This window comes from Nonomuraea glycinis (assembly GCF_014646515.1).
Taxonomy (GTDB): Bacteria; Actinomycetota; Actinomycetes; order Streptosporangiales; family Streptosporangiaceae; genus Nonomuraea; species Nonomuraea glycinis.
In genome coordinates this window covers 113,452-168,253 of the sequence record NZ_BMNK01000020.1, presented here as the reverse complement: position 1 = coordinate 168,253, position 54,802 = coordinate 113,452, and the positions used below count along the sequence as shown (strand labels likewise).

Genomic DNA, 54,802 nt, shown 5'->3' with positions numbered 1-54,802 from the left:
GCCAATTGGACACATCTGCGCAGGTGACGAAGGTCTGACTCATTCATACTGACACCCTTCCACGGGAACGTCAGGGGTCGGTTCCCATCGCGCCACGACATGCTCACCGACGCCCACGCTTCCAAAAATCGGTTGATCGGCCGTATTAGCCTTACAAGGATGCCTCCTGATACGCGTGCTCTTCGTCGTCCCCTGCTCAAAAACAACTCGCTCTGGCGGCTGAGGCCCTATCTCCGCCCTTATGTGGTCAGGCTGGTCCTCATCTGGCTGGCCGCGATGGTCGGCATCGGCGCCAGCATCGCCCTGCCCCTCGTGGGCGAGCAGGTCGTCGACGGTCCCGTGCGTGACGGTGACGGCGGCGCGCTGCTCCTGCTCGGCTCGATCGCGCTGGGACTGGGCGTGCTCGAAGCGCTGCTGATCTTCCTGCGCCGCTGGTCGCAGATCAAGCCCGTGCTCGGGCTGGAGACGGCCATCCGCGACGATGTGTACGCCCACCTGCAGCGGCTGCCGATGAGCTTCCACGGCGACTGGCAGTCCGGGCAGATGCTGTCGCGGATCACCACCGACCTGTCGACGATCCGCAGGTTCACCGGCTTCGGCATGCTCTTCCTGGTCATGAACATCCTGCAGCTCATCGTGGTCACCGCGCTGCTGCTGAGCAAGCACTGGCCGCTCGGGCTGCTCGTGGCGGCCTCGGCGGTGCCGATCGTGATGCTGTCCATGCGGTTCGAGAAGCGCTACATCAAGATCTCCCGCCAGGTACAGGACGAGCAGGGCGACCTCGGCACGTTCGTCGAGGAGTCGGCGATCGGCATCCGGACCATCAAGGCCTTCGGCCGCCGCCGCCATGTGTACGAGAGCTTCGACAAGGCCGCGGTCAAGGTCTACGACACCTCCATGGACAAGGTGCGGCTGTCGGCCCGCTTCTTCACATTCCTGGAGGTGATCCCGAACTTCACGCTCGCGCTGGTGCTGCTGGTGGGGGCGCTGGCGGTCGGGCAGGGGCAGCTCACGCTGGGCGCGCTGTTCGCGTTCACCACGCTGGTGCTCCAGCTCGTCTGGCCGATCGCGAGCCTCGGCTACATCCTGGCCATGGCGCAGGAGGCGATGACCTCCGCCGACCGCGTGATGGAGGTCATGGACATGGTGCCGGCGATCACCGGCGGCACCGGCCGGATCGAGCGGCCGCGCGGCCATCTGCGCTTCGAGGGGGTCGGGTTCCGCTTCCCCGGCGCCGACCGGCCGGTGCTGCACGACGTCTGGCTGGAGGTGCGGCCGGGCGAGACGGTCGCCGTGGTGGGCGCCACCGGCGCCGGCAAGACGACGCTGACCGCCCTGGTCCCCCGGCTGATCGACCCCACGGCCGGCCGGGTCACGATCGACGGGCACGACGTGCGCGACCTGGCGCTGCCGGAGCTGCGCTCGGTGGTGGCGACGGCGTTCGAGGAGCCGACGCTGTTCTCCATGAGCGTGCGCGAGAACCTCACCCTCGGCCGCCAGGACACCACCGAGGAGGAGCTGGCCGGCGCGATCCGCACCGCCCAGGCCATGTTCGTGTACGACCTGCCCTGGGGGCTCGACACCCGGATCGGCGAACAGGGCCTGTCGCTGTCCGGCGGCCAGCGGCAGCGACTCGCGCTGGCGCGGGCCGTACTCAGCAAACCCAAGATCCTGGTGCTCGACGACACGCTGTCGGCGCTCGACGTGGAGACCGAGGCGCTGGTGGAGAAGGCGCTGCGCGAGGTGCTGCGGGAGGCGACCGGCATCGTGGTCGCGCACCGCGCCTCCACCGTGCTGCTGGCCGACCGGGTGGCGCTGCTGGCCGACGGCGCGATCACGCACGTGGGCCGGCACCAGGACCTGCTGAACGAGGTGCCCGCCTACCGTGCGCTGCTGGCGCAGGACGCCGACCTCGACCCCTCGGAAGGAGCCCTGCGTTGACCACCCCGACGACCACCCCGACCCCATCGACCGGCTCGTGGCGCGGGGTGGCCTCCGAGGATCAGGACGAGCTGTCGGACAAGGTCAGCGGACTGCTGCGGGTACGCTCCCGCAGGCTGCTCGGCGACCTGCTCACCCCGCACCGCAAGGCCATCGCGCTGCTCACCGCGGTCATCGTCGTCTCCAACGCGGCCGGGCTCGCCATCCCCTACCTGGTCAAGGTGGGCATCGACGAGGGCATCCCGCCGATGCTGCGCGGCACCGGACCCGGCACCCTGCTCACCGTGGTGGGCGTCATCCTCGCCGCGGCCGTCACCCAGGCGCTCACCCGGCAGGCGTTCCTCACCATGTCGGGCCGGATCGGCCAGGACATCCTGCTGGAGCTGCGCAGGCGGGTGTTCGACCACTTCCAGCGGCTGTCGCTGAGCTTCCATGAGAAGTACACCTCCGGGCGGGTCATCTCCCGGCTCACCTCCGACATCGAGGCCATCGCCGAGCTGCTGAACTCCGGCTTCGACGGCCTGGTCACCGCGGTGCTGACGATGTTCGGCACGGCCGCGCTGCTGCTGGTGCTGGACGTCCACCTCGGGCTGGTGGCGTTGATCCCGCTGCCGCTGCTGCTGCTGTTCACCCGGTGGTTCAGGCGGCAGTCGGCGATCGTCTACCGGCGCACCAGAGAGACGGTGGCGCTGGTCATCGTGCACTTCGTGGAGTCGATGACCGGCATCCGCGCGGTGCAGGCCTTCCGCAGGGAGCCGCGTAACCAGGAGATCTTCAAGGAGCTGAACGACGACTACCGGGACGCCAACGTCCGGGCCATGAAGCTCATCGCGATCTTCATGCCGGGCATCAAGCTGATCGGCAACGTCACGGTAGCGGGCGTGCTCTTCTACGGCGGCTGGCTGGCCTTCCACGGCGAGGTCACGGTCGGCGTCCTGACCGCCTTCCTGCTCTATCTGCGCGGGTTCTACGAACCCATGCAGGAGATCAGCCAGTTCTACAACACGCTGCAGTCCGCCAGCGCGGCCCTGGAGAAGCTGTCGGGCGTGCTGGAGGAGGAGCCGGTGGTGCCGGAGCCGCGCGAGCCCACCCCGCTGCCCGCGCCGCGCGGAACGGTGCGGTTCGAGGGCGTCAGGTTCGCCTATGTGGAGGAGATGCCGATCCTGCCGGGCCTGGACCTGACGATCCCGGCGGGCCAGAGCGTGGCGCTGGTCGGCTCCACCGGGGCCGGCAAGACGACACTGGCCAAGCTCATCACCCGCTTCTACGACCCGACGGCCGGACGGGTGCTGCTGGACGGCGTCGACCTGCGCTCCCTGGACGAGGCGACGCTGCGCGCCGCCGTGGTCATGGTGACGCAGGAGAACTTCCTGTTCAGCGGCACGGTCATGGACAACATCACGTTCGGCAGGCCGGACGCCACCGAACGGGAGGTGCGGGAGGCGGCCAGGGCGATCGGCGCGCACGAGTTCATCTCGGTGCTGCCCGACGGCTACCGGACCGAGGTGGGCAAGCGCGGCGGCCGGATTTCGGCGGGGCAGCGCCAGCTCGTCGCCTTCGCCAGGGCGTTCCTGGCCGACCCCGCGGTGCTGATCCTGGACGAGGCCACCTCCAGCCTGGACGTGCCCAGCGAGCGGCTGGTCCAGCGCGCGCTGCGCACGATCCTGTCGGACCGTACGGCGCTGATCATCGCGCACCGGCTGTCCACCGTGGAGATCGCCGACCGGGTGCTGGTCATGGAGCGGGGCGAGATCGTCGAGGACGGGCCGCCCGGCGATCTGATCACCGCCTCGGGCCGCTTCGCCGACCTGCACCAGGCCTGGCAGGACAGTCTCAGCTGAGTCAGTGGGGGAAGGCCACCGCCGCCATCACCCGGTAGAGCTCGTACCCCACGGCCACCACCAGCGGCAGACCCAGGGCGAGCATCAGCCGGGCCCGCGGTGCCCGCGGCGCGGGCACCCGCCCCGCCTGGGCGGGGATCACGGGGATCCGCACCTCGGGCACCGGCTCAGGCGCGGGCACCAGCTCCGGGTGCCGGCTGAGGTAGCCGGGCGGGAACGAGGTCGTCTGCTGGCAGCCGCACCGCGGGCAGACGCTGTCCGACCAGGGCGGCTGCACGGCCACGCCGTTGCTCAGCCAGATCTCGCCCTCGCGGCCGCGGGTTCCGCTCAGCCGCCGGACGGTGTATTGCACCTCCCAGACGTGTCGGCAGCACAGGCATGCGTACGGCCAGAGCTGATGCGTGTCGAGTTCGTCGCGCACAAGATCACCCCCGGATCAGGGATCGCCACCGCCACCGAGTGTGCGCGCGGTGCCACATATCTACAAGGGCGGCCTTGTGCGACCATGAGTTACTAAAAGGTCACTATCAGTGTCAGGCCGGGAGCCAGCGGTTCCGGGCCGGGACCGGGCTGCGCAGCGGAGTGTCGTCGGCGGGGCGCGACTCGGCCGGGATCAGCTCGGGATGGCGGGCGAGATAGCCGGCCGGGAACATGGCCGTCTGCTGGCAGCCGCACCGCGGGCAGACGACGTTCGACGAGGGCGGCGGCACGGGCACACCACCCTGCAGCCAGATCTCGGTCTCGGTGCCGTCACGGGCGTCGACGAGCCTGACGAGATAGTCCTCTTCCCAGACGTGCATACAACTGCGGCACTCGAAGGGCAGGGTCCGGTGATCTTGTCTCATGAGGTCACCTCCTCACTTTCGAGTGTCCGCCCTCTTTCCTCAGGTCCGCAACCCAGCTTTCCTCAGGTCCGCAACCCAGTTTTCCTCAGGTCCGCAACCCAGCGCGACTCAGGTCCGCGGTCATCGGACGGTCAGGACGAGGACGAGCGCGCCCGCGACCACCGCGAGCGTGCCGAGCCAGGCGAACAGCGCGTCCAGCCCGTTGTTCAGCGGCGTGCCCGCGTGCAGGGCGCGCTGCGCACGGCGGAACCGTGCCCCCGTCCTGATCAGCAGGACCGCGCCGCACAGGGCGGCCAGCGCGAAGCCGGCGACGGCCGGCGGGGGCAGGCCGGCGCCCGCCGCCAGTCCGGCGCCTCCCAGGCCGCCGGTGGCCAGCGTCACCGCGGTGCGCACCCAGGCCAGCCGGGTCCGCTCGCTCTGCAGCCCCGTGTCCCAGACCTCCTGCGACATCTCTAGGCCGCCAGCAGGATGAGCACCAGGGCCAGCACGGCCACGGCGGCGACGCCGAAGCCGAAGATGGGCGCCAGCGCGGGCGGCGGGAGGGAGGTCTGCTGGCGCAGCGCGCGCTGGATGCTGCGCCAGCGCGGATAGGCCATGCCCGCGGCCAGCGCGGAGAGCGTGACGAGGACGACGGCGAGCGTGGTGCGCAACCAGGGGACGAACACGTCGGCGGGCACCGCCGCCATGGCCACCCCACCCGCGCTGAGCGCCAGGGAGGTGCTCAGCCAGGTGAGGAAGGTGCGTTCGTTGGCGAGAGTGAAACGCGGGTCGGGCTCCATGAGAGAACGGTATTTCGCAGCCATTCTCCCTAGAGATATGGGGTTGATGACCGCTGTGGTTCATATCAGTGTTCGTCAGTCTTCATCTGGTTTCTCTAGCGCGATCGCGGTCTGTCACGTGGCGATCGGGGTCGGCTCAGTGGCCTGCGAGCTGGTGGACGGCATGACGAAGCGCCGTAGAGGTCTGCGACTTGGCGCCGCCTCTGGGAGGTGCGGTCTGCCCCACCCTTCGCCGTCACGTTGAGCATGCAAAGAATTACTCAACGTACGGTCATGCTGGTAGAGTCATTCGCGCAAACTCTCGAATGTGGGGGAGGAGATCGTCGTGCGGGTCGTGCAGGCATACCGTTTCGCGTTGGACCCCACCGCGCGCCAGGTCGCCGCGCTGGTGTCGCATTGCGGGGCGGTGCGGGTGGCGTTCAACTGGGGCCTGGCGCAGGTGAAGGCGAATCTGGCGCAGCGGGAGGCCGAACGCTCCTACGGCATCCCCGACGACCAGCTCACCCCGGCCCTGTCCTGGTCGATGTACAGCCTGCGCAAACGCTGGAACCAGATCAAAGACGAGATCGCCCCGTGGTGGGCGGACAACTCCAAGGAGGCCTACGCGTGCGGGCTGGCCCGCCTGGCCGACGCCCTCGCGAACTGGCGCGACTCCAAGCAGGGCACGCGCAAAGGCCCGAATATAGGGTTTCCCCGGTTCAAGACCAAACGCCGCGCCGCCCGGTCGGTGCGGTTCACCACCGGCACGATCCGGCTGGACGGCCACACCCACGTGATCCTGCCGGTGCTGGGCCGGATCAAAACCTGCGAACCGGTCGGCAAACTCGCCCGCCTGCTCGCCGGGGGCGGGGCGCGGATCGCCTCGGCGACGGTGCGGTGGCAGGAGGGCCGCTGGCACGTCAGCTTCACCGTGCACACCGAACGAGCGGTGGCCGCACCTGCCCGGCCGGACGCGGTGATCGGGGTGGACCTCGGCGTCAAGACGCTGGCGGTCTTCTCTGACGGATGCCCCCCGGTCGCCAACCCCCGCCATCTGACAACGGCCGCGCGTAAGCTGCGCCGTCTGTCGCGGGCGGTTTCCCGCAAACGCGGCCCGGACCGGCGCACCAGCCAGCGGCCGTCGCAGCGGTGGTTGCGGGCGAACGCTGCTCGCAACCGGGTGGAGTATCGGGTGGCGGCGTTGCGCCGTGACGGCATCCACAAGTTGACTACGAGCCTGGCCCGGACGTACGGCACCATCGTGGTGGAGGACCTGCACGTGGCGGGGATGGTCCGCAACCGGCGGCTGGCCCGCGCCGTCTCCGACGCGGGCTTCGGTGAGATCCGCCGCCAGCTCGCCTACAAGACCGGCTGGCACGGCGGCCGGTTGGTGGTGGCGAGCCGCTGGTTCCCCTCCTCCAAGACGTGTTCATCCTGCGGTGCGGTGAAAGCCAAACTGCCGCTGCGGGTGCGTACCTACGTGTGTGAGGGGTGCGGTCTGTCGATGGACCGTGACGAGAACGCCGCGCGCAACCTCGCCTCGCTGGTGGAGCGTACGGTCGCCGGGAGTGGCCCGGAGACCATAAACGGACGTGGAGCCGACCGTAAGACCCCGCCTGGCGGGGCAGGTGGCCGTGAAACGTCAACCCCGCACCGGGCACCCACTGCCCGGATCAGAGGAGGACCTTCGCCCGCACCGGGCGAATCACTGAGAACCCTCGAAACTCAGTGAACGGATTAACCTGTGCAGGCCTGGGCGACCTTCTCCACGTAGGCGGCCGTGTCCGTGCCCACCTTCTGGGTGGCGTCGACCACGTCGTTGACGCTCTGCACGTTGATGCCGGACAGGGTGGCGGCCAGGTCGTCGGAGGCCTGCTTGATCGTGGTGTTGGCGGCCTGGTCGGCGACGTCGTTGAGCTTGGCGGCCGTGTCGTCGAGCGCCTTCTCCATGGCCTGTGGGTCGTTGGCCAGGCTGGCGAGCTGGCCCGTCAGCTCAGCGACGATCTTCGGTGCCTCCAGGCAGGCCTGAGCCTTGTCGATGGTGGAGTTGACCTCGGAGCATCCGGTGACGAGCACGAACGCGGAGAGGGCGGCAAGGGACGCGAACCGGGTATGAAGGCAACGCATGACCCGACCCTACCCAACGCTCAAGCGCCCCGAGGCGCTGAAACCGCGTGGAACATGGGCCTGCCGAACCCGGCCCGGCGGGCGTTCTAGGATCGATGCCATGGCTATGTGTGAGCATCTTTCCCAGGCGGACGACCCTGCGGCGCGGACTCCGGAGGGGTGTGAGGAGTGCCTGGCCGCCGGTGGCCGGTGGGTGCACCTGCGGCGCTGCCTGGAGTGCGGTCACATCGGGTGCTGCGACTCCTCGCCCGCCAAGCACGCGACCGGGCACTACCGCGCCACGGGGCATCCGGTGGTGCAGTCGTTCGAGCCCAACGAGGCCTGGCGGTGGTGCTTCGTCGACAGCGCGATGGGCTGACACGCGGGCATCACCACTCGCGGCGGTCGCCCCGGTCGTCGTACTGCTGGTCGGGGCGGAGCCGCTCGCCGGTGGAGAACATCGGGTCGCCCACGTAGGGGTGGTTCAGGTCCGCGTCGGGGCCCCGGTAGGGGTCGGGCTGCTGGCCCAGCGCCAGCAGCGGGTCCACCGGGTTGGGCGGGGTCCGGCCGTCCGCCTGGCCGTAGTGGTCCTGGCCGTAGGACGGACTCTGCCCGTACGTGGCCTCCGGGCTGCCGAGGAACGGGTCCTGACGCCGGCCCGCGCCCGGGATGCCGTGCATCGGGGTGCCGAGACCGGGCGTCGCGGCCGGACCGGCGGGCGGCGGGCTCTGCAGGGGCTGACTCTGCGGGGGCTGACTCTGCGGGGGCGGCTGCTGCCGGTAGTGGCCCTGACCGCCGTAGGAGTCCTGGCCGCCGTAGGAGTCCTGGCCGCCGTACGCGTCCTGACCGCTGTAGGAGTCCTGACCGCCGTAAGGGTCCTGCGCGCTGTACGGGTCGGGCTGCCTGGACGGGAACGGCTCCGGCCGGGGGGCGGCGTAGGTCTCGCCGGAGTGGTAGGGCTCGGCGGCCTGGGAGGGGAAACCGAGCGGGTCGGTCGTCAGAGGCGCCTGGCGCCGCCTGTCATCCGGCATCTGGTAGACGGGCCCGCCCGTGCCCGTCTGGCGCTCCTCGACGTACTGAGGGCCGGTGAAGGGCTCGGCGGGGGGCGGCTGCTGGACGTACTGCGGCCCGGAGAGCGGGTCGCTGTAGCCGCTGTCGGTGTACTGCGGCCCGGAGAAGGGATCGGGGCTCGGGTCGGCGAACGGCTGCGGGGCGCCGAAGCCGTCGGCACCGCCCTGGTCGGCGTACTGAGGACCGGTGAAGGGCTGGCGCTGCGGGATGGCCGTGCCCCTGGGCGGGGTCGTCTCACTGTAGGAGGCCACCAGCTTGTCCTGGTGGGGCGGCGTGGGGGTGCCCCGGGCCACCAGCACGTCGTTGGGCGCGAGCGCGGCGGTGGGCCGCTCGTCCTGCGGCGGCGGCTGCACCGGGTTCGGCGGGCGCTGATACTGGCCGGTGCCGGGGATCACCTCGGTGCCGGCCTCCTGGTCGGGCATGGCGGGCTGGTCACCGGAGGCCTCGGTGAACCCCTCGTCGAGGGTGTCGAGCAACCGGCCGACATCATTCATCGGCATGCGGAAGCTCGCGGTGCACATCTCTCCCCGCCACAGGCTGAGGACCAGGGTGCCCTCATGCCAGGTGACCCGGAGGCACCGCTCCTGGCCTCGGGCATCGAAGAACACTTCGCCGAACGACGGCAACGGGACAACTTCCGACATGGCAGACATTATTGCTTCAACCAGCCTTTATCCGTCCACTCAACCCCGGAAAACCCTACCTAACCGGACTTCCCCTCCCCATCGGTGACCCCTGTGGCCCCATCAGCGCGACTGGTCGACCGGTTGGAGTTCCGATCGCCCAGTGTGCCATGCGAGGCGGCGAGGGTGCCCGGGAACGTCGGGATGCGTTCGGCCGATCACTCGGCGTTCGGCGCGGCCACCCCGGAATGCGGGTAGCGTTTACTGCCGTGCCGGACTCCCATCTCCCGACCGCGGATGCACTGCTCAGCATCGCCGTCGACGCTCTCGGAGGCAGCGAGCGGCAGGGCCAGATCACGATGGTGAAGGCCGTGCAGCAAGCCATCGACGACGCCGAGCACCTGGCCGTCCAGGCGGGCACGGGCACCGGCAAGTCGCTGGCTTACCTGGTGCCGTCCATCCGGCACGCCATGGACACCGACACCCCCGTCGTGGTGTCGACGGCCACGATCGCGCTGCAACGCCAGCTCGTCGACCGCGACCTGCCCCGGCTGGCGGAGGCGCTCGCCAAGGAGCTGCCGCACGAGCCGACCTTCGCCATCCTCAAGGGCCGCCGCAACTACCTGTGCCGCTACAAGGCCACCGCGGGCTGGCCCGAGGAGGACGAGCAGGACCAGCTCTTCGACCCGCGCGAGGTCGGCGCGACCGGCCGGATGGTCCAGCGCATCCAGGAGTGGGCCGACGAGACCGAGACCGGCGACCGCGACGAGCTGGTGCCCGGCGTCAGCGAGCAGGCCTGGCGGCAGTTCTCGGTGAGCGCCCAGGAGTGCCTGGGCGCCGGCCGCTGCCCCAGCGGCGCCGAGTGCTTCGCCGAGCTGGCCAGGGCGCGTGCCGGCGAGGTCGACGTGGTCGTCACCAACCACGCGCTGCTGGCCATCGACGCCATGGGGGACATGCCCGTCCTGCCCGAGCACGAGTTCGTGGTCGTCGACGAGGCGCACGAGCTCGTCGACCGGGTGACCTCGGTGGTGACCGGCGAGCTGTCGGAGACCTCCGTCTCCCTGGCCGTGCGCCGCGTCGGCCGCCTGATCGACCAGCCGGTCGCCGACCAGCTCCAGGAGGCGGGCGAGGACCTCAAGGCGCTGCTGTCCGCGGCCCCGCCCGGCCGCGTGGACGAGCTGCCGGAGGTGCTCGGCCTGACGCTCGCGCTGGTGCGCGACAGCGCCGCCCGCTGCCTGACCGCGCTCGGGCCGCGCGGCGGCGACAAGGACGATCCCGACAAGGCGGGCCAGCGCAAGGCGGCGTTCACCGCCCTGGACGAGGTGCACGACACCGCGGTGCGCATGCTGGAGGCCTACGGGCACGCCTCCGAGACCGACAGGTCCGAGGTCGTCTGGCTCGACGGCGCCACCGACCGGCGCCCGCCCATGCTCCGCGTCGCGCCGCTCAACGTGGGCGGCATGCTGCGCGACAAGCTCTTCGGCGACCGCACCGTGGTCCTCACCTCGGCCACGCTGGCGCTCGGCGGCACGTTCGACGGCATGGCGCGCCAGTGGGGCCTCGGCGACAAGGGCTGGCAGGGCATGGACGTCGGCTCCCCCTTCGACCACCCCCGCGCCGGCATCCTCTACGTCGCCAAACACCTCCCCCAGCCCGGCCGGGACGGCCTCCCGCAGGCCTACCTCGACGAGATCACCGAGCTGATCGAGGCCGCTGGCGGGCGCACCCTGGGCCTGTTCTCCTCCATGCGGGCCGCCAAGGCGGCCACCGAGGCCCTGCGCGACCGCCTCAAGGTGCCCCTGCTCTGCCAGGGCGACGACTCCACCATGCTGCTGGTCAAGCAGTTCGCCGAGGACGAGGAGACCTGCCTGTTCGGCACCCTGTCCCTCTGGCAGGGCGTGGACGTCCCCGGCCCCTCGCTGCGCCTGGTCATCATCGACCGGGTGCCCTTCCCCCGGCCCGACGACCCGCTCACCTCGGCTCGGCAGCGGCACGTGGCGGCCAAGGGCGGCAACGGGTTCATGACCGTGGCCGCCACCCACGCCGCCCTGCTGCTCGCCCAGGGCACCGGACGTCTCCTGCGCTCCCAGCAGGACAAGGGCGTCATCGCCGTCCTGGACCCCCGGCTGGCCACCGCCCGCTACAGCGGCTTCCTGCTGGGCTCGCTGCCGCCGTTCTGGCGCACCACCGACCCGGCCGTGGCCCGCGCCGCGCTGACCCGCCTGTCCACGGAGTCCTGAGCGTTCCCGTGTCCTGAGCGTTCCCGTGTCCTGAGCGTTCCCGTGTCCTGAGCGTTCCCGTGGTGGGAGGTCAGGTCTCCCAGTGGGAGAGTTCGGGGCGTTTGGGGGCGAGGCCGTCGCCTGAGGAGATGCCGCGCAGGCGGCGGCTCATCCAGGGCACCAGATACTCGCGCATCCACTGGGTGTCCTCGCGGCGCCTGACGCGCGGGTCGACGGCTCGGTCCGGCCACACCTTGTGCCAGTCGTCGAAGGGCACGCCCAGGACGTCGAGGACCCTGGCCGCCACCAGGCGGTGGCCGTCGGCGTTCATGTGCAGGCGGTCCTCGCTCCAGGCTCGCCAGTCGCGCAGCCCCTGCATCGACCACTGATCCACCAGCCGGCATCCGTAGAGGTCGGCGATGGATCGTACATGCAGGTAGAAGATGGCGAAGCGGCCGCGCAGGCGGCGCATCAACGGCATGTCGCGCGGGTCGACGCCGGTGAAGAGCAGCACGTCGGCGCCGCTGGAGCGGAGCTCGCGGACGGCGGCGGTGAGCTTCTTGGCCATCACGTCGGGGTCACTGCCGGGGCGCAGCAGGTCGTTGCCGCCGGCGCAGAGGCTGACCAGGTCGGGAGCCATCTGGACGGCGAGCGGGACCTGCTCGGCGACGATCTGGTCGAGCAGCTTGCCGCGCACCGCGAGGTTGGCGTAGCGGAACGACGAGTCGTCCACCGCGAGCCGTTCCGCGACCCGGTCGGCCCAGCCGCGGTAGTGGCCGTCGATGCCGGGGTCGTTGAGCCCTTCGGTGAAACTGTCACCGAGAGCCACGAAGGAGCCGTAATGCCTCATGACCTGCTGTTCATCTCCGCTTTCCGGGTGCTGCGGCGTGGGCCACGACTGTAGTGGGTAACCCGTGCCGCCACCCGGCGACACGCGTCAAGTCTTGGCGTGTTCTCCTCCGGCGGCCGGTGGCCGCCCGGCTCATCCCGCGATGGCCCGGTAGGCGGCGTCGAGGAGCTCTTCCGACGGGCCTTCCAGCCGGCCGACCTTGGCCAGGCCGTCCAGGACGACGAAGCGCTGCTTGGCGCCGCGGACCTTCTTGTCCAGCCGCATGTGGTCGCGCAGCTGCGGCCAGGCGGCGAGGGGGTAGGAGGTGGGCAGGCCGACCGAGGTGAGGATGGCGCGGGTGCGCTCGACGAGATCGACCCCGATCCGGCCGTCGAGCCTGGACAGCTCGGCCGCGTAGACCATGCCGATGGCGACGGCCTCGCCGTGGCGCATCTGGTAGTTCTCGGCCCGCTCGATGGCGTGCGCGAGGGTGTGGCCGTAGTTGAGGATCTCGCGCAGACCCGCCTCGCGCAGGTCGGCGCCGACGACGTCGGCCTTGATCTGGATCTTGCGCTCGACGAGCTCCCGGGTGTGCGGCCCTTCGGGCGTGCAGGCGGCCTCGGGGTCGTCCTCGACGAGCATGAGGATCGTCGGGTCGGCGATGAAGCCGCCCTTGATGACCTCGGCGAGCCCGGCGACGTAGTCGGCGCGCGGCATGCCGGTCAGCGTCGCCAGGTCGCACAGCACGCCGGCGGGGGGCAGGAAGGTGCCGACGAGGTTCTTGCCCTCGGGGGTGTCGATGCCGTTCTTGCCGCCGACGGCCGCGTCGACCATGGCGAGCAGCGTGGTGGGGGCGAGCACGACCTGTACGCCGCGCAGCCAGGTGGCGGCGACGAACCCGGCCAGGTCGGTGGTCGCTCCGCCGCCGACGCCGACGACGGCGTCGGACCGGGTGACGCCGTAGCGGCCGAGCGCGGACCAGAGCTGCGCGGCCACCTCGACGGTCTTGGCCTGCTCGCCATCGGGCACCGGCAGCGGCACCACGTCGTAGCCGGCCTCGGACAGGGCGGCGCAGACGGGGCGGGAGAGCTCCGGCAGGCTCGCCGGGTGGATCACGGCGACCGTGCGCACGCCCGGCTTGAACAGGCCGGGCAACTCACTGAGCACGCCGGTGCCGATCACGACCTCGTAGGGGCTGTCGCCACGCACGGTGATCCTGGTCGCGGTCATCTGCCCAGCCCCTTGATGATCTCGTCGGCGAGCTCGGCCGGCTCCCGCTTGTCGGTCGCGACCGTCAGGACGGCCAGCCGCTCGTAGATGGGCCGCCGCTGCTCCATCAGCTTCTTCAGCTGGCTGCGCGGGTTGAGCACGAGCAGCGGCCTGGCGGCGCCGAGGCCGACCCTGGCGACCGCGTCGGCCAGGCCCACCTGGAGGTAGACGACGGTGTGGCCGTCGAGCAGGGCCTGGGTCTCCTCGCTCAGCACGGCGCCGCCGCCGAGCGACAGGATGCCGTCGTGCTCGCGCAGCGCCTGCCGCACGGCCGCCAGCTCCAGCTCGCGGAAGCGGTCCTCGCCGTCCTCGATGAAGATGTCGCCCACGGGCTTGCCCGCGACGGCCTCCACGTCGGCGTCGGTGTCGCGGAAACGTACGCCGAGCCGCTCGGCGAGCAGCCGGCCGAGGGTGGACTTGCCGGAGCCGGGCGGGCCGATCAGCACGGCCGTGGGCGTTGTGACGGTCATTTGATCACCATGGATGAGAGGTAGCCGGACAGGTTGCGGGCGACTTCCTCGACGGAGTCGCCGCCGAACTTCTCCAGCGCCGCGTCGGCCAGCACCAAGGCGACCATCGCCTCGGCGACGATGCCCGCCGCGGGGACGGCGCACACGTCGGAGCGCTCGTGGTGGGCCTTGGCCGCCTCGCCGGTCTTGACGTCGATCGTGGCGAGCGCCCTGGGCACCGTGGAGATGGGCTTCATCGCGGCGCTGACTCGCAGGATCTCGCCGTTGGTCATGCCGCCTTCGACGCCGCCCGCGCGGTTGGTGACGCGCCGGACCCCGTCCTCGGTGGTGTACTCGATCTCGTCGTGGGCGCGGGAGCCGGGCCGGTGCGCGGTCTCGAACCCGTCGCCGAGCGCCACGCCCTTGATCGCCTGGATGCTCATCAGCGCGCCGGCCAGGCGGGAGTCCAGGCGGCGGTCCCAGTGCGTGTAGCTGCCCAGGCCGGGCGGCAGGCCGAAGGCGAGCACCTCGACGACGCCGCCGAGCGTGTCGCCGTCCTTGTGCGCCTGGTCGATCACCTCGACCATGGCGGCGCTGCCGTCGGGGTCCGCGCACCGGACCGGGTCGGCGTCGATGCCGGCCAGGTCGCCGGGGCCGGGGAGCCCTTCGGCGGGGCTGCGCGCGCCGCCGATGGCGGTGACGTGGCTGACGATGTCGACGCCCAGCGCCTGCTTGAGGAAGCGCCTGGCGACCTCGCCGAGCGCGACCCGGGCGGCGGTCTCGCGGGCGCTGGCCCGGTCGAGCACCTGGCGGGCGTCGTCGAAGCCGTATTTCTGCATCCCGGCGAGGTCGGCGTGGCCGGGCCGGGGGCGGGAGCGCGGCGCGTTACGGGCCAGCCCTTCGAGCTCCGCCGGGTCCACCGGGTCGGCCGCCATGACCTTCTCCCACTTGGGCCACTCGGTGTTGCCGACCCGGACGGCGACGGGGCTGCCCATGGTGCGGCCGTGCCGGACACCACCGGAGATCGTCACCTGATCCTGCTCGAATTTCATGCGGGCGCCACGGCCGTAACCGAGGCGGCGGCGGCGCAGCGCCTCGTCGATGGCGGCCGTCGTCACCTCGACCCCGGCGGGCAGCCCTTCGAGGATGGCAACGAGCTCGGGGCCATGGGACTCTCCAGCGGTCAACCAGCGCAACATGCCTACAAGTCTTCCATGTGCGGCCCAGTGGGATGTCCGGCTGTTCACCTGCCGAGACAGAGCGCGGTGAACGCGCCGAGCAGCATGAAGGGCCCGAACGGGAACTGCGTCTGCCGGGTGCCCCGCCCGGTGACCAGCAGCGCGACCGCGTAGAGGGCGCCGAGGAACTGGCCGCCGAGCGCGGCCACGGTCCACGCCTGCCAGCTCAGCGCGGCGCCCGCCATGCCGATGAGCCCGGCCAGCTTGACGTCGCCCAGCCCCAGGTCGGCGGGCCTGACCAGCCACAGCACGCCGTACAGCGCCGTTAGCGCCAGCCCGCCGAGCAGTGCCCTGGGCAGCTCGCCGGTGGGGGCGAGGGTCAGCGCGAGGATCGGGTACGACGGCAGCGTGATGACGTCGGGCAGCCGGTGGGTGCGCCAGTCGATCGCGGCCAGGGCGACGCCGGCCAGCGCGATGTACACGTACGGCAGGCCCGACCGCCAGGCGACCAGCACGAGGACGGCGGCCGTGGCCAGCTCGTAGCCGGGCGGCCAGGCCGGGACGGGCGGCGTACGCAGGAGGCTCGTGAACGCGGCGCGGGCCTCGGCGCGCGTGTCGGCGGGGTCGGCCGTGAACGCGCCGGCCAGGGTCCTGACGTAGCGGCCGGCCAGGAGTCCGAGGACCGCCAGCAGTGCGAGCACGAGGCAGACTTTACGTGCGCATTACGTGCGGCGCTAATGTTGCGCCATCGCCGTGGCGGTCGAGCGTCCCTGGTGGGCTGCTCGGCCTGACCATGGTCGGGCTCAGCGTCTTCACCGTGCTGACCGGCTCCTACCTACTGCTCCTCTACCGGCGGGGGCTCTATCTGCGCTATCTGGAGGCCACCGCGAGGCCCGCGCCCACCTCGACCAAGCGCAAGGTGATCGGCGAGTCGGAGATCCTGATCCGGACCCTACCGGAGCTGAGCCAGGCGATGGAGAAGGCGCTCGGCAAGCGGGCGGTGGCGGTCAGCGTCTGGCGAACCAGCGCCGCTTCCTGACCGGCTCCACCCGGGCGACGGTGACGCCGGAGAGCCGGTCGACGGTGCCTGACTCGACCGCGGCCAGCGCCCGCAGCACGTCGCCCTCGATCACGAACGGCACCGGCCCCGCCACGTCCACCACCACGGCCGCCGCCCGCTCGCTGACGGCCGCCTGACACACCTGCAGAGTGGTCGCCTGGATGGGCCGGGCGTCGGCGCGCCATCGGGTCAGCGCCTCGGTGCCGGTGAAGGCGAGCACGGCCTGCCTGCCGTCCTGACCGACGAGCTTGGGCAGCGCCATCTCGCTCTCCTTCTCCTGCCGCAGCCCGTGCTCGCCCACCTCGGACTCGGTCAGCAGGGCGACGACGGGCACCAGCAGGCGGGCGCCGCCGAGCGCGCCGAGCACCACGTCGGGTCCGGCGGTGCCGTCCTGGTAGGCGGTCAGCGCCGCGGTCACGGCCGGGGCGGCGCCGCCGTCGTCGGTGGGATCAAGAGGCTGAGGAATGCTCGGCACAGCGCCGAGACTACCGGCGTCCTACCTCGCCCCCCGCACCAGCCCGACGTAAACGGTCAGTCACGTACGGCAAGGTTGGTGACCTGGTATCACGCCGCTCTGCTGCACTCCATCGTGGCCAATCATCCCTTCGTCGACGGCAACAAGCGCGCGGGCTGGCTCACCTTGTACGTCTTCTGCGCCAAGAGCGGCCTGGATCTCGATCCGGTCGACGATGACGCGGCGTATGACCTGGTCGTCGCTGTCGCATCCGGCAAACTGACGGAGGTCCGCGAGATCGCCGACATGCTGCGGAGCCTCACAACAGGGCCTTGATCCCCGAAACAGGCGCGTGTTCCGTGAAGGAACGTCCGTTAGGTGAGGTCGCTGAGGGCCTTGCCCGAGGCCTTGAGCGCCGCCTCCATCGCCACGCGGCCCGGTGTCCTGGGCTCCTCGACGGGCTCCTGGTCGTCCCCGGTGGCCTCCAGCAGGGGCTCGGTGTCGCTCTCGGGCACGTTCTCGTCGGGTGTGCTCATCACGCGCGATCCTTCCTGGTCAGGGCTGTGATGGCCTCCTTTACCCGACACTCGCCGACCGAATCACGGCCCTGCTGACGCGTCGGCCGGGGCGAGGCGAGTGAGCGTGTGGAGCGGCCCGGCCCGCGGGGGGTTCGTCCGTCAGCCCGGTGACGGGTCGTCCACCGGGGGCAGGGCGGTGTCCGCCTCCTCGTGGCCGGCGCCGGTGGCTCTGAGCAGGTCGACGACGATCGACCGGAGCTGCGCCAGGATCACGGCGGCGGAGAAGCCGAGCTGCTCGGGCCGTTCCCGGTTCGCCACCGCGATCAGGGCCTGCCTGGCGAGGACGGGCTCGCGGCCCGCCGCCAGTTCGAGCTGGAGGAGCAGCGCCGCCTCCGACACCTCGCGCATCGCGTCGGCCAGCGCCCGCGGCGGCGGGTGCATCTCACCCAGCGCGGCCAGCGTCCTGCGGGCGAGCACGCGGACGTTCCTGAGCGCGTGGTCCACCGGTTCGGCCGCCGTCTCGTACCTGGCCAGCCTGGCCCGGCGATGCCAGTGCATCGGCGAGATCATGATGATCTCCTTGCTGGTCTCCAGCGCCTGCTCGAACTCCTCGACCGCCACCTGGGTGCCGCGCGCCTCCTCCAGCGCCTCGGCGGCCAGGTCGGCGTCGCGCTTCTCGATCGCCTCGGCGGCCTGTTCCAGCGCCGTGGACAGGGCGTCGAGCACCCCGGAGGCGTGCTTGGCGGCGAGGGTCAGGGGGCTGGCGGGCATCAGCGCCACCGCCGCGAGGCCGATGAGGCCGCCGGTGAACGCGTCGAGCATCCGGTCGAACCCGCCCGCATGGTCGCCCGGCAGCACCGCCACGACCAGTACGGCGGAGGAGGCCACCTGTGCCACGAACAGCGCTCCGCTGTCCAGGAGCACGGCGGTGACCATCGCCAGCGCCACCACCAGGGCGATCTGCCAGGCGCCTGAGCCGATCCAGGTGACCAGCAGGTCACCGACCCCCACCCCAAGGCCGACGCCCACCACCAGCTCGGCGACCCTGCGCAGCCGCTGGCCGAGCCCGATGCCGACGCTGATCAGCACGGCGATCGGCGCGAAGAAGGGGCGCGTGTGGCCGAGCACCTGGGTGGCAACCAGCCACGCCAGCCCCGAGCCCACGGCGGCCTGCGCGATCGAGGGGGCCACCAGCCCGAACGACCTCACCCGTTCCCGCATGTGCTCGCCGAGCTTCGTTGCCACTCTTCCCACCTTGGCCGATCATTATGACATTTCGGTCACACCGTCCATCAAGGACGAAACGGACCGGTAGCCATCTACCTCGTTCACCGGGACCTCAACCGGAAACCACCCGGACAAGATCCTGTGGGCGGTCCGGCTAACTGTCCAGGAAGTCGTCCACCGCCTGCATGAACGCCATGCGCTCGGTGGCGTGGATCAGGTGGCCGGCCTCGATGGTGACCAGCTTGGCCCCGGGGATGCGCTCGGCCAGGAGGCCGGCGTCGAGGTGACTGGCCCGGCCGCCCGACAGCACCAGGGTCGGCGCCGAGATGGCCGCCAGGCCCGCCGCCCAGGCCGGGTCCGGCTCGCGGAACTGCCGCTCGGTGTCGTGCACCATGCGCCAGTCGAAGCCGGTGGAGTCGTCCTCCACCACGGGCTCACGGCCCTGCAGGGGCTCCGGCGGGACCGCGTCCTCCAGCACCAGCCGCTGGACCAGGCCGGGATGCCGGATGGCCAGGTGGTAGGCGACCGCGCCGCCCAGCGAGTGACCCACCAGCGTGGCGCGCTCGACGTCGAGCTGGGTGAGGAGGGCGGCGATGTCGTCGGCCATGGCCGGGATCGGGTAGTCGCCCGGATGACTGCTGGCGCCGTGGCCGCGCAGATCGGGCACGATCACGTGGTGGCGGACCGCGAAGTGCTGGGTGAAGCCGTTCCAGTCGTTGTGGTCGGCGGTCCGCCCGTGCAGCAGCACCAGCGCCGGCGCGACCGGATCCCCTTCCTCGCGGAAGGTAAGCATGATCCCGTTCACGACTGCTTTGCGAATCACACCGCGACACTACTGCCGGCACCGCCCACGTTGGCAGACATTGCCGGTGAAAGCCGGTTTCCGGCGTCAGTAGCGTGAGGCCGGGTATGCCGATCACGGTGAGCCAGTGGGTACGAAGGGGCGGAAGATGCCGGATCCGATTGAAGTGGTCAAGGTGCCGATCGAGAGCGTCACGGACGCCTCAGGGCTGGCGCGACTCATCGACGACGGGGTGATCGAGGCCCACCGGGTCCTCGCCGTGGTCGGCAAGACCGAAGGCAACGGCGGCGTGAACGACTACACCCGCATCCTGGCCGACCGGTCCTTCCGCGACGTGCTGGCCGCCAAGGGGCATCCCGCGCCGGAGACCGTACCTCTGGTGTGGTCCGGCGGGACCGACGGGGTGCTGAGCCCGCACGCCACCATCTTCGCCACCGTGGACCCCGCGCGCAGCGTCGCCTCCGACGAGCCGCGCGTGTCGGTCGGGGTGGCGATGAGCGAGGTGATCCTGCCGGAGGACATCGGCCGGCCCGCCATGGTGGAGAAGGTCGCGGCCGGGGTGCGCGAGGCCATGAAGATCGCCGGCATCGACGACCCGCGCGACGTCCACTACGTGCAGACCAAGACGCCGCTGCTCACGCTGTCCACCATCACCGACGCCAAGAGCCGTGGCCAGGACACCGCCATCGAGGAGACCGGGCCGTCGATGGACCTGTCCAACTCCACCACCGCGCTCGGCGTCGCGGTGGCACTGGGTGAGATCGACATGCCGTCGGCGGACCAGATCCACAAGGACCTGTCGCTGTACTCGTCGGTGGCGTCCTGCTCCTCCGGCGTGGAGCTGGACCGGGCGCAGATCGTGCTGGTGGGCAACGTACGCGGCATCGGCGGCCGCTATCGCATCGGCCACAGCGTGATGCGCGACGCCCTGGACGCCGACGGCATCTGGGAGGCGATCCGCGACGCCGGCCTGCCGCTGCCCGACCGCCCGCACCACTCCGACCTGGGCGGCCGGCTGGTGAACGTCTTCATGAAGTGCGAGGCGGACCCGTCGGGCCGGGTCAGGGGCCGGCGCAACATCATGCTCGACGACTCCGACGTGCACTGGCACCGCCAGATCAAGGCAACGGTGGGCGGCGTGGCGGCGGCCGTCACCGGCGACCCGGCGGTGTTCGTCTCGGTCGCCGCCGTGCACCAGGGCCCCTCGGGAGGCGGCCCGGTGGCGGCGATCGCCGACCTGTCGGACGAGACCTAGACGGACAGGCGCTTGAGCCGGGCCACGGCCTCGTCGATGACCTCGTCCTTCTTGCAGAAGGCGAACCTGACGAAGTGCCCGCCGCGCTCGGGACGGTCGTAGAAGACCTGCGTCGGGATGGCCACCACACCCGCCAGCTCCGGCAGCCGGCGGGTGAACTCCAGCCCGTCGGTGAAGCCGAGCGGGCGGATGTCGGTCTGCACGAAGTAGGTGCCCGCGGGCTTGAACACCTCGAAGCCCGCGGCCGTCAGCCCGTCCATCAGCCGGTCCCGCTTGTCCTGCAAGGAGGCTCGCAGCGCGGCGATCCACTCCCCCTCGTGCCGCAGCCCGAAGGCGACCGCCACCTGCCAGGGCGCGCTCGCGGTGAAGGTGAGGAACTGCTTGACCGTCTGCACGGCCGTGACCAGCTCGGCGGGGGCGCACACCCAGCCGGTCTTCCAGCCGGTGACGGAGAACGTCTTGCCCGCCGAGGAGATCATCACCGTGCGCTCCCGCATGCCCGGCAGCGTGGCCAGCGGGATGTGCGGGGCGCCGTCGAAGGTGAGGTGCTCGTACACCTCGTCCGTGACGGCGATGAGGTCGTGCTCCTGGCAGAGCTCGGCGATGACGGTCAGCTCCGCGCGCGTGAAGACCGTGCCGGTGGGGTTGTGCGGGGAGTTGACCAGGATCATTCGCGTCCGCGATGTGACGGCGGCACGCAGCTCGTCCGGGTCGAAGGCGAAGCGGCCCTCGACCGGGCGCAGCGTCACGCCGACCAGCCGGGCCTGCGCCAGCGCGATCGAGGCGGCGTAGGAGTCGTAGTAGGGCTCGAAGGCGATCACCTCGTCGCCCGGCTCGCACAGCGCGAGCACCGCCGCGGCGATCGCCTCGGTCGCGCCCACCGTGACCAGGACCTCGCCCGCCGGGTCGTAGGCGAGGGCGTAGTGCTCGGCCCGGTGCTCCGACACGGCCTGCCTCAGCTCCATGACGCCGGGGCCCGGAGGATACTGGTTGGCACCCGACCTGATCGCGTGCACGGCCCGGTCCAGCATTGCCGCCGGCCCGTCGGTGTCGGGAAAGCCCTGACCCAGGTTGATCGCCCCGGTCTGGGTGGCCAGGGCGCTCATTTCGGCAAAAATCGTGGTGCCGAAAGAGCGCATCCGGGAGACAAGTGGTTCCGTCACATGTTCACACTAGTGGGCCCGGCCGGTGATCTTCCGACCGCAGGTCAGCTCGTAAGGTGGTTTCCCTGAGCACTCGGACGCGTATTCGTGAGCTGGACGCCCTTCGCGGCTTCGCGGTGGGCGGGATCATGCTGGTCAACACTTGGCAGCACGCCCGCCACGAGCCGGCCACCGGCATCGACTGGACGATCGACACCCTCCTCCAGAGCCGCTTCTACCCGATCTTCTCGCTGCTGTTCGGCATCAGCTTCGTGCTGTTCCTGCAGGGGGCCGATCGAGGGGTGCTGCTGCGGCGGCTGTTCTGGCTGATGGTCTTCGGGCTGATCCAGCACAGCTGGTACACCGGCGAGGTGCTGATCGACTACGCGTTCTTCGGCGCGCTGGTGCTCGTGCCCGCGTCGTTCCTGCCCGGCGGCGTCCCGGTGCTGGTGCTCGGCCTGGCGCTGCTCGGGTGGAGCGTGGCCAACGACGGCGGGAGCCTGCCCCTGGGCCTGCCCTCGATCGTCCCCACCGGCCCGCTGCTCATCCCCGCCGCGTTCCTGATCGGCATGGGGCTCATGCGGCTGGAGCCGTCCCGGCGGCTGCTGGCGCCCGCGTTCGCGGTGAGCGCGGTGGCCGGCGCGGTGCTCGTCGTCGCCTGGGTGTCCACCGGCGACTGGAGCATCTACCTGGCCGCCGCCGTCGCCGGGGCCGCCGCCTACTCGACCGGGCTGCTGCTGGCGCTGCGGCCGTGGCTGTCGGCCCTGCTGGAGCCGCTGGGCAAGATGGCGCTGACCAACTACATCTCCGGCACGCTGATCATTTTTCTGGCCACCCCTCTGCTCGACACCGATCTGACCCGCTGGTCGGTGATCGCGGTGACGGCCGGCACGCTCGCCGTACAGGTGCTTTTCAGCAGGTGGTGGCTGGGGCGCTACAGGTATGGACCGCTTGAGTGGATCTGGCGATGCCTGACGTGGTTTCGGTACGTGCCGAACCGGTTAGAGTCGGGCCGTGACGAGAATCGCCCTCTGCCAGATCCCGGTGTCACCTGACCCGGTGGCCAACCTGACAAGGGTCCGCGAAGCTCTGGCCAGAGCCGAGGGCGCGGACCTCGCGATCTTCCCCGAGGCGACACTCACCCGCTACGGCAGACGCATCTCCGAGCTGGCCGAGCCGCTCGACGGGCCGTTCGTCTCGGGTGTGTCCGAGGCGGCCAGGGAGCACGGCCTCGCGGTGATCGCCGGGACGTTCGAGCCGGGCGAAGGGCGGGTGTACAACACCGCCGTCGCCATCGACCGCGACGGCGCGATCAAGGGCGTCTACCGCAAGATCCACCTGTTCGACTCCTTCGGCGCGAAGGAGTCCGAGCTGGTCGCCCCGGGCGCCGAGCCCACCGTGGTGGAGCTCGCCGGGATCCGCGTCGGGCTGGTCATCTGCTACGACGTCCGCTTCCCCGAGCTGACCAGGGCGCTGGTCGACCGGGGCGCCGAGATGTTCGCCGTCATCGCCGCCTGGGGCTCGGGCCCGCTCAAGGAGGACCACTGGGTCACCTTGGCACGTGCCAGAGCGCTGGAGAACACGATGTGGACCGCCGCCGTCGGCCAGGCCCCCAACCCGGCCGAGGCCACCGACGGCTACGGGGTCGGCCACAGCATGCTGATCGACCCGCTGGGTGTGGTCAGGGCCGACCTCGGCGCCACACCGGGCGTGCAGGTGGTGGAGCTGGACCAGGAGGCGACCGCCCCGATCAGAGCGACCTTGCCGTGCCTTGAACATCGGGTCCTCGGCGTCACGAGATCGTAAAGTGGACATCGTGAGTGGAACGCAGATGCAGAAGGTGGTCCCGCCGCGTCTGCTCGTGCCCTACCTGTCGGGCAAGCGCACCGTCATATCCGGATATGTCTACCGTGTGCAGGACTGCGCCAGGCTGACCACGCCCGCGCAGCTCTTCTCCGGGTTAGACCTGTCGTTCGACGGCTCGGAGCTGACCGGCGAGGTGCCCGAGCTTTACGTCATGCGCTGGAACGCGCGCGAGATCGACGACTACGCCGTGCCGTACGGCCCGCACATGGGCGGCGACTGGAGCGACACGCCCCCCTTCGCCGGCAACGGGTTCACCACCTCGCGCGAGCATGTGGTGCCGCAGTTCCACACCATTCCGACGCCGATCCCGGCAGGGGCGCAGATCGTGCACATCACCGGCGAGGGCGAGCGGCCGTTCGCCGACTACGACGGGCTGACCTGGCGGCCCGCGGCATGAGCGACGAGATCACCCCCGTCGCCTCCGGCTTCGTCGCCCGGCTCGGCGAGCGTACGTTCCCCGCCGCGCTCGGCCCCGACGACCAGGTGGTGCTGTTCAGCGAGGAGGAGTTGGACGGCTTCGAGTCCGCGTCCGGCTACTGGCGGCGTACCGTCGCCCATCCTGAGCTGGAGTGGCTGGTGCTGATCCGCACCGTCGGCGCGTTCGGCGGCGAGCCGTGCGTGGTGCTGGACGAGGACGAGGACGGCCTGCACATCGCCTACACCGGCCACAGCGGGATGAAGGCGGAGGCGCTCGGCTACTGGATGGTGGACCACGGCGCCTACGAGGTCGTCGTGCCGCGCGAGGAGGTCTTCTCGATCCGCATCGAACGCATCCCGGTCCCTTGATCGGGATCGGACGCACCCCGGGTCCCTTGATCCGGGTCAGACGCACCCCGGTCCCTTGATCCGGGTCAGACGCACCCCGGTCCCTTGATCCGGGTCCTCTGATCCGGGTCTAACGGATCCGGAGCCCCTGGTCCGGGGCGGGCGGGCCTCGGTTTCTAGCCGCCCAGGTGGCGGTAGCGGGACAGGCGGGCGGTCAGGCGGTCCGCCGGTGGCTGCCGCAGCAGGCCGGCGATCTCGTACTCCAGCGCCCGGCCCACCCGCTCGCAGAACGCCCGCTGCTCGTAGGCGGCGTCGGGCACCTCGGGGACGACCCGGTCGACGATGCCGTCGTGGCGCAGGTCGGTGGCGCGGATGCGCTGCGCCTGGGCGATCTCGGGCGCGAAGTCCACGCTGCGGTAGAGGATCGCCGAGGCGCCCTCGGGCGGCAGCGGCGACAGCCACGCGTGCTGCGCGCACAGCACCCGGTCGGCCGGCAGCAGCGCCAGCGCGGCCCCGCCCGCGCCCTCGCCGAGCAGCAGGCAGACCGTCGGCGCGTCGAGGGTGACCAGCTCGGCCAGGGAGCGGGCGATCTCCCCGGACAGTCCGCCCTCCTCAGCGGACTTCGACAGCGCCGCCCCCGCCGTGTCGATCACCGTGACCAGCGGCAACCCCAGGTCGGCGGCCAGCCGCATGCCCCGCCTGGCCACCCGCAGCCCTGCGGGCCCGAGCGGCGCGTTGGCCCGCTGCCTGCGCCTGTCCTGGCCCAGCACCACGGCCGGAGCCGAGCCGAACCTGGCCAGAGCCAGCAGCAGACTGGGCTCGTTCTCCCCCGCGCCGCTGCCGCTGAGCGGCGTCACGTCGGTGGCGGCAAGCTTGAGCAACGTCCGTACGCCCGGCCGGTCGTCGCGGCGCGAGCGGGTGATCGCCTCCCACGCCTCGACCGGCCGCAGATCCTCCTGCGGCGCCGGTCCGGCCACGACCCGCGTCCCGTCGTCGGCCAGCACGGACAGGGCGCCGATCGCGGCGTCCCGCGCGTCGTCGGCCGCCACCACCGCGTCGATCAGCCCGTGCTCGTGCAGGTTCTCGGCCACCTGGACGTGCTCGGGGAACGGGTAGCCGTGCAGCGACTCGAACACCCTCGGCCCCACGAACCCGATGAGCGCGCCCGGCTCGGCCGCCGTGACGTGCCCGAGCGAGCCCCACGACGCGAACACCCCGCCGGTGGTCGGGTGCCGCAGATAGACCAGGAACGGCAGGCCCGCGGTCCGGTGCGCCTGCACCGCCACCGTGATTTTGATCATCTGTACGAAGGCGAGCGCGCCTTCCTGCATCCTGGTGCCGCCCGAGGCGGGCGCGGCCAGCAGCGGCAGCCGCTCACGGGTGGCCCGCTCGATCGCGGAGACCATCCGCTCGGCCGCCGCCAGCCCGATCGACCCGGCCATGAAGGAGAACTCGCAGGCCACCACGGCCACCCTGCGCCCGCCCAGCAGCCCCTCGCCGGTGACGACCGCCTCGTCGTAGCCGGACTTGACCCGGGCCGCGGCCAGCTCCTCGGCATAGGAGGAGCCCGGCTCGGCCGGGTCGGCGGGCGGCGCGTCCCACGATGTCCACGAGCCCCCGTCGAGGACCGTTTCGATCAACGTACGCGCGTCCGGACGGCTCACCATCGCTCCTTCTCGTCCACCGGTGATCCCATGGTGACGCACGAGAGCGCCGACCGATGCCCGCGAAACCCGATCATCGCTCTCGTTCTTCGAGCCAGCGGAGCACGTCGCCGTCATGCTGGCCGAGCGCGGGCGGCGCGGTGTGCGTCATGCCCGTGAGGCCGTCGAAGCGCAGCGGTGGCCCTGGCAGCTCGATCGTGCCGAGCACCGGGTGGTCCACCTCGACCAGCAGCCCCTGGGAGCGGGTCTGTTCCCAGGCGTAGACCTCGTCGAGTGAGCGGATCGCGCCTGCCGGGACTCCGGCCTCCCCGAGCCTGGCCAGCCAGTGGGCCCGGTCGTGGGCGGCCAGGGCCTTCTCCATGTCGGCGATCAGCTCATCCCGGTGCGCGAATCTCTCCCTGTTGGTCGCATATTTCGCTATATGCGGGTCAATGTCGAGTAGCGAGGCTACTTTCTTCCATTGGACCTCATTCGCGGCGGCGATCTGTAGCATCCCGTCCGCGCACCGGAAAGCGCCATAAGGGGCGATCGAGGCGTGGTGGTTGCCGTTGGCGCCGGGGACCTGCCCGCCCACGGTCCAGGCGGTGCCGTGGTAGGAGTGCACGCCGGTGACCGCCGCCAGCAGGGACGTCCGTACGACCCGGCCCTTGCCCGTACGTTCGCGCTCGTACAGGGCGGCGACCACGCCGTAGGCGCCGTGGATGCCGGCGAGCAGGTCGGCGACGGAGGCGCCGACCCGGTAGGGCTCGTCGCGGGACGGGCCGGTCAGCGACATCAGACCGGCCTCCCCCTGGGCGATCTGGTCGTAGCCCGGCCGGCCGCCCTCGGGGCCGTCGTGGCCGAACCCGGTGATCGACAGGACGACCAGCCGGGGGTTGAGCTCGTGCAATCGTGCGACCGGGAAGCCGAGGCGGTCGAGCACGCCGGTGCGGAAGTTCTCCACCAGCACGTCGCTCTGGGCCACCAGCCGCTCGATGAGCTCCTTGCCCTCGGGGGACTTCAGATCGACGGCGATGGATTGTTTGTTGCGATTAGCCGCAAGGAAATAGGTCGATATTTCGTGATCTGGGCCTACGAAGGGGGGTCCCCAGCCCCGCGACTCGTCTCCCCCGTCCGGATGCTCCACCTTGATGACCCGCGCGCCCAGATCCCCGAGCATCTGCGTCGCATGCGGGCCCGCCAGGGCCCTGGACAGATCGAGCACCACGATGTCACCCAGCGGTCCGAGCAAGATCGACCTCCAGAATGGTCCGAAACGGCCATTCTTTCAGTCTCCCCCGCCCGGTCCCCCAACCCGGGGTCCGCGATCTTCCCGGCCCACCGCCCAACCTGGACCGGTGACCTCCCTGGCCCATCACCCAACCCGGACCGGTGACCTCCCTGGCCCATCACCCAACCCGGACCGGTGACCTCCTCGGCCCGTCGCCTAACCTGGGGCCGGTGATCTCCTCGGCCCGTCGCATCCAGGCCCGCCCGCCCTCCTGCGGACCGGTCCGTCTGGTGGCCGTCGACGGACCCGCCGGTTCGGGCAAGACCACGCTCGCCGACCGGCTGGGGACGGCCCTGAGCTGCCAGGTGATACACAGCGACGACTTCCCCGTGCCCTGGGACGAGGGGCCCGGCCCCTGGTTCGACGCGCTCGACCGGCAGGTCCTCCAGCCCTTGCGCCACGGCCGGCCCGGTGGCTTCCGGCGTTATGACTGGGCACGCGGCGACTACGGGGAACGCGTCGTGGTGCCGGTGGCGCCGGTGCTCATCATCGAGGGGGTGGGCACGGCCCGCGCCTCGGCGGCGGAGCTGCTGGCGTACGTCATCTGGGTCGAGGCGGACGAGGAGGTCCGGCTCCGGCGCGTCCTCGACCGGGACGGCGAGGAGCTCCTGGCGCGGTGGCGGAGCTGGTTCGCCGCCGAACGTGCCTGGTTCGCCGCCGACGGCACCCGCGCCAGGGCCGACGAGATCATCCCCACCTAGGGCCTGCTCGTGGTCAGGGTCGCCACCGGCTCGTAGCGGTCACCGACTCCTTGTCACGGCCGCCACCGGCCCGTGAATGCGGCTCGCCACCGCTCCGGCCCAGAAATCATGGCTCCAGGTGGTGGACGGTGTTGTAGTGCAGCAGCGTGAGCCGCCCGTCCGTTGCGTGCCAGGTCGAGACGGAGGCGTTCAGGATCGGGGCGAACTCCGCCAGCGCGGCCAGCTCCGCGTCCGGGGCCTCGTCGATCACGTGCCGCAGGACGAGCACCACGGAGTCGTGCGCGACGATCAGCACCCGCTGCCCGCGCGCCCGCGCACGCAGGTCCGTGAGGAGGTCGCGCAGGCGGGCCGCCACGTCCGCGAACGACTCCCCCTGGGGCGGGCGGTAGCGGTATTCGCCCTCCGCCCGCAGGCGGGCGAGCTCCTCGGGGAAGCGCCGCTCGATGGCGGCCTCGTTGTAGGGGGCCAGCAGGCCCCACTCCCGGTCCCTCAGCCGCTCGTCCACCGTGAGCGGGAGGGCGCCGGCGCCCCAGGTCTCCTGAGCGACGGCCCAGGTCTCGCGGGCCCGCAGGTACGGCGAGCACCAGACGAGCTCGGGCGTCTCGGCCGCGGGCAGGCCGGCCAGCAGACGGCCGAGCGCGGCGGCCTGCGTCCTGCCGACGCCGGTCAGCGTCACCTCGTCGTCGCCGCGCTCGTAGACCAGCGGGTCGTCACCCGCCTGCCGGTAGGCGACGTTCGCCTCACTCTCGCCATGCCGAACGGCGACGATCCGCACCGGGCCCATGGGCACATCTTGTCACGGCACCACTCTAGAGATTACGGTCAAGGCCGTTATAGCCCGTTTATAGGAGGCGTTCGTGCGTATTCTCTTAGCAGCCATGCTCGTTGTCTTAGCCTTCGTCACACCGGCCCAGGCCGAATCCCGGGCAGCACCGCCGACCGGATGCGGGTTCCAGAACCTCGGCACGATGCCGCTCACCGGGGCCACCACGGCGGGCACCACACTCGACGGCGACCGGGTGTACTCGGTCACCTCCAGCGCCTCCGGTCCCGCCATGCTCGCCATCCGGAACGCCTCCGACGCCACCCTGATCGCCGAGAAGCCGCTGCCGCTCGCGCTCGGCTCCTGGGCCGTGACCGTGGCCCCGGACCACTCGGTCTACGTCGGCAGCTACAACGCCACGGCCGGGGCCATGGGCAGGCTGTTCCGCTACGACCCCGCCAGCGACCAGGTGAGCGAGCTGGGCATCGCGGTGCCCGGCGAGACGTTCGTGTGGACGGTGGCCGCCAGCCCCGACGGCACGGCCGTCTACGGCGGAACCTCGCCCCACGGACGGCTCTTCCGCTACGACACCGCCAGCGGACGGATCGACGACCTGGGCAGCCCGGTGCCGGGCGAGCAGTTCGTGCGCGACCTGGCCATCGGCGACGACGGCACCGTCTACGCCGGGCTCGGCGCGCAGAGCATGAAGGTGGCCGTGCTGAAGCCGGACGGCACCCTCATCAGGGTGATCGAGCCGCCGACCGACGAGCAGGGGTACGCCTACGACCTCGACATCGTCGGCCGGCACCTGCTGGTGCGCTTCGCCACCTCGACCGGGACCAACCCCATGGGTGTGTACGACCTGGCCAGAAAGTCCTGGAAGGACACGGTCGACGACGTCGACAGCCTCACCGTGGGCGGGGGCCGGCATGGGCAGGCGGTCTACCTGGTCCAGGGGGACGAACTCTCCAAATATGACCTCAAAAGCGGAAAAATCGTGAAACTGGGGTTTACCGATCTCGGCGGCGGCGCGGCCAGACCCCTCGGCTGGGTCGGCACCACGCTCGTCGGCACCTCCTCCACCGGCCGCATCTGGCACTACGACCGGCGCACCGGCAAGGGAACCCTCTTCGCCTCCACGGTGACCGGCCAGCCCGTCAGCGTCCGATCCATGGGGGTCGGCCCCGACGGCCGCATCTACGCCGGCGGCTTCTTCACCGGCGGCCTGGCCGCCTACGACCCCAAGACCGGCGAGTCCCAGTTCTGGCCGAACGTCGGCCAGAGCGAGGGCATCGTCACCCACAAGGGCAAGCTCTACCTCGGCGTCTACCCGGGCGCCCGCATCTACGAGTTCGACGGCACCGCGCCCAAGGAGCTGCTCAACCTCGCCACCCAGGAGCAGGACCGGCCGTTCGCGATGGTGTCGGCGGGCGACCTGCTGGCGTTCGGCACGGTGCCCAAGGTCGGCACCATCGGCGGAGCTCTGGGCCTGTACGACCCCGCCACCGGCAAAGCGGTGATCAAGCGCAATCTGATCCCCGGCCAGAGCATCATCGGCCTGGCCTACAAGGACGGGATCATCTACGGCACGACCTCGGCGTTCGGCGGCACCAGCACGCCGCAGGGCGAGGCGCAGGCCTTCGCCTACGACGTCGCCACCGACAAGCTCATCTGGCAGACCACCCCCGTCCCGGGCAACCTGGCGCTCGGCTCGATCACCTTCGACGAGGACGGCAAGCTCTGGGGCCTGAGCCCCGACAGCCTGTACGAGCTGGACGCCGCCACCGGCGCCACGCTGCGCCAGGTCCAGCACCAGACCTACCCGTGGGACACGGTGACCCAGGTCCTGCTCGACACCAACATCGAGCTCGGCCGCGACGGCATGCTCTACGGCAAGGTCCAGGGCAAGGCTTACAAGATCGATCGGGCGACGATGAAGCTCACGCTCATCGCCCGCCCGATGTCGATCCTGCTCGAAGGCCCTGACGAGCACATGTACCTGTCACGCTTCGAGAACTTCTACACCTATCGACTCTGCGGCTGATACCTGAACAGCTTGGCACCCTCCGCGAAGTAGACGTCACCGGACCTGTGCACCGCGAGGTGGTGCACAGGTCCCCGCTTCACCACGGCCTTCGCTCCCGTCCTCGGGCTGACCGTGACCACCTCGGTGCCGGCGTGCGCCCCGTACAGGAGTCTGTCCTTGGGGTTGAAGACGAGCTGGCCGCTCGCGCCGGAGCCGGTGGAGAGGGTGACGCGGGAGACCACCTTGCGGGCCGCGACGTTCACCCCGAACACCTCGCCGCCCGCGATGCCCCAGAGCCGGCCGCGGTCGTCGAAGGTCAGCGCGGGGATGGCCGGCTTGCCGGGCGCGGGGACGAACTCCCACAGCAGCCGGTCCTCCTTGACCGACCAGGCGAACAGCTTGGCCTCCGGCTGCGTCGGCGGGGTGGCCGACTGGCCGCTGTAGATGGAGGTGCCGCCGTAGAGGACACCGTCGCGGTAGGCGAGCGACACGATGCTCTGGTCCTGGACGACGCCCCGCTGTGCGTGCTTGAGCTTGCCCGTGGCGGGATCCCAGATGGCCAGGACACCGCCGAGCTGCCCGAGGTCGGGCATGGTGCCGGCCGCCACGTACCGGCCCGCCGAGACCAGCGCGCGCGGCCGGATCTGCTTGTCGGCGGCCAGGTCGAAGAGCCGGGCGGGGTTGGCCTCGGGTCCCGGCTCGGGGCTGGGCGAGTATTCGGGGCTGTGCCACGGCAGCTCGGGATCGTAGGCGTAGACGCGGGCCTCGGGATAGGCGCCGACGTAGAGCTTGCCGCGGTGCGTGGTCATGGCCTCGGACTGGGAGAAGGTGTGGAACTCCGCCACCTTCCCGGTCTTGGCGTCGAGCGCCGCGAAGCCGCCGTTGAGGAAGCCGCCGGTGTAGACGCGGCCGTCGGGGCCGCCCGCGATGGCGGTGATGTCGATCGGCTCGCCCTGGATGCCGGTCTGGACGAAGGACTTCGCTCCGGTCTGCGGGTTGTAGCGGAACATCAGGCCCCGCCAGAGCAGCCCGACCAGGCTCTTGCCCGGGTAGTCCGGCAGGCCGAGCTCCGCCCAGCCGATACCGCGGCTGTTGGCGACCCGTCCGGTGACGGGCATGCCGGTCGGGGTGACGGCCCGGGTACGCGGATCGTAGCTGACGAGCTCGCCCGCCTTTACAAAGTAGACCCTGCCCTGCTCGTCGGGCGGGGACACGTCGAGTCCGTGCGCCGCGTCGAGCGCGTCCACCCACTGGCCCGCGGCGATGTCCCAGACGTGCAGCGGCCCCGGGAACGCGTCGCTGAACCTGACGAACACGAAGCCCGCGGCCACGTTGACGTCGTACGCCCACTTGCCCGTCACGTCCAGGCCGGACGGCGTGGGCAACCGCTTGACCGTGCCGTCGGCGGCGTCCACCTCGAAGAGGGCTGCGGGGTTCTCGGTGCCCGCGTAGATCTTGCCGTCGGCGTAGGCGACGCTGCGGACGTAGGAGTGGGTCGCCGACAGTTTGCCGTAGTCGCGCACCCCGGTGGCGGGGTCGTAGGCGAACAGACGGCCGCCCGGTGAGGTGCCGCCGTAGACGGTCGCGCCCTGGCCGGCCGCCACGGTCCAGATGAAGTTCTCCGAGGCGAGCGGCCGGCCGAGGTCGGTGACGCCCGACTCGCGGGTCCAGCGGTAGAGGCGGCCGTCGCCGTAGGTGCCCGCGTAGACGCTGCCGTCGGGGGTCGCGTCCACCGCCCAGGCGCCGGCCGCGCCGGGCAGATCGAGGCGGGCCACCGCGGCCCCGGTGGCCGGGTCCACCGCGTTGAGATGGGCCGGAGCCCCGGACGAGGCGCCCCAGAGAACGGGAGTGCCGTCCGGGCCGGGGGCGACGGTACCGCCGAGGAGCAGCACATCCTGGAGTGGCACGCCGAGATCCGTCACCCGGCCACCGACCGGGTCCGCGGCGGCGGGGGCGGCCGGGGCGAGCAGAGCGAGCGCGGTCATGCCGGCGACAAGCGCCCGTTTGATTAAGACCATGACCGAAACCTAGGAACCAACGGATCAGTGCGTCAAGCTTCTATTACGGTTAGGACCGAAATCGTGATAGCCGACCGCGCTGAGGCGTTCGCTTCCGCGCACGGCGGGTCTCCGGATCGGCACCCAGCAGTCGCCCGTGATCAGGCACAGCGGATCTGCGGGTCGGCACGCCCAGCGGCCGCCCGTGATCAGGCACAGCGGATCTGCGGGTCGGCACGCCCAGCGGCCGCCCGTGATCAGGCACAGCGGATCTGCGGGTCGGCACGCCCAGCGGCCGCCCGTGATCAGGTAGCGCCGGTCAGGGCTTCTCGTGGTAGGTGAGCACCTTGGTCAGGGCCTCGGCTACGTCGGCGGCGCGGGCCGGGTCGTCCATGAGCATGGACTGGCGTACCCAGACCACACTGGCCGCGGCCTCCGTCGCCGCCGGGCACGGCTCGGCCCGCGCGCCCTCGGCGGTCAGCGCGGCCATCGTGCCGAGCGGCGGGTAGCCGGACTCCAGCGGCACTCCCTCGGCCGCCATCGCGGTGAGCAGGAAACCCCGGTCCACCGGCGCGTCGACGCGCAGCATGAGCAGATGGCGTGAGTCCCTGGTGGTGCCGGGCGGCTGCGGCACCAGGGACACCGGCTCCTCCGGCAGGTGGGCCAGTTCGCGTTCCAGGGCGTCGCAGAACGCGTTCCGGCGGTCGATCTCGTCGTCGAGCCGGTCCAGCCAGGGCAGCAGGAGCGCGGCCTGGATCTCGGTGAGGCGCAGGTTCCAGCCGACCTCCGGGTGGCCGTACCACTGGCCGCCCAGCCTGCGGCCGAGGTTGCACACCGACCAGACGGCCTCGTGGTCGGCCTGGTCGCGGCAGACGATCAGGCCGCCCTCCCCGGCGGTCATCGCCTTGCTGGCCTGGAAGCTGTACACCCCGGCGTCACCCAGGCCGCCGACCGGCCGGTCGTGGTAGGTGGCGCCGTGCGCCTGGGCCGCGTCCTCCACGACCTTGAGCCCGTGCCGGGCCGCGAGCGCGTTGATCGGGTCCATGTCGGCCGAGCTGCCCGCCAGGTGGACGGGCATGACGGCGGCGGTCCTGCTGGTGAGAGCGTCCTGTACGGCCTGCGGGGACAGATGCAGGTCGAGCGGGTCCACGTCCACGATGACGGGCACCGCGCCGGCCAGCAGCACGGCGGTGGCCGAGGCGACGAACGTGTACGCGGGCACGATCACCTCGTCGCCGCGCCCCACGCCCAGCCCCTTGAGCGCGGCGAACAGGCCCAGGGTCGCGTTGCCGACCGCGACCCCGTACGGGACGCCGGACAGCCGCGCGAACGCCGCGGTCAGGTCCGCGACCACGGAACCACCCTGGGTGGCCCCCCAGAGGCCGCTCTCCAGCACCTCGGTGACGAGTGCGCGCTGGCGGGGGTCGAGGGGCGGCGGCCAGCTCGGCCAGGGGGTGGCGCGGACCGGCGAGCCACCGTGGAGGGCGAGGGTCACGGAAGCGTCCCTTTCTCTGGTACGGACGGATGAGCGTGGCAGGCGGGCGCGGCCGGGTCAGGGGGTGGGGAGGGCCAGGATGCGGGCCAGGTTCGCGCCCTGGATGAGGGCGCGGTCGGCGTCGGAGAGCGGGGCGAGGGCCACGCGGCCGTAGCCCGTTCTGAGGTCGAGGAAGCACGCGTCGGAGCCGAAGAGCACCCGCTCGGCCCCGGCCAGCGCGGCCAGGCGGGCGATCCAGCGGCCGGTCATCTTGGAGCCGCACACGTCCAGGTAGACGTTCGGGTGGTCGGCCACGGTATGGGCCGCGCGCTCGAAGCCGCTGGGCCACAGGCCCGTGTGACCCAGCAGGAGCGGCACGCCGGGGTGCCGGGCGGCGACCGTGGCGAACTGGTCCGGGTCGCTCCACGGCGAGTCCGTCTGGCCGTGGGCGAGCACCGGCAGCCCGAGCTCCCAGACCGGGTCGTAGCGCGGGTCGTCGAGGCGGCACAGGTGGACGTCCGGGTGGAGCTTGACGCCCCAGACCCCGTCGCGCGTCAGCGGGGTGCGGTGGTGCGGGTTGTAGACCTGCCAGACGCCGAAGCGGCCGGGGAATCGTCCGGCGATCTCCAGGGCCAGCCGGTTGCCCCGCTCGGCGTCGGCGCCGACGGCGAGCAGGTGGCTGATGCCCATGGCGGTCACGCCGATCCGGTCCATGGTGGCCACCAGGCCTTCGGCGGTCGGGTCGGGGATGAGGAAGTCCGGCCAGGTGCCGACGTGGCCGTGCGCGTCGAGGATCACCGGGCCCCTCCCTGACCGGTGTCGCCCAGCAGCAGGTCGAGGGAGCCTGCCGCGATCAGGTCGGTCTCGGCGGGTGTCAGGGCGAGATGGTCGAGCAGGAAGCGCGGGCCGCAGTCGTCGGCCACGGGGGCGCCGGTGCCGAACACCAGCCGCTCCGCGCCGAACCGCTCGGCCAGCCACTCCACGGCGCCCTGCGTGTTCACGGTGCCCATCTCCAGCCAGACGCCGGGCGCCTCGGTCATCAGGCCGGCGATCTTGCGCAGCCAGCGGTAGCCGGGGTTGAGCAGCAGGATCCGCTGTCCGGGCAGGTGCCGGGCGAGGGTGGCCAGCTCGGCGGGCGAGGTCTCCTCCAGGTCGATCGCGAGGGGCAGGCCGATCTCGGCCAGCCAGCTCAGGGTGAGGGAGCCGGTCAGGTCGAAGCGGTGCCGCTGGGGACAGAGCCGGATCAGCCGGGCGCCCCACTCCAGGACCTCGCCGGACGTGGCGGGCGTGGACGTCCCCGGCACGCCCGGCACCACGACGGGCACCGGGACGAGCCGGGGGTCGTCCAGCGCGAAGAGGGCGTCGTTGCCCTCCCGCGCGTCGGCGTAGAGGCTGAGCGTGTGGGTCACCAGGGCGCGATCGATGCCCAGGCGGTCCAGGTCGGCCCTGGGGTCCACCGGCAGGTCGTCGAAGGGCACCGGACCGGCCAGCCGGTGGGCATCCACTACCAATTTCGGCACAGACCGAAACTAGCCGCCATCGGCGGTGGCGGTCAAGCCGGGCAGGCCGGGTCCAGGCGGATCTGGGCCAGGTCCCGGCCTGCCAGCGCCCAGGCGTTCCAGGAGCCGGGCTCGAAGTGGAGCTGCGGGTTGGTGTACCACTCGTCGCCCAGCCCGGTCGCCAGCAGCTTCGCCCCGGTCTTGGCGTCCAGGTGATAGGCGTTGCCGCCGCCGAAGAACGTGGAGACGAACACCTTGCCCCGGTGCACGGTCAGTTCACCGTAACCGGACAGCTTGCCCTGCTGGACGATCTGCCGGGTGGCCAGGTCGAGGGCGATCCAGACGCCGGAGTCGCGCTTGTAGACCCCGTACAGCAGTCCGTCGTGCACCTTGATGTCCTGGAAGGTGCGGTGGCCGGGGATCGGGTCGCTCTGCCAGCGCACCGTGCGGGTCTTCAGGTCGAACGCGGCCACCGACGCGGCCGTCTTCGTGGGCGGCGTGCCTCCGCCGCCGAGCACGTCACCGCCCAGGTAGACGAGGCCGGCTCGGCTGTCCAGCGACAGGCTCATCAGGCTCTGGTCGGGCAGGACGTTCACGTACACGTCCATCTTGCCCGTGTCGGGGTCGACGACGGACAGGGCGCCCTTCAGGTCGGCGCCCAGCGGAGCGCTGGCGACCAGGAGCTTGTCGGTACGCGGGTCGTACTCGATGTCCCACGGCCGCTGCTGCCCGTGGCCCAGGTAGCCGAGGCTGCGGACCTGGTCGGTGCGGATGTCGATGGAGACGATCTGGCCGCTGGGATAGATGGCCGCGTAGATCTTGTTACCGCGCCGTACCAGGTCCTTGGGTTCGCCGGACAGGCGGAAGCGGCGCTTGTCACCGGTGCGCAGGTCGCGCACCTCCATGGAGAAGTGGCCGCCGACGTAGAGCGCGCGGTTGGGGACGAGCAGCATGCTCTGCGGGCGTTCCGAGCCGGGCGTCAGGCCGGCGTCGATCAGGTCGGCGAACTGCGACTCGCCGGTGCGCAGGTCGAGCCACCACATGCCGCCGCTGCCGGAGAAGCCGAGCAGGGTGTGCTCGTCGAGCTGGTGCAGCCGCCGGGTCTCGTCGTCCTGCGACGGCGGGTCGGCGACCTTGGTCAGCGCGGTGTCGCCGGTGCGGTAGCGGTGGACGGCGCCGTCGGGGCGGGAGGTGGCGTAGACGGTGCCGTCGGCGGCGACGGTCAGCATGTCGAGGGTGCCCGTCGCCAGGCTCACGGTCCTGGCGTCGGTGCCGTCGTCGCGCACGTCGATGAGGGTGCCGCCGCTGAGCGCGAGCACCCGGTCACCATGGTCGGCGATGGCACCGATGCCGGCCGGGCCGGTGGCGAGGTCGAGCTTGGCGCCGGTCGCGCGGTCGATGCGGACGAGCTTGGCCTTGTCCAGCAGGCCCGCGTAGACGTGGTCGGCGTCGGCGGCGACCGCCCGGACGTAGCGTTCCCCGGCCGCCAGCACGCCGAAGTCGCGCACCGCGCCGGTCGCGGGGACGTACTCCCACACTCTGCCGTCCGGGTAGGTGCCCGCGTAGAGCGTGCCGTCGGGCGCGGCCGTCAGGCTCCAGACGAAGCCGCCGTTCTTGCCGAAGGAGTGCAGGTGCGCGACCTCGCCGGTGGCGATGTCGAAGCTGTAGAGGTCGGGCACCGGGTAGGTGCCGACGTAGACCTTGCCGCCGGCGACCGCGGTGGCCCAGCCGCCCTCGGGCTCCCCGGTGGCCGGGCCGTCGGGCAGGGTGACGCTCCTGACGACCTTGCGGGTGGCCAGGTCGATGTCCGCCAGGACGGGCGGCTTAAGGCCGCGGGTGACGACGTAGGCGTGGCCCTCGTGCACGGCGGCGCCGACGATGGCCCCGGTCACCGAGGCCGGGCCGTAGGTGCGCACGACGGGTCCCGGGCACGTGCCGGGCACGGCGGCCAGCGCGGGGGGAGGCGCGACGAGGGCGGGTAACACCAGCGTCAGGACGACCAGCAGGGATCGGAGCATACCCAGGACCTCGCGTTCATTGCTGCTTGGTTTTGGCCCAGACCGTAACCAAATGAGCATCGTCCGTCAATGGCATGATGTCGCGCATGGCAATTAAGGAGCGGACCGGTATGGCATTCGACGCGTGGAGTCTGATCGGCGGGCTGGAGGTGGCCCTGGACGTGGACGTCCTGGTCGGGGCCTATCCGGACCGGGACGGCCCGCCCGGGACGCCCGAGTCCGTGGCGGACCTGCTCGCGGCGCACCGCACCCGGACGGGCGCGGTGGCGAGCCTGCGCGCGGCCCTGTTCGACATGCGCTCGGGCAACGACGAGGTGCTCGCCCTGGCCGACATGCGCTCAGACAACGACGAGGTGCTCGCCCTGGCCGGCTCGGCGGAAGCGTCACGCCGGGCTTCTTCGGGACGGCCGCAGGCCGGGCCCGGATGGGTACCCGTAGGGGCGGTGGACCTGCGTGATCCCATCGGCGCCGGCCGCGAGCTCGACCAGCTGGCCGGGGCCGGCGTCCGGGCCGTGCGCCTGTTCCCGGACGAGCAGGGCGTGGAGGCCGGTTTCCCCTCGGTCCGGCATGTCGCCCGCCGGGCGGCGGAGCTCGGCCTGGTGGTGCTCACCGGCGGTGACGTACGCCGGTTCTGGCAGCCGTTCACCGGGCTCGGGGCCCGCGTCGTCTTCCTCGACACGCACTTCTACCACCTGGGCGACTTCCTGGTGGCCGCCGCCGAAGAGCCGGGGTTCCACACCTCGACGCGCCTGCTCAACTCCCCCGACGCGCTGGAGACCGTGGCGGCCGAGCTGGGCGCCGAGCGCCTGCTGCACGGCTCGCGCGCGCCGCACTACGAACCGATCGTCCCCCTGCTACGGCTGGCGACCAGCGGCCTGACACCCGACCAGATCGCCGCCGTGGCCGGGGGCAACGCGAGGAGACTGCTGTCATGATCATCGATGTGCACGCCCACTGGGGCCCGTGGTTCTTCACCATGGACGTCGCCGCGGCGAGCCTGGCCACGATGGACCGCTACGGCATCGACCGGGCCATCGTGTCGGCCACCGAGGCCGTCATCTACGACGCGCCGGCGGGCAACCGCGCGCTGGCCGAGGTGCTGGCGGGCCAGGACAGGCTGTACGGCTACGTCACGATCAACCCGCGGCGGCTGCCCGAGGCGGCCGCGGACCTGCGCGAGCTGCTCCCGTCCGGCAGGTGGATCGGAGTCAAGATCCACACTGACTACACCGGCTCCCCCGTCACCTCGCCCCAGCTGCGCGACGCGCTGGAGCTCGCCGCCGAGGCGGGGCTCCCGGCGCTCGTCCACACCTGGGGCGCCTCGGTGCTCGGGCTGGCCCAGCTCTGCCTGGACACGCCGGGCCTGCGAGTGATCGCCGGGCACATGGGCGCCGACGGGTACGCGCACGCCATCGAGGCCGCGAACGCCTGCGACCGGCTCTACCTCGAACCCTGCTGGTCACACGCCCCGGCGGGCCGCATCGCCGCGGTGGTGGCGGCCGTGGACGACCGGCAACTCCTGTTCGGCACGGACGCCACCCTGATCGACCCGTCCTCCGCGTACGGCGCGGTCGCCGCCGCCGGGCTGACCGCCGAGACCGCCGAGCGGATCGCCTGGCGGAACGCGGCCGAGCTCTTCTCGATCTAGACATTACGGCCCGGCCCGTTATAGCGTGCGGCGAAACTCACAAGGGAGCCCGCGCATGATCCCCCGTCGTCGTTTCCTGCAGGCGGCCGCCGCCACCACGGTGGCCGCCTCCCTCCCCCTCACCGCCGGGGCCGCCGGCGCGTCCACCCGGGCTACCGGCGCGCCCGAAGGCACCCTGACCGACCTCGGCCCGGCCAGCGTCGCCAGCCCGCTGGGCAACGCCGAGATCGTGGGCGACGTCCTGTACGCCGGATCCCGCGGCCTGTCCCCGAACGTCGTCGGCGCGTACGACCTGGCCAAGGACACGGTCACCGCCCACTTCGACATCCCCACCGGCATCGGCGTCTGGGCGATGTGCAAGGTGGGCACCGACGTCTACGTCGGCACCCACTCCCGCTCCGACCTCTACAAGATCGACACGGTGACGGGCACGGTCACCAAGGTCGCCGAGTACCCCGACCACTTCATCTGGACCCTGGCCGCCTCCCCCGACGGCAAGGTCTACCTGGGCACCTCCGAGCCGGGGAAGGTCAAGGAGTACGACCCGGCGACCGGCCTCAGCCGCGACCTGGGCGAGGCCGCCCCCGGCGAGGCGTACGTGCGCGGCATCCAGGCCGACGACAAGTTCGTCTACGCGGGGGTCGGCTCCAACGCGCACCTCATCGCCATCGACCGGGTGACCGGCGAGAAGAAGGACCTCCTGCCCGCCGCCCTGGCCGACCGCGACTGGGTGTCGAGCCTGCACGTCTCCGACACGCACATCGCGGGCGGCATGAACTCCCTGGCCGAGATGATCGTCCTGGACAAGGCGAACCCGGCGGACTACCAGGTCGTCAAGGCCACCGCCCCGGGCGAGAAGTACATCGTCTCGGTGCTCGTCCACGACGGCTTCGTCTACTTCGCGGGCCGTCCCACCGGCACCTTCTACCGCTACGGCCTCGCCTCGGGCGAGCTCGAAGTCCTCGGCGTGCCGTACTTCGAGGCCGCCACGCACCGCATCCTCGCCCACGAGGGGCGGATCTACGGCGTGCAGGACAACGCGGTGTTCGTCTACGACCCGGCGACGGGCGCCATCGACTACCGCAACCTGGTGCAGCGCGGGTTCAAGGCCGCGCCCGAGGAGCCGATGTCGGTGCACAGCGACGGCGAGCGCGTCTACGTGGGCGGCAAGAGCGGCGCCGACATCCACGACCTGGCCTCGGGCAAGGTCACCAGACTCGCCATCCCCGGCGAGCCGAAGACCATGCTCACCCTCGGAGGCACCACCTACCTCGGCGTCTACACCCAGGCCGCCCTGTACGCGCACCGCCCGGGCGAGGCGGAGGCCACGCTGCTGGCCCGCGCCGGCAACCAGCAGGACCGCCCGCGCGACCTGGCCTACGACGCCAGGACGGGGCTGATCGTGATGCCCTCCCAGCCGGAGCCCGGCCACATGAACGGCGCCCTGACCCTCTACAACCGCCGCACCGGCGAATACACCACCCAACGTCCCGTCGTCGAACGCCAGACCGTCTACTCGGTCGCCACCGAGCACGGCACCGCCTACCTCGGCACCCTGGTCCAGGAGGGCCTCGGGATGCCTCCGGTCACCACCACCGCCCGCCTGGCCGCCTACGACCTCACCAAGCGCAAGCTGCTGTGGGAGGTCGAACCCCTGCCCGAAGCCCGCTCGATCGTCTCTCTCGCGCTCCACGCCCGCACCCTGTACGGCATCTCCAGCACGGGCGAGGTGTTCGAGTTCGACCTGCGGCGCAAGAAGGTCACCCGAACGCTCAAGGTCGCCGCGAAGGGAAGCGACCTGCACGTCGTCGGCCGGGTGGCCTACTGCACGGACGGCGACAAGATCTACAAGATCGACCTGGCCGCCTTCACCGCCAAGCCGATCGTCGAGGGCCTGGCCGCGCAGTGGTTCGGCGGCGAGCCGAAGCTGGCCCTGGACCCCTCCCGGAAGGCCCTGTTCGGCGTGAAGGGCCGCAACCTGGTCCGCATCACCATCACCGGCCGCCGCTGAGAGGACCGGACGCCTACCATGCCGGAGTGGTGAATGTGAGAGTCTCCACTGGTCAGCGCGTCGGGGCGTGCCCGAATCGTTCCTCCTCGTACCGACCGAGACAGCCTCCGGCCGTGTCTCAACGGGCGGAGGTGCGGCCGAGCCTGGTCTCCAAGCCATCCAGGATGCGCTCGACGCCGTAGACGAAAGACTCTGCGCGGATCTGCCCCGGATCCTTGGTCTGCTCCGCCGCGCGCCCGTCGCGCAGGAGCGGGTATTCCTGCAGGGCCTGTTCGGCGGTCGGTCGCAGGCTCTCAAGCCAGTCCTGCTCGTTCTGGCCGCTGCGGGCGAGCACCGACAGGTAGGCGGCCTCGCTGGTGGTCATCCCGATGACGTAGGCGATGAGCAGATTCATAACCTGATCGGCCTCGTCAACGGCGAAGCCCGCCGCTTTGAACAGGGCGAGCATGCGCTCCGACTGCCGCATCAGGTTGGGCCCGAGGTAGGCGAGCCCGACCTGGCCGAGCACGGAGACGACCCAGGGATGACGCAGCACCATCGAGCGCAGGCTGTGGGCGGTTTCGGTGACGGCCGCCCGCCAGCGTGCGGGGTCGGCGGCGGGCACCCGTACCTCGCCGTAGATCTCGTCCACGACCAGCTCGATCAGCTCGTCCTTGTTGGCCACATGCCGATAGAGAGACGTGGCTCCGGCGCTGAGCCGGGCGCCGAGGCTGCGCATGCTCAGGGCGTCGATGCCCTCGGCGTCCAGGAGTTTGATGGCCTCGGACACGATCCGGTCGCGACTCAGCGACGGCTGCTCCCGCTTGGGACGCGGGCGGGCCCATACCGAGGGGATGGGCTGCTTCTCGGCTGGCATACAGGTCTCCTCGTCGCGGGACGCCCATGGTAGCGTACGACGTTCGCAGCGTGCGTACAGCGATCCCGTCCAGTGGGCATCGAAGGCTCACCCCACATGCGTCATGCGCCGAGAACGCGCACGTGCGCTACACGTTCGCCGACAGCCGCACGAGCGCACCGCCGCACCATCGCACGGCCGTACCACTGCATAGCTGCGCCGTAGAGCCGTCAAGCCGCACGGCTGAACCGCCGCACCGCCGCAGGGTGGTGCCTCATGTCCGCTGACCGTCTCAACCGCATCACCGTGCGCGGTTGCGCACATCGCTCCACCATGCGTACAGTGTGCGCATCGAGAGAGCAGCGCACTGGAGGAAGCATGGCGACGAACGTGCAGTGGACCGAGCAGGGTGCTTGGACGGCCGGCGGCGACTGGGGGAGTGCCGGCTCGCAGGGGCAGACCTTTGACCTGGCCCGCTGGCAGGCGCGCTTCGACGAGCTGCGCCGCAGGCACCACGTGCCGGGCGCGTCACTGGCGGTGCTGGTCAACGGGCGGGTGCACGAGCTGGCGAGCGGCGTGCTGCACCGGGGCACCGGCGTGGAGGTGACGACCGACTCGGTGTTCCTGTCCGGCTCGATCGCCAAGGTCTACACGGCCACCCTGGTAATGCGGCTGATCGACGAGGGCCGGCTGACGCTGGACACCCGGGTGGCCGACGTCCTGCCCGAGTTCGCCACCCCCGACCCCGTGGCCACCCGGACGATCACCGTCCGCCAGCTCCTGTCGCACACCGGCGGCGTCACCAACGACTTCAACTACGACGGCGGGCGCGGCGACGACTGCCTGGCCCGCTACGTCGAGGCCGCCCGGGACGTGCCGCTGGACTGCCCGCCCGGCACCGCGATCTCCTACGGCGGGCTCGGCTACATCGTGCTGGGCCGCCTCATCGAGGTGCTCACCGGCCGCACCTGGGACCAGGCCCTCAAGGACCTGCTGTTCACCCCGCTCGGCCTGGAGCGCTCGATGACGCTGCCGGAGGAGGCGCTGCGCTTCCCGGCCGCGATGAGCCACCTGGGCGGGCCCGGCGCCGACCCCGACCCGGCCCCCGCCTGGGACCTCATGCCGCGCTCGGCCGGCCCCGCCGGCCGCGTCATCACCTCCGCCGGCGACATGGCCCGCCTGGCCGCCATGCACCTGGCCGGCGGCGGCCCGGTGCTGTCGGCCGAGGCAGTCGCCGCCATGCAGCGCCGCGAGACCGACGTGCCCGACAAGTGGACCGTCTCCGCCGACGGCTGGGGCCTCGGCTGGACCCTCTACGACTGGAACGGCGTGCCTGGCTACGGCCACGACGGCGCCGCCATCGGCCAGTACGCCTACCTGCGCGTCGTCCCGCACGCCGGCCTCGCCCTGGTCCTGCTGACCAACGGCGGCAGCGCCCGGCTCCTGTACGCCGACCTGTTCCGCGACCTGCTCGCCGAACTCGCCGGCGTCACCATGCCCGCCCCCTTCGGCCCGGCCGCCGAACCCTCCGCCGTGGACGTCACCCCGCTGCTCGGCACCTACCGGCGCGCCGGTGTCGTCATCACCGTCAGCCAGGACAGCGGAGGCTCCGGTGATGACGACGGTGACGGCCTGCGCATGCGTTACGAGTTCGTGGACGACATGAAGGACATGTCCCCGCCCCTGGACATGGAGTTGCTCCCGGTGACCCAGACCGTCTTCGCGGCCACGGGGGCGGGCCCGTCCTTCAGCGAGGACTACATGCCCGTCGTCTTCTCCACCCTGGCCGACGGCACGGCCTGCGTGTACGTCGGCATGCGCGCCACCCCCAAGATCGCCTGACGCCGGCGAGGAGGCGTACGACCTGGCGGAGGTGATGCGGGCCACCTGACAGACCCGCGCACCCTCCACGCCGGACCCGCACCCGCTACCTGGAGCACTACGCCCGCAACTCGAAGCGGCCGGAGTCCGGCCTCGTGGAGTACACCCGCGACGAGTGGGATGCGTTCATCGCCGGGGTCAAGGACGGCGAGTTCGACTGACCAGGCAGCCAACACGATGAGGCGGCCCCCGGAGCTTTCTGGGGGGCCCGTTCCTTCGCATCACCGGCCGCCGCTGAAAAACCGGAGGCCCGCCGGGCCGGGCGCATGGTAACCATGGGTATGCCCGTGAGATACCCGGCTCCCCTACGCCCCGGCGACCTCGTCGGCGTCACCGCCCCGTCCAGTGGGGTCGGCGCGGATCTGCGTCCTCGTCTCCAGGCCGCCGTCAAGGTGGTGGAAGCGCGCGGATACCAGGTCGTCGTCGGCGACTGCATGGACGGCGACCGTCATGTCAGCGCACCGGCCGCCGAGCGGGCCCGCGAGCTGATGGAGATGCTCACCGACCCGCGGGTCAGGGCCGTGGTGCCCCCGTGGGGCGGGGAGACCGCGATCGACCTGCTGCCGCTGCTCGACTGGGACGCGCTGCGCGCGGCGGAGCCCACCTGGCTGGTCGGCTACTCCGACCTGTCGACGATCCTCACGCCGCTGACCCTGCTCACCGGCATCGCCACCGTGCACGGCAACAACCTGATGGACACCCCGTACGAGCCGCCGCCGGGGCTGCTCTCCTGGCTGGACATCGTGGCGATGGAGGCGGGCACGACGTTCACGCAGGTCTCCCCGAACCGCCACCGGGCCCACGGCTGGGACGACTGGGCGACCCGGCCGGAGGTGAGCGAGCTGACCCTCGACACCCCGGGCCGGTGGACGCGCTTGGACGGCGGCGGCGACGTCGAGGCCGAGGGCCGCCTGATCGGCGGCTGCGTGGAGATGCTGTGCAACCTCACCGGCAGCCGGTACGGCGACACGACGGCCTTCGCGCGAGCCCCCGAGAGGCTGCTGGTCTACGTCGAGGCGTGCGAGCACGACGCGGCCACCATCTGCCGCAACCTGCACGGCATGCGGCTGGCCGGGTTCTTCGACGCGGCCGGCGCGATCCTCGTCGGCCGCACGCGGGCCCCGGAACTGCCCTCGCTCACCCAGCACGAGGCGGTGCTGGACGCGCTCGGCGGCCTCGGCGTGCCCATCCTCGCCGACGTCGAGTGCGGCCACGTGCCGCCGTACCTGCCGATCGTGAACGGCGCGTACGGCCGGGTGCGGCACACCGCCGACCGGGACGAACTCACCCAGACCCTGAGTTAGAGCACCGCTTTCAGCACCTCGGCCCGCTCGTCGTCGGGCAGGGGCGGGCCGAAGGGGTCGTGAGCGTGGGTGTCCGGGATGCGGCCTTCGGCCGACGCCAGCCAGAGCATGCGCTGGACGTACCCCTCCATCGGCGCGGTGAAGGTGGCCTCGGCGAGCGTGTCGAGGCGGGCCGAGGCCGCGCGGAAGGCGGGCAGGTCGGTGCCGTGGAAGGCGCGCATGACCGCGCCGGTCAGGTCCACGTGCGCGGCGGCGATGCCGACCAGGGCCGCCTCGGCTCCCCACAGCAGCGAGGGGCCGAACATGCGGTCCTCGCCGGTGATCGGCAGCCGGCCCGCCTCCTTGGTGAGGGCGATGGCCTGCTGGCAGGCCATCGCGTCCGACAGCAGGGCCGTCTTGAGGCCGGCGACGCCGGGGTGGCGGAGGATCTCGCGCAGCGCGGGCGGCGGGCAGGGCCGGGTGTAGAGGTCGAAGGCGATCATCGGCAGGCGGGCCGCCTGCCAGACGGCCTCGTGCTGGGCCGGCCGGTCGCCCGCCTGCGGGAACACCAGCACGCCGTCGGCCCCGCGCCCGGCGGCCGTCCTGGCCTGGTCCGCCGCGCTCTCCAGGTCGCCGCCGCCCACCCCGACCAGCACCGGGACGCCGAGCGCGACCGCGCGCTCGATCACCGCGGCGCGCACGTCCGGCGTCAGGAACGGTCCCCGGCCGGTGTGCGCGAGCACCGCGAGGCCACCCGCGCCGTCCTCGACCAGCCCGGCGAAGTAACGCTCGACGATGTCCGGATCCACCTCCCCCGCCGCGTTCATGGGGGTGGCCGCGGCCGCGATGAGGCGGCCGCGCAGACGGTCACGGAGGGCTCGTGCGGAGGTGTCCACGCCGCCGAGCCTATTTGAAGCCGGTCATCGCGATGCTGTTGACCAGGTAGCGCTGCAGCAGGAAGAACACCAGCAGGCACGGCACCACCGAGATGGTGGCCGAGGCCATCAGCAGGGACAGCTGCGTCTCCTCGGTGCGCAGCGTGGTCAGCCCGACCGTCAGGGTCCTGGTCGCGTCGCTCTGGCCCACGACCAGCGGCCAGAGGAAGTCGTTCCAGTGCCACAGGAACACGAACACGCCCAGCGTGGCCATGATCGGCCGGGTCAGCGGCACCACGATCGTCAGGTAGACCCGCAGCTCGGAGGCGCCGTCGACCTTGGCCGCGTCGAACAGCTCATCCGGCAGGCCCAAGATGAACTGCCGCATCAGGAACACCGCCTGCGCGTTGGCCAGCGTCGGCACGATCAGTCCCCAGAACGTGTCCACCCCGTTGAGGCTGTTGACCATCACGAAGGTGGGGATGAGCGTCGCCTGGAACGGCACCATCATGGTGGCCAGGAAGGTCCAGAACATCGCGTCGCGGCCGGGGAAGCGCTTCTTGGCGAACGCGTAGCCGGCCATCGACGCGGTGAGCAGGATGACCACCACCGAGACGACCGAGTAGACGACCGAGTTGAGCGTCCAGTCCACGAACCCGGACGACGACAGCACCCTGGTCAGGTTGTCGAAGGTGAGCGAGTCGGGCCATTGGGAGGGCACGGTCGGCTTGCCCGCGGGCGTGAGCGCCACGACCACCATGGCCACGAACGGGCTCACGGTCAGCACCGAGAGCAGGCCCAGCAGCGCGATCAGGGGCCACCTGACGCGGCGGGCCGCGGCCGCCGTCATACCTCCCCCCGGCCCATGAAGCGGCGCTGGATCAGCGACACGACCAGCACGATCGCGAAGAGCACCATGCCCCAGGTGGCGGCGTAGCCGAAGTCGAAGGACCGGAAGCCGTGGTCGTAGATGCCGTAGATGAGCGAGTAGCTGGCCCTGGCGGGGCCGCCGCCGGTCATCACGTAGATCGTGTCGAAGACCTGGAAGGCGCTGATCGTCTCGATCACCAGCACGAAGAAGAGGGTGGGTTTGAGCAGCGGCAAGGTGATCCTCCGGAAGCGCTGCCAGGCGCCCGCCCCGTCGACCGTGGCCGCCTCCAGGTAGGAGGCGGGGATGGACTTGATGCCGGCGAGCAGGATCAGCATCGAGTAGCCGAACCCCTTCCACACCGACACCACGGCCAGCGCGGGCAGCACCAGCGAGGTCTCCTGCAGGAACGCCACCGGGCCGAGGCCGGCATGGGCCAGCAGGCCGTTGATCAGCCCGTCGAACTCGTAGATCCAGCGCCAGATGACGCCCGCCAGCACGAAGCTGGTGACGTACGGCAGGAACAGCATGCCGCGGAACAGCCCGCGCATGAAGACCACCTGGTTGAGCAGCAGCGCCGTGCCGAGCGACACCACGACGGTGAGCGGTACGTAGATCGCGGCGTACACCAGCGTGACCCGGAGGCTGAGCCAGAAGTTCACATCGTCGAGCAGCCTGACGTAGTTGTCGGCGCCGATGAAGCTCCACTCGCCGCCGATGTTCCAGTCGGTCAGGCTCATGCCCGCCGCCCCCAGGGAGGGGAAGATCCGGAAGATCAGGAAGAGGACGAGCACGGGGAGCACGAACAGCAACCCGGCGACCGGGTCACGCAGACGATGGCGCACGGTGATCCTTTCTCACAGGCCCTTGTGTCAGCCACCGCTGCCGAGCAGCGTGGTGGCCTCCTCGGCCGCCGCGTCCAGGGCCGTCTTGGCGTCTTCCTTGCCGAGCAGGGCCGCCTGGACGTGCGGGGCGATGAGGCCCATGACCTGACGGGCCTTGGGGTGGGTGTCGCCGGGGAAGGCGTACTGGAGGGACTTGGCGAACTCCTTGGCCGACGGCGACTGGTCCGGCACCGTCACGTCGGTGCGGGCCGGGAAGAAGCCCGACGCCTTGGCCAGCTCGCCGGCGACCTCGGGCGAGGCGAGGAAGGTGGCGAACTTCTTGGCCGCGTCCTTGTTCTCGGTGTGCTTGGCCAGCACCAGCCCGCCCGGGATGCCGAACGCGACCCGCTTGGCGCCTTCCAGCGGCAGGCCGATGCCCACGTTCTCCGCGCCGATGGCGGCGCCGAGCTGGTCGGCCTGCAAGGCGGTGGCCGCGTGGTACAGGGCGGTCTTGCCGGCGGCCAGGGTGCCGCCCTCGATGTCGTTGCCCTTGCTGGGGGCGTTCTCCGGCAGGCCGCCGGCCTTCTGGAGGTCGAGCAGGAGCTGCAGGCTCGCGACGCCCTCGGGGCCGTTGAAGGCCACGCCCTTGCCGTCGGCGGTGAAGACGGTGCCGCCGTTGGCCCACAGGAACGGGTAGAAGCTCTGGTTCAGGCTGACCTCGGGCTTGCCCGGGTAGTCCAGGATCGCGACCTTGTCGGCGGCCAGCTTGGGCGCGGCGGCCTTGAGCTCGTCCAGCGTCTCGGGCACCTTGTCCACACCCGCGTCGGCGAACAGCTTCTTGTTGTAGATCGGCGCGGTGATCGTCTGGTAGATGGGGACGCCGTAGATCTTGCCGTCGACGGTGAGAGCGGTGAGCGAGTTCGGCAGGTAGGTGGCCTTGTCGGCGGCCACGACGTCGTCGACCGGCTCGATCGTGCCCTGCTGGGCGTACTGCGGGATCTGGTCGGGGCCGAGCACGACCAGGTCGAAGCCCTTCTTCGAGACCAGCGCCGTGGTGACCTTCTCCTGGCGGCCCTCCCAGGGCTGCTGGTCGATGGTGACGTCGACGGTGGGGTTCTTCGTCTCGAAGTCCTTCTCCACCTTGGCCCAGAACTCCTGGCTCTTGGCCTGATCGCTGATCACGGGGTACATCCACAGGGTCACGGCGCTCTTGTCCGAACCGCTGGACGATCCGCAGGCGGCGGTGGCGACGCTCAGCGCGGCCGCGACGCCGACTGCCGTTATCTTCCTCATGGCGGATCCTTTCGATGAATACCGGTCCTGACCGAAACCTAGTAACGCCAGGTTGGCGCGGTCAATGCTTGATACCTGACCGTAACTACGGCCTTGGCCGGAATTTCGCCAGTTCGCGGGCGACAAGCTCGACGTGCTCGGGGGTGTAGTTCTCGTTCCAGTCGATGATCAGCAGCGTCTCGGCGACCATCCGCTCGGCCTCCGGGCACGAGTGGGGCGTGTAGCCCTCCAGAGGGTAGTGCGAGGTTCCGTAGACCGGCGCGTCCCACACGGGGGCGCGGTTCAGCGGCTGCTCCAGGTAGCCGGCCCGGGCCGGGATCCCGGCCTCGCGCAGCCGCCCGGCCAGCTCGGGAGCGCCGCCTCCGGGCAGCACCAGCGGGAACAGCCACCAGGCGTGCCCCTGCGGGCGCGGCAGCCGTACCCCTGGCAGTCCTTCCAGGGCCTGTAGGAGCCGCAGGGCGGTCCTGCGGCGGGCGGCGAGCACCCCGGGCAGCTTGGCGAGCTGGGCCCGCGCGACGGCCGCCTGGAGCTCGGTCATCCGGTAGTTCAGGCCGAAGGCGACGTACGAGCGGCCGGCCGCCCGGTCCCAGCCCTTGTCGGAGAACAGCCGCATCCTCCTGGCCCGCTCGTCGTCGTCGGTCAGCGCCAGGCCGCCGTCGCCGCAGGTGATGTGCTTCCACTGCTGCAGGCTCAGGCAGGCGACGTCGCCCACGGTCCCGGCCAGCCCTCCCTCGGGGAGCTCGGCGAGCCAGGCCTGCGCGCAGTCCTCGATGAGGGCCAGGCCGTGCCGGTCGGCCAGCGCGCGCAACTCCGCCACCCTGGCCGGGGCCCCGAACAGGTGCACGGCCATGATCGCCCGGGTGCGCGGCCCGATCAGCTTCGCGACGGCGTCAGGATCGAGATTGCCGTCGGAGGGATCGACATCGGCGAAGACAGGAACGGCGTTCTGCGCCAAGATGGGGGCCACAGTCCCGAAGTCCGTGATCGGCGTCGTGATGATCTCGTCTCCAGGGTCCGGCGCCGCGGCCACGACCGCGAGATGGAGGGCAGCGGTGCCGGAGCTGCACGCGACCGCGTGGCGCACGCCATACCGCTCCGCGATCTCGCGTTCGAGCGCGCGTGCCTCGGTCCCCCAGACGGAGTTGAGCATGCCGGAACGGATCACCCGCTCCGCCGCGGCCACCTCTTCGTCGCCGAGCGTGCGGCCCGCGGCCTCGGCCATGGACGGGAACTTCACTGAGTACCTCACAGGTTACAATTGCGGTCTTGACCGTAATGAGCGATAGGAGGCGTGGGTGGCAATCCTCATCGGTGTCGTCGGTCCGCATGATCTGGTGGACCAGGTCGCGGCCACCTGCGAGGAGCAGCCGGGCGTCAGCACGCTGCGGCTCGACTACGACCACGAGGCGCAGGCGCCCGCGATCGTCGAGGCGCACGCCAACGCCGTCGAGGGCTGGCTCTTCACCGGCATCGTGCCGTACATGCTCGCCCGGGACGCCGACGTGCTGACCCGCCCCGCGGCGTTCGTCGACTATACGGGCGCGACGCTGCTCAGCGCCCTGGTACGGCTCCAGCACCAGGGGCAGGACGTGACCCGCCTGTCCATCGACACGCTCTCGGCCGCCGACGTGACGGCGACGTTCGCCGAGGCGGGGCTGCCCACCGAGGATCTGCGCATCCTGCCCTACCGGCCGGAGATGACCTCGGCCAAGGCGATCGCCTTCCATCGGCGTGGCTCCGAGCATCCGGTCATCACCTGCCTGAGCTCCGCGCACGAGGCGCTGCGCGACGGCCCGCACGTGCTGCGCCTGGCCCCCTCGGTGCACTCGGTGCGGGTCGCGCTGCGCCAGCTCCTGCTCACCGCCGAGGGGCAGGCCCAAGAGGACGCGCAGATCGCGCTCGGCCTGATCGAGGTGGAGAACGACGAAGGGCTGCTGCGCGAGGCCACCGCGCTGGGCGGCACCGTCGCCGCCTTCCGCGGCGGCACGCACCTGCTGGTCACCACCCGCGGCCCGCTGCACGACGCCTCCGTCGGCTTCACCGGCCTGCCCATGCTGGCCCGCCTGGCCGTGCACAACCAGGTGGTGCGCGTCGGCTTCGGCCTGGGCCGCAGCGCCGCGGAGGCGGAGAGCCTGGCCCGCCGCGCGCTGGCCCGCGCCCGCCGGATCGGCGACGTGGCCGCGGTCCTGTCGCTGCGCGCCGACACCGACATCGTCCTGGAGTCGGTGCCCACCGGCCCGGCGGGCGAGCAGAACCTCTCGGTCATCGCCCGCCGGGTGGGCCTGTCGCTGCCCACGCTGGAGAAGCTCCTGGAGGCCCGGGCGGCCGTCGGCGACGAGCCGCTGACCACGCGCGAGATCGCCGACCGCCTCGCTGTCCAGCAGCGCACCGCCCGCCGCATGCTGCATCGCCTGGAGCTGGCCGGGCTGGCCGAGCGCACCGGCAACCTCACCAGCGGCTCCAGCGGCCGCCCGCTCACCCTCTACCGGCTCACCCTCTGATCCGGCACGCGCCGTACGGGAGCTCTCCATGGGTCAGGACAGCCAGCGGTCCAGGCCCTCGGTGACGAACTCGTCGTCGCGGAGCCAGGGGTAGGCCGCCCAGACGCGGTCGATCTCGGCGAGTTGCCCCGGGGAGAGCTCCTCCGCGGGGTCCAGGCACCAGCGGCCGGCCAGCAGGCCCTGGCGGCGCAGCACCTCGTGGATGCCGGGGATGCACCCGTGGAAGTCGTTGGCGGTGTCGAAGATGGCCGCGTTCGCGTCCGTCAGGTGGCCGTCCAGGGTGAGCAGGCGCCGGACCGCCGCGTCGTCGCCGGCGCGGGCCAGCTTGGCCTCCTCCAGGAGCTCCACCGCGCGCCGCACCCAGACCGCCCACTGACCCAGCAGGCCGCCGACGAACTCCACCTCCACCTCGCGCCCGTCCACCACGACCCGGTGGGGGGTGATGAGATCCGCCAGGATGTGGTCGTCGTTGCCCGTGTAGAGGGCGACCTCGGCGGCGCGGCCCGCGCGGACCACGCCGTGCAGGACGTCGAGCGTACGGTAGCGGTCGAAGGGGGCGACCTTGATGCCGACCACCGACTCGATCGCCGCCAACCGAGTCCAGAAATTTCGTGACAAGGGTTGGCCGCCCACCGCGGGCTGCAGGTAGAAGCCGATCACCGGCAGCACCTCGCCCACCGCTCTGGCCCGCTCGACCAGCCCGTCCTCGTCCAGCTCGCGGTACGGGCTCAGCAGCACCATGTGATAGCCGAGCGACCTGGCCAGCTCGGCCTCCGCCACCGCCTGCGCGGTCGGCCCGGTGGCGCCCGCCACCAGCACCACCTCGCGCTCGAACTCGCGGGCCGTGGAGGCGGCCAGTTCGAGCACCGGAGCCAGCAGTCCGGTGCCGTGGATGGCGAACTGGGTGGTGTGCACTCCCACCGCCAGCCCGCCCGCCCCGGCGTCCACGTAATAGCGGGTCAGGGCGCGCTGGCGGCGCTCGTCCAGTTTCCGGTCCGCCGTCAGGGCCAGCGGATGGGCCGGAATCACCAGGCCGCGCCTGAACAGGTCACGCACCGACATCTGCGCCTCTGGAGCCGTGCTGAGCACGTTCGTCCCCCTCATCATGAAAAGCTGTCCGTCCGAAACGACTGTCATCTGTCAGAAACGGCCGTCACGGCGTTCGAACTTGGTCGGCTTGCCCAGCAGCGGCCCGCCGCCGGCCACCCAGCGGGCGGTGTGCTCGATCAGCTCCTGGGGCGTGATGTCCGGGTAGCCGAACCGCCGGTGGCACTTGGAGGCGTTCGACAGCAGCGCCGTCGGCGCCTCCTCGCCGCTGAACACCGGCTCCACGCCCAGCTCGGCGCCCAGGGCCAGGGCCGCCTGACGGACCGAGAGCAACTCGGGGCCCGTGACGTTGAGCACGTACGGCGACGTGTCGGCGAGCGGCAGCGAGCGGAGGGCGACCTCGTTCGCGTACCCCTGCCACACCACGTTGACCTGGCCCGTCGCCAGGTCGATCGATTGGCCGGCCAGGACCTTCTGCGCCAGGTCGACCAGCACGCCGTAACGCAGCTCGACGGCGTAGTTGAGGCGGATCAGCGACAGGCGGGTGCCGTTGGTCTCGGCGAAGTGCGTCAGCACCCGCTCCCTGCCGAGGCAGCTCATCGCGTAGTCGCCGACCGGGCCGGTCGGGTCGGTCTCGGTGCTGCCGCCGCTGGTGACGGGCACGAGTGGATAGACGTTCCCGGTCGACAGGGCGGCGATCCGGCTGCCCGCGAACCGGTCGGCGACCCGGCCCGGCAGGTAGGCGTTGGTGAACCAGGTGGCGTGCTCACGCCCCTGGGTGCCGAATTTGGCGCCGACCAGGAAGACCACGTTGGGCGCGTCGGGCAGGTCGCGCAGGGCCCGCTCGTCGGCCACGTCCGCGCGCACCACGGTGGCGCCCGCGTCCTGGAGCCCGTCGGCGAGCCCCGGCTCGGAGAAGCGGGACACCGCGATGATCCGGCGGTCGCCCCCGGTGGCGTTCAGCGCCAGCCGCACCAGGCTCGGGCCCAGCTTGCCGCCGGCGCCGAGGATCATGATGTCCCCGTCGAGTCCGGCGAGGTCGCTCACCAGCCCGGCGCTCGGCCGCGCCAGCCGCTCCTCGAGTTCCGCTGTGGTCCGCACCCGGCCTCCTCCATCTGACAGTTACGGTCCAGACCGTAACTTGGTCAGCTGGCGCCTGTCAACGTGCGACCTCCCAGATCAGGGCGAAAGACCGGCTGCGCCCGGTCCGCCGGTCAGCAGCCCGTAGCGGGCAGGGAGCAGAGCTTGGCGGCCATCGTCCTGGCCCCGGCGAGCTGCCTGGTGTAGTCGGTGGGGCGGATGCGCCCGTATTCGCCTGACACGGTGTAGATGGCCACCGCGCGGGCCTTGCGCACCACGACCGCCCGATCGCCGCCGATGGCGGGCTTGGACTCGAAGTAGTTCTGGCGCGCGAAGCGGAAGGCCTGGTCCCCGACGCTCACCGAGGTGGCGTACGCACGCGTGACGAAGGAGCCTTCGGCGGCATGGACACAGCGCACCACCTGCGCGCGCAGGCTCGCCATCGCGGCCTTGGCGGCGGCGCGGGAGCGGTAGATGACCACCTGCTCACCGGAGTAGTGCTCGGGCGCGGTGTGCCCGATCGTCCGCATCGCCACCCGCCCCTTGTCGCGCGGGCTCTTGAGACGGCAGGGGTTGACGACGAGATTGAGGGTGCGGCTCTCGCTGATCGTCCACTTCTCCTCGTCCGGGTACTTCACCGGCTCGCGGGCCGTCTTCTCGTGCAGCAGGAAGCCGGTCGGTATCGCCGGCGCGGTCCCGGCGAACGCCACCGTCCCACCGCTCAGGACGACCGCTCCCGCGACCGCGACACCGGCCACTGCCCGCAGCGCCTTGCTCGTCATCGAATCTCCCCGCTCTCCCGTGGTCCCGGGTAGTGAGACGCCCCCGGGCCTGCGAAGGTTCAGGCCGTCTCGCGCGCGGAGGTTCAAGCCGTCTCGCGCGCGGAGACGAGGACGTCGAGGATGGCCCGGGTCTGCCGCCAGGGCACCGGGCTGGGCGCGCCGCCGACCATCCGCAGGAACGCCTCGATCGTCCCGGCGTAACCGAGCCCCAGCACCGGATCGTCGCCGCCCTCGATCACGATGT

At 71.3% G+C, this 54,802-nt stretch carries 56 protein-coding genes (2 of these 56 running past the window's edge); 21 read left to right on the top strand and 35 right to left on the bottom strand.

The features are described 5' to 3' along the window. Window positions 1-47: the start of a nucleoside deaminase gene (locus IEY87_RS39280; RefSeq protein WP_189143931.1), read on the bottom strand. The gene continues 433 nt to the left of window position 1, outside the view; 47 of the gene's 480 nt are visible here — the first part of the coding sequence; the start codon lies at window positions 45-47; the stop codon falls past the left edge of the window. A gap of 112 nt (window positions 48-159) precedes the next feature. Between IEY87_RS39280 and IEY87_RS39275 the strand changes: the two genes are divergently transcribed. Beyond that, entirely contained in the window at window positions 160-1,941 is a 1,782-nt protein-coding gene (locus tag IEY87_RS39275) for an ABC transporter ATP-binding protein (RefSeq protein WP_189143930.1), read from the top strand. Further along, window positions 1,938-3,782, top strand: a complete 1,845-nt coding sequence (locus IEY87_RS39270; protein ID WP_189143929.1) for an ABC transporter ATP-binding protein — start codon at window positions 1,938-1,940, stop codon at window positions 3,780-3,782. The genes IEY87_RS39275 and IEY87_RS39270 overlap by 4 nt, the downstream gene beginning before the upstream one ends. Before the next feature lies 1 nt (window position 3,783). Here the strand turns inward: IEY87_RS39270 and IEY87_RS39265 are convergent, their stop codons facing one another. The 4 genes from IEY87_RS39265 to IEY87_RS39250 all read right to left on the bottom strand — a co-directional run bounded on the left by IEY87_RS39265 (window position 3,784) and on the right by IEY87_RS39250 (window position 5,406). Beyond that, complete coding sequence (locus IEY87_RS39265; protein ID WP_189143928.1) at window positions 3,784-4,203, bottom strand: hypothetical protein; 420 nt, start codon at window positions 4,201-4,203, stop codon at window positions 3,784-3,786. 112 nt (window positions 4,204-4,315) lie between these two features. Next, on the bottom strand, window positions 4,316-4,627 hold the full coding sequence (locus IEY87_RS39260; RefSeq protein WP_189143927.1) for a hypothetical protein: 312 nt from the start codon (window positions 4,625-4,627) through the stop codon (window positions 4,316-4,318). A 120-nt stretch (window positions 4,628-4,747) separates the two neighbouring features. Next, complete coding sequence (locus tag IEY87_RS39255; RefSeq protein WP_189143926.1) at window positions 4,748-5,077, bottom strand: DUF202 domain-containing protein; 330 nt, start codon at window positions 5,075-5,077, stop codon at window positions 4,748-4,750. Window positions 5,078-5,079: 2 nt separating this feature from the next. After that, window positions 5,080-5,406, bottom strand: coding sequence for a YidH family protein (locus tag IEY87_RS39250; RefSeq protein ID WP_189143925.1), 327 nt, complete (start codon window positions 5,404-5,406; stop codon window positions 5,080-5,082). 307 nt (window positions 5,407-5,713) lie between these two features. On the opposite strand from IEY87_RS39250, the gene tnpB reads away from it, so the two are divergent. Next, a complete protein-coding gene (gene tnpB / locus IEY87_RS39245; protein WP_189143924.1) occupies window positions 5,714-7,117 on the top strand; it encodes an IS607 family element RNA-guided endonuclease TnpB in 1,404 nt (467 codons plus the stop codon). 5 nt (window positions 7,118-7,122) lie between these two features. Here tnpB and IEY87_RS39240 read toward each other — a convergent pair whose 3' ends face one another. Further along, entirely contained in the window at window positions 7,123-7,512 is a 390-nt protein-coding gene (locus tag IEY87_RS39240; RefSeq protein WP_189143923.1) for a DUF8711 family protein, read from the bottom strand. Window positions 7,513-7,612: 100 nt separating this feature from the next. Here IEY87_RS39240 and IEY87_RS39235 point away from each other — a divergent pair, with 100 nt between their 5' ends. Then, entirely contained in the window at window positions 7,613-7,870 is a 258-nt protein-coding gene (locus IEY87_RS39235; protein ID WP_189143922.1) for a UBP-type zinc finger domain-containing protein, read from the top strand. A 10-nt stretch (window positions 7,871-7,880) separates the two neighbouring features. Here IEY87_RS39235 and IEY87_RS39230 read toward each other — a convergent pair whose 3' ends face one another. Beyond that, complete coding sequence (locus IEY87_RS39230) at window positions 7,881-9,206, bottom strand: hypothetical protein (protein WP_189143921.1); 1,326 nt, start codon at window positions 9,204-9,206, stop codon at window positions 7,881-7,883. Window positions 9,207-9,433: 227 nt separating this feature from the next. Here IEY87_RS39230 and IEY87_RS39225 point away from each other — a divergent pair, with 227 nt between their 5' ends. Continuing rightward, window positions 9,434-11,425, top strand: a complete 1,992-nt coding sequence (locus IEY87_RS39225) for an ATP-dependent DNA helicase (RefSeq protein WP_189143920.1) — start codon at window positions 9,434-9,436, stop codon at window positions 11,423-11,425. 70 nt (window positions 11,426-11,495) lie between these two features. Here IEY87_RS39225 and IEY87_RS39220 read toward each other — a convergent pair whose 3' ends face one another. From IEY87_RS39220 to IEY87_RS39200, 5 genes are all read right to left on the bottom strand, one after another. After that, entirely contained in the window at window positions 11,496-12,254 is a 759-nt protein-coding gene (locus IEY87_RS39220; RefSeq protein ID WP_189143919.1) for an SGNH/GDSL hydrolase family protein, read from the bottom strand. 132 nt (window positions 12,255-12,386) lie between these two features. Then, entirely contained in the window at window positions 12,387-13,463 is a 1,077-nt protein-coding gene (gene aroB, locus IEY87_RS39215; protein WP_189143918.1) for a 3-dehydroquinate synthase, read from the bottom strand. Next, complete coding sequence (locus tag IEY87_RS39210; RefSeq protein ID WP_189143917.1) at window positions 13,460-13,972, bottom strand: shikimate kinase; 513 nt, start codon at window positions 13,970-13,972, stop codon at window positions 13,460-13,462. Before IEY87_RS39210 ends, aroB begins: the two co-directional genes overlap by 4 nt. Next, on the bottom strand, window positions 13,969-15,150 hold the full coding sequence (gene aroC / locus IEY87_RS39205) for a chorismate synthase (RefSeq protein ID WP_189143916.1): 1,182 nt from the start codon (window positions 15,148-15,150) through the stop codon (window positions 13,969-13,971). Before aroC ends, IEY87_RS39210 begins: the two co-directional genes overlap by 4 nt. Window positions 15,151-15,194: 44 nt before the next feature. Beyond that, the gene (locus IEY87_RS39200) at window positions 15,195-15,830 is read right to left on the bottom strand and encodes a prepilin peptidase (RefSeq protein WP_189143915.1); all 636 of its coding nucleotides are present in this window, start codon (window positions 15,828-15,830) and stop codon (window positions 15,195-15,197) included. Window positions 15,831-15,844: 14 nt separating this feature from the next. Here IEY87_RS39200 and IEY87_RS39195 point away from each other — a divergent pair, with 14 nt between their 5' ends. Next, a complete protein-coding gene (locus IEY87_RS39195) occupies window positions 15,845-16,168 on the top strand; it encodes a hypothetical protein (RefSeq protein ID WP_189143914.1) in 324 nt (107 codons plus the stop codon). Here the strand turns inward: IEY87_RS39195 and IEY87_RS39190 are convergent. Further along, entirely contained in the window at window positions 16,137-16,664 is a 528-nt protein-coding gene (locus IEY87_RS39190; protein WP_189143913.1) for an SseB family protein, read from the bottom strand. The two genes, IEY87_RS39195 and IEY87_RS39190, sit on opposite strands and share 32 nt — an antisense overlap. A 78-nt stretch (window positions 16,665-16,742) precedes the next feature. Here IEY87_RS39190 and IEY87_RS39185 point away from each other — a divergent pair, with 78 nt between their 5' ends. Beyond that, window positions 16,743-16,979, top strand: coding sequence for a type II toxin-antitoxin system death-on-curing family toxin (locus IEY87_RS39185; RefSeq protein ID WP_225278112.1), 237 nt, complete (start codon window positions 16,743-16,745; stop codon window positions 16,977-16,979). A 38-nt stretch (window positions 16,980-17,017) separates the two neighbouring features. Here the strand turns inward: IEY87_RS39185 and IEY87_RS39180 are convergent, their stop codons facing one another. The 3 genes from IEY87_RS39180 to IEY87_RS39170 form a co-directional block, all read right to left on the bottom strand. After that, window positions 17,018-17,179, bottom strand: a complete 162-nt coding sequence (locus IEY87_RS39180; RefSeq protein WP_189143912.1) for a hypothetical protein — start codon at window positions 17,177-17,179, stop codon at window positions 17,018-17,020. A gap of 141 nt (window positions 17,180-17,320) precedes the next feature. Then, window positions 17,321-18,406, bottom strand: coding sequence for an FUSC family protein (locus IEY87_RS39175; RefSeq protein WP_225278111.1), 1,086 nt, complete (start codon window positions 18,404-18,406; stop codon window positions 17,321-17,323). A gap of 136 nt (window positions 18,407-18,542) precedes the next feature. Further along, window positions 18,543-19,211 carry an alpha/beta fold hydrolase gene (locus tag IEY87_RS39170; protein WP_189143911.1) on the bottom strand — a complete coding sequence of 223 codons (669 nt, stop codon included), beginning with the start codon at window positions 19,209-19,211 and terminating at the stop codon, window positions 18,543-18,545. Between the two features lie 127 nt (window positions 19,212-19,338). On the opposite strand from IEY87_RS39170, the gene bar reads away from it, so the two are divergent. Next, window positions 19,339-20,445: a barbiturase gene (bar, locus tag IEY87_RS39165; RefSeq protein WP_189143910.1), complete on the top strand. Its 1,107-nt coding sequence runs from the start codon at window positions 19,339-19,341 to the stop codon at window positions 20,443-20,445. On the opposite strand, the gene IEY87_RS39160 is transcribed toward bar, so the two are convergent. Continuing rightward, a complete protein-coding gene (locus tag IEY87_RS39160; RefSeq protein ID WP_189143909.1) occupies window positions 20,442-21,608 on the bottom strand; it encodes a pyridoxal phosphate-dependent aminotransferase in 1,167 nt (388 codons plus the stop codon). The genes bar and IEY87_RS39160 overlap by 4 nt on opposite strands. Before the next feature lie 128 nt (window positions 21,609-21,736). Here IEY87_RS39160 and IEY87_RS39155 point away from each other — a divergent pair, with 128 nt between their 5' ends. Genes IEY87_RS39155 through IEY87_RS39140 form a run of 4 tightly spaced genes read left to right on the top strand, consistent with a single transcriptional unit; the run spans window position 21,737 to window position 24,239 of the window. After that, a complete protein-coding gene (locus IEY87_RS39155; protein ID WP_189143908.1) occupies window positions 21,737-22,642 on the top strand; it encodes a DUF418 domain-containing protein in 906 nt (301 codons plus the stop codon). Continuing rightward, window positions 22,602-23,393: a carbon-nitrogen hydrolase family protein gene (locus tag IEY87_RS39150; protein WP_189143907.1), complete on the top strand. Its 792-nt coding sequence runs from the start codon at window positions 22,602-22,604 to the stop codon at window positions 23,391-23,393. The genes IEY87_RS39155 and IEY87_RS39150 overlap by 41 nt, the downstream gene beginning before the upstream one ends. A 10-nt stretch (window positions 23,394-23,403) precedes the next feature. Further along, window positions 23,404-23,850, top strand: a complete 447-nt coding sequence (locus IEY87_RS39145) for a hypothetical protein (RefSeq protein ID WP_225278110.1) — start codon at window positions 23,404-23,406, stop codon at window positions 23,848-23,850. After that, entirely contained in the window at window positions 23,847-24,239 is a 393-nt protein-coding gene (locus tag IEY87_RS39140) for a UCP033725 family protein (RefSeq protein ID WP_189143906.1), read from the top strand. Before IEY87_RS39145 ends, IEY87_RS39140 begins: the two co-directional genes overlap by 4 nt. A gap of 155 nt (window positions 24,240-24,394) precedes the next feature. Here IEY87_RS39140 and IEY87_RS39135 read toward each other — a convergent pair whose 3' ends face one another. Both IEY87_RS39135 and IEY87_RS39130 read right to left on the bottom strand, forming a co-directional pair. Then, entirely contained in the window at window positions 24,395-25,885 is a 1,491-nt protein-coding gene (locus IEY87_RS39135; RefSeq protein ID WP_189143905.1) for a carboxyl transferase domain-containing protein, read from the bottom strand. A 70-nt stretch (window positions 25,886-25,955) separates the two neighbouring features. Beyond that, window positions 25,956-27,113: a CaiB/BaiF CoA transferase family protein gene (locus IEY87_RS39130; RefSeq protein ID WP_189143904.1), complete on the bottom strand. Its 1,158-nt coding sequence runs from the start codon at window positions 27,111-27,113 to the stop codon at window positions 25,956-25,958. Between the two features lie 209 nt (window positions 27,114-27,322). Here IEY87_RS39130 and IEY87_RS39125 point away from each other — a divergent pair, with 209 nt between their 5' ends. Next, a complete protein-coding gene (locus IEY87_RS39125; RefSeq protein ID WP_189143903.1) occupies window positions 27,323-27,853 on the top strand; it encodes a uridine kinase family protein in 531 nt (176 codons plus the stop codon). Between the two features lie 106 nt (window positions 27,854-27,959). On the opposite strand, the gene IEY87_RS39120 is transcribed toward IEY87_RS39125, so the two are convergent. Continuing rightward, window positions 27,960-28,637 (bottom strand): histidine phosphatase family protein, encoded by a 678-nt coding sequence (locus IEY87_RS39120; RefSeq protein ID WP_189143902.1) that lies wholly within the window; start codon window positions 28,635-28,637, stop codon window positions 27,960-27,962. 94 nt (window positions 28,638-28,731) lie between these two features. Between IEY87_RS39120 and IEY87_RS39115 the strand changes: the two genes are divergently transcribed. Next, window positions 28,732-30,660 carry a ligand-binding sensor domain-containing protein gene (locus IEY87_RS39115; protein ID WP_189143901.1) on the top strand — a complete coding sequence of 643 codons (1,929 nt, stop codon included), beginning with the start codon at window positions 28,732-28,734 and terminating at the stop codon, window positions 30,658-30,660. On the opposite strand, the gene IEY87_RS39110 is transcribed toward IEY87_RS39115, so the two are convergent. From IEY87_RS39110 to IEY87_RS39090, 5 genes are all read right to left on the bottom strand, one after another. Beyond that, complete coding sequence (locus tag IEY87_RS39110; RefSeq protein WP_189143900.1) at window positions 30,642-32,660, bottom strand: NHL repeat-containing protein; 2,019 nt, start codon at window positions 32,658-32,660, stop codon at window positions 30,642-30,644. The two genes, IEY87_RS39115 and IEY87_RS39110, sit on opposite strands and share 19 nt — an antisense overlap. A gap of 298 nt (window positions 32,661-32,958) precedes the next feature. Then, window positions 32,959-34,134 (bottom strand): DegT/DnrJ/EryC1/StrS family aminotransferase, encoded by a 1,176-nt coding sequence (locus IEY87_RS39105; RefSeq protein ID WP_189143899.1) that lies wholly within the window; start codon window positions 34,132-34,134, stop codon window positions 32,959-32,961. A 57-nt stretch (window positions 34,135-34,191) separates the two neighbouring features. After that, entirely contained in the window at window positions 34,192-34,911 is a 720-nt protein-coding gene (locus tag IEY87_RS39100; protein WP_189143898.1) for an amidohydrolase family protein, read from the bottom strand. Beyond that, window positions 34,908-35,633, bottom strand: coding sequence for an amidohydrolase family protein (locus tag IEY87_RS39095; protein ID WP_189143897.1), 726 nt, complete (start codon window positions 35,631-35,633; stop codon window positions 34,908-34,910). The genes IEY87_RS39100 and IEY87_RS39095 overlap by 4 nt, the downstream gene beginning before the upstream one ends. Window positions 35,634-35,665: 32 nt before the next feature. Beyond that, window positions 35,666-37,630: a PQQ-binding-like beta-propeller repeat protein gene (locus IEY87_RS39090; RefSeq protein ID WP_189143896.1), complete on the bottom strand. Its 1,965-nt coding sequence runs from the start codon at window positions 37,628-37,630 to the stop codon at window positions 35,666-35,668. 110 nt (window positions 37,631-37,740) lie between these two features. Between IEY87_RS39090 and IEY87_RS39085 the strand changes: the two genes are divergently transcribed. From IEY87_RS39085 to IEY87_RS39075, 3 genes are read left to right on the top strand one after another with little or no spacing between them, the layout of a single operon-like run. Next, window positions 37,741-38,565: an amidohydrolase family protein gene (locus IEY87_RS39085; RefSeq protein WP_225278109.1), complete on the top strand. Its 825-nt coding sequence runs from the start codon at window positions 37,741-37,743 to the stop codon at window positions 38,563-38,565. Beyond that, a complete protein-coding gene (locus IEY87_RS39080; RefSeq protein ID WP_189143894.1) occupies window positions 38,562-39,278 on the top strand; it encodes an amidohydrolase family protein in 717 nt (238 codons plus the stop codon). Before IEY87_RS39085 ends, IEY87_RS39080 begins: the two co-directional genes overlap by 4 nt. Before the next feature lie 55 nt (window positions 39,279-39,333). After that, window positions 39,334-41,289: a PQQ-binding-like beta-propeller repeat protein gene (locus IEY87_RS39075; protein ID WP_189143893.1), complete on the top strand. Its 1,956-nt coding sequence runs from the start codon at window positions 39,334-39,336 to the stop codon at window positions 41,287-41,289. Between the two features lie 118 nt (window positions 41,290-41,407). On the opposite strand, the gene IEY87_RS39070 is transcribed toward IEY87_RS39075, so the two are convergent. Next, entirely contained in the window at window positions 41,408-42,145 is a 738-nt protein-coding gene (locus IEY87_RS39070) for a TetR/AcrR family transcriptional regulator (RefSeq protein ID WP_189143892.1), read from the bottom strand. Window positions 42,146-42,502: 357 nt separating this feature from the next. Between IEY87_RS39070 and IEY87_RS39065 the strand changes: the two genes are divergently transcribed. The 3 genes from IEY87_RS39065 to IEY87_RS39055 all read left to right on the top strand — a co-directional run bounded on the left by IEY87_RS39065 (window position 42,503) and on the right by IEY87_RS39055 (window position 45,309). After that, window positions 42,503-43,966, top strand: coding sequence for a serine hydrolase domain-containing protein (locus tag IEY87_RS39065; protein ID WP_189143891.1), 1,464 nt, complete (start codon window positions 42,503-42,505; stop codon window positions 43,964-43,966). Between the two features lie 89 nt (window positions 43,967-44,055). Beyond that, a complete protein-coding gene (locus IEY87_RS46865; RefSeq protein ID WP_189143965.1) occupies window positions 44,056-44,166 on the top strand; it encodes a DUF397 domain-containing protein in 111 nt (36 codons plus the stop codon). A gap of 120 nt (window positions 44,167-44,286) precedes the next feature. Continuing rightward, window positions 44,287-45,309: a S66 family peptidase gene (locus tag IEY87_RS39055; protein ID WP_189143890.1), complete on the top strand. Its 1,023-nt coding sequence runs from the start codon at window positions 44,287-44,289 to the stop codon at window positions 45,307-45,309. Here IEY87_RS39055 and IEY87_RS39050 read toward each other — a convergent pair. From IEY87_RS39050 to IEY87_RS39030, 5 genes are all read right to left on the bottom strand, one after another. Beyond that, window positions 45,306-46,184 carry a dihydrodipicolinate synthase family protein gene (locus tag IEY87_RS39050; RefSeq protein WP_225278108.1) on the bottom strand — a complete coding sequence of 293 codons (879 nt, stop codon included), beginning with the start codon at window positions 46,182-46,184 and terminating at the stop codon, window positions 45,306-45,308. The two genes, IEY87_RS39055 and IEY87_RS39050, sit on opposite strands and share 4 nt — an antisense overlap. Before the next feature lie 10 nt (window positions 46,185-46,194). After that, window positions 46,195-47,013 (bottom strand): carbohydrate ABC transporter permease, encoded by an 819-nt coding sequence (locus tag IEY87_RS39045; RefSeq protein WP_189143889.1) that lies wholly within the window; start codon window positions 47,011-47,013, stop codon window positions 46,195-46,197. Then, window positions 47,010-47,876, bottom strand: coding sequence for a carbohydrate ABC transporter permease (locus tag IEY87_RS39040; RefSeq protein ID WP_225278107.1), 867 nt, complete (start codon window positions 47,874-47,876; stop codon window positions 47,010-47,012). The genes IEY87_RS39045 and IEY87_RS39040 overlap by 4 nt, the downstream gene beginning before the upstream one ends. Before the next feature lie 27 nt (window positions 47,877-47,903). Continuing rightward, a complete protein-coding gene (locus IEY87_RS39035; protein WP_189143888.1) occupies window positions 47,904-49,148 on the bottom strand; it encodes an ABC transporter substrate-binding protein in 1,245 nt (414 codons plus the stop codon). Window positions 49,149-49,233: 85 nt separating this feature from the next. Next, the gene (locus IEY87_RS39030; protein ID WP_225278106.1) at window positions 49,234-50,385 is read right to left on the bottom strand and encodes a DegT/DnrJ/EryC1/StrS family aminotransferase; all 1,152 of its coding nucleotides are present in this window, start codon (window positions 50,383-50,385) and stop codon (window positions 49,234-49,236) included. A gap of 58 nt (window positions 50,386-50,443) precedes the next feature. Here IEY87_RS39030 and IEY87_RS39025 point away from each other — a divergent pair, with 58 nt between their 5' ends. Continuing rightward, on the top strand, window positions 50,444-51,649 hold the full coding sequence (locus tag IEY87_RS39025; protein ID WP_225278105.1) for a response regulator: 1,206 nt from the start codon (window positions 50,444-50,446) through the stop codon (window positions 51,647-51,649). 33 nt (window positions 51,650-51,682) lie between these two features. On the opposite strand, the gene IEY87_RS39020 is transcribed toward IEY87_RS39025, so the two are convergent. The 4 genes from IEY87_RS39020 to IEY87_RS39005 all read right to left on the bottom strand — a co-directional run. Next, window positions 51,683-52,756, bottom strand: a complete 1,074-nt coding sequence (locus IEY87_RS39020) for a dihydrodipicolinate synthase family protein (RefSeq protein ID WP_225278104.1) — start codon at window positions 52,754-52,756, stop codon at window positions 51,683-51,685. A 33-nt stretch (window positions 52,757-52,789) separates the two neighbouring features. After that, window positions 52,790-53,797 (bottom strand): NAD-dependent epimerase/dehydratase family protein, encoded by a 1,008-nt coding sequence (locus IEY87_RS39015; RefSeq protein ID WP_189143887.1) that lies wholly within the window; start codon window positions 53,795-53,797, stop codon window positions 52,790-52,792. A gap of 113 nt (window positions 53,798-53,910) precedes the next feature. Then, window positions 53,911-54,558, bottom strand: a complete 648-nt coding sequence (locus IEY87_RS39010; protein ID WP_189143886.1) for a hypothetical protein — start codon at window positions 54,556-54,558, stop codon at window positions 53,911-53,913. Window positions 54,559-54,641: 83 nt separating this feature from the next. Continuing rightward, window positions 54,642-54,802: the final stretch of a Gfo/Idh/MocA family protein gene (locus IEY87_RS39005; protein ID WP_189143885.1), read on the bottom strand. The gene runs 724 nt beyond the window's last position; the window shows 161 of its 885 coding nt (coding positions 725-885); its start codon lies off the right edge, out of view; the stop codon is at window positions 54,642-54,644.

Excerpts from the sequence above, each read along its gene's own strand:
- IEY87_RS39075 (WP_189143893.1), top strand. The coding sequence starts at position 39,334 with ATGATCCCCCGTCGTCGTTTCCTGCAGGCGGCCGCCGCCACCACGGTG.
- IEY87_RS39115 (WP_189143901.1), top strand. The coding sequence starts at position 28,732 with ATGCTCGTTGTCTTAGCCTTCGTCACACCGGCCCAGGCCGAATCCCGG.
- IEY87_RS39260 (WP_189143927.1), bottom strand. The coding sequence starts at position 4,627 with ATGAGACAAGATCACCGGACCCTGCCCTTCGAGTGCCGCAGTTGTATG.
- IEY87_RS39135 (WP_189143905.1), bottom strand. The coding sequence starts at position 25,885 with ATGGTGAGCCGTCCGGACGCGCGTACGTTGATCGAAACGGTCCTCGAC.
- IEY87_RS39065 (WP_189143891.1), top strand. The coding sequence starts at position 42,503 with ATGGCGACGAACGTGCAGTGGACCGAGCAGGGTGCTTGGACGGCCGGC.
- IEY87_RS39020 (WP_225278104.1), bottom strand. The coding sequence starts at position 52,756 with ATGATGAGGGGGACGAACGTGCTCAGCACGGCTCCAGAGGCGCAGATG.
- IEY87_RS39070 (WP_189143892.1), bottom strand. The coding sequence starts at position 42,145 with ATGCCAGCCGAGAAGCAGCCCATCCCCTCGGTATGGGCCCGCCCGCGT.
- IEY87_RS39240 (WP_189143923.1), bottom strand. The coding sequence starts at position 7,512 with ATGCGTTGCCTTCATACCCGGTTCGCGTCCCTTGCCGCCCTCTCCGCG.
- IEY87_RS39110 (WP_189143900.1), bottom strand. The coding sequence starts at position 32,660 with ATGGTCTTAATCAAACGGGCGCTTGTCGCCGGCATGACCGCGCTCGCT.
- IEY87_RS39225 (WP_189143920.1), top strand. The coding sequence starts at position 9,434 with ATGCGGGTAGCGTTTACTGCCGTGCCGGACTCCCATCTCCCGACCGCG.
- IEY87_RS39155 (WP_189143908.1), top strand. The coding sequence starts at position 21,737 with ATGCTGGTCAACACTTGGCAGCACGCCCGCCACGAGCCGGCCACCGGC.
- aroB (WP_189143918.1), bottom strand. The coding sequence starts at position 13,463 with ATGACCGCGACCAGGATCACCGTGCGTGGCGACAGCCCCTACGAGGTC.
- IEY87_RS39180 (WP_189143912.1), bottom strand. The coding sequence starts at position 17,179 with ATGAGCACACCCGACGAGAACGTGCCCGAGAGCGACACCGAGCCCCTG.
- IEY87_RS39055 (WP_189143890.1), top strand. The coding sequence starts at position 44,287 with ATGCCCGTGAGATACCCGGCTCCCCTACGCCCCGGCGACCTCGTCGGC.
- IEY87_RS39140 (WP_189143906.1), top strand. The coding sequence starts at position 23,847 with ATGAGCGACGAGATCACCCCCGTCGCCTCCGGCTTCGTCGCCCGGCTC.
- IEY87_RS39250 (WP_189143925.1), bottom strand. The coding sequence starts at position 5,406 with ATGGAGCCCGACCCGCGTTTCACTCTCGCCAACGAACGCACCTTCCTC.
- IEY87_RS39220 (WP_189143919.1), bottom strand. The coding sequence starts at position 12,254 with ATGAGGCATTACGGCTCCTTCGTGGCTCTCGGTGACAGTTTCACCGAA.
- IEY87_RS39045 (WP_189143889.1), bottom strand. The coding sequence starts at position 47,013 with ATGACGGCGGCCGCGGCCCGCCGCGTCAGGTGGCCCCTGATCGCGCTG.
- IEY87_RS39255 (WP_189143926.1), bottom strand. The coding sequence starts at position 5,077 with ATGTCGCAGGAGGTCTGGGACACGGGGCTGCAGAGCGAGCGGACCCGG.
- IEY87_RS39010 (WP_189143886.1), bottom strand. The coding sequence starts at position 54,558 with ATGACGAGCAAGGCGCTGCGGGCAGTGGCCGGTGTCGCGGTCGCGGGA.
- IEY87_RS39090 (WP_189143896.1), bottom strand. The coding sequence starts at position 37,630 with ATGCTCCGATCCCTGCTGGTCGTCCTGACGCTGGTGTTACCCGCCCTC.
- bar (WP_189143910.1), top strand. The coding sequence starts at position 19,339 with ATGCCGGATCCGATTGAAGTGGTCAAGGTGCCGATCGAGAGCGTCACG.
- IEY87_RS39080 (WP_189143894.1), top strand. The coding sequence starts at position 38,562 with ATGATCATCGATGTGCACGCCCACTGGGGCCCGTGGTTCTTCACCATG.
- IEY87_RS39210 (WP_189143917.1), bottom strand. The coding sequence starts at position 13,972 with ATGACCGTCACAACGCCCACGGCCGTGCTGATCGGCCCGCCCGGCTCC.
- IEY87_RS39235 (WP_189143922.1), top strand. The coding sequence starts at position 7,613 with ATGGCTATGTGTGAGCATCTTTCCCAGGCGGACGACCCTGCGGCGCGG.
- aroC (WP_189143916.1), bottom strand. The coding sequence starts at position 15,150 with ATGTTGCGCTGGTTGACCGCTGGAGAGTCCCATGGCCCCGAGCTCGTT.
- IEY87_RS39120 (WP_189143902.1), bottom strand. The coding sequence starts at position 28,637 with ATGGGCCCGGTGCGGATCGTCGCCGTTCGGCATGGCGAGAGTGAGGCG.
- IEY87_RS39230 (WP_189143921.1), bottom strand. The coding sequence starts at position 9,206 with ATGTCGGAAGTTGTCCCGTTGCCGTCGTTCGGCGAAGTGTTCTTCGAT.
- IEY87_RS39085 (WP_225278109.1), top strand. The coding sequence starts at position 37,741 with ATGGCATTCGACGCGTGGAGTCTGATCGGCGGGCTGGAGGTGGCCCTG.
- IEY87_RS39035 (WP_189143888.1), bottom strand. The coding sequence starts at position 49,148 with ATGAGGAAGATAACGGCAGTCGGCGTCGCGGCCGCGCTGAGCGTCGCC.
- IEY87_RS39275 (WP_189143930.1), top strand. The coding sequence starts at position 160 with ATGCCTCCTGATACGCGTGCTCTTCGTCGTCCCCTGCTCAAAAACAAC.